Origin of the sequence: Aliiroseovarius conchicola (assembly GCF_041403445.1) — a bacterium.
In the GTDB taxonomy this organism is placed as follows: domain Bacteria; phylum Pseudomonadota; class Alphaproteobacteria; order Rhodobacterales; family Rhodobacteraceae; genus Aliiroseovarius; species Aliiroseovarius conchicola.
This window is the reverse complement of sequence record NZ_JBGEHL010000011.1, coordinates 1-57671: the sequence shown is the minus strand read 5'-3', so window position 1 is coordinate 57671 and position 57671 is coordinate 1. Positions and strand designations below refer to the sequence as shown.

The window sequence follows — 57671 nt, the reverse complement described above, 5'->3', positions numbered from 1 at the left end:
AGGTAGAGGCCTATGGCCAACGCACTCCCATCAATCAGGTCGGCACCGTGAATGTGCCAGAGCCACGCATGGTGACCATCAATGTTTGGGACAAAAGCATGGTTGGTGCGGTTGAGAAGGCGATCCGCGAAAGTGGTCTTGGTATCAATCCACAGCTTAACGGCACCATCATTATGCTGCCGATCCCCGAACTGAACGAAGAACGTCGTCGCGAATTGACCCGCGTTGCTGCGCAATATGCTGAAAACGCGCGTGTTTCTGTGCGAAATGTGCGTCGCGATGGCATGGAACAGCTTAAAAAGGCGAAAAATGACGGAATGAGTGAAGATGATCACAAGTTCTGGCATGATGAAGTTCAAAGCCTGACTGACAAATTCGTCGGAAATGTCGACAAGGCGCTTGAGACAAAACAAGAAGAGATCATGCAGGTTTGACCCGAAAACGGGCAATTTGTTACACTGTATTTGGAATTGGGCATAAGAATGGGCAGAAAAACGGCAAATGACAGCGCGATGGTGGGCAAGTCCCCCAATCACGTTGCCATCATCATGGATGGCAACGGTCGCTGGGCGCAAAGCCGTGGAAAACCTCGTCTTTTTGGGCACCATGCGGGCGCGAAACGCGTGCGCGAAATTGTCGAAGCCTGTCCAGATCTCGGCGTGAAATACGTCACGATTTTTGCGTTCTCAACGGAGAACTGGAAGCGCACCCAAACCGAAGTCACCGGTTTGATGAGCTTGTTTCGCCGCTATATTCAGAAAGAAGCACGTGCATTGCTGGCCGAAGGCGTGCGCGTGCGATTTATCGGTGACCGCATGCGGCTCGATAAAAAGCTGATTTCGTTGATGAACGAACTCGAGACAATGACCAGTGGCAATGACCGGGTACATTTGACCATCGCACTGAACTATGGTGGGCGCGATGAAGTGGCACGCGCCACGCGTCTTATGGCACTTGATGTTGCTGCCGGCAGTCTGGATCCCGATAGCGTAGATGAGCAAACGCTTACAAGCTATTTAGATACTTGCGTTTTACCGGATCCTGATTTGGTCATCCGCACCTCGGGAGAGGCGCGAATTTCGAACTTTCTTCTGTGGCAGTCAGCCTATGCAGAATACGAATTTATCGACACGCTCTGGCCGGATTTCACCGCCGAGGTGTTCGGAGAGGTCGTCGACCGTTTCGCTGGACGTGAACGCCGTTTTGGCGCGGTTGAGACAGCTGCCGAGTAATATGACACCCTCTAATCAGCGCGGCTTTTTCGCCACGGCGTCGATACGTGGGCGTCGAGTGCACGCAACGGCTTGAGGGCGGGTCGCGTGAATGCCATAACCGCCATATGATACAAAACAAGCTTTCCGCCAAATGGTCTGACCTGCTGCCACGCGTTCTGTCTGCGATCGTGATGGCTGCGATTGCGGTCGTGGATATTGCGATGGGCAATCCCTATTACCTGATCATGATCGCAGTGGTCATCGGCCTGTGTGTGGGCGAGTTCGCACGCTTGCTGCAACCAGACGACCAATCTACCTATGTGGCTTTGGGCGTGCTTGCTGCTGCATCGGTGGTGTTCGGAACATATGGATTCGATGGGGGCGATTTTCTGCGCGACTTTATCTCGTACCGGACATTAGAACTGTTTATTCCACCGATCATCGGCACGATATTAATCAAGCAACACAAAGCGTTGTTCTTTGGGTATTGCTTGCTGATCATGCTTGCGGGTTATGGCTTCATGGCACTTGGTCCAAGCGTCCTTTTAATCTGGTTCATCTTGATCATCATCGTTTCGGATGTTGCTGGCTACTTCGTCGGCCGCATCGTGGGTGGGCCTAAGTTCTGGCCGCGCGTCAGCCCCAAGAAAACATGGTCAGGGACTGTGGCCGGATGGGTCGGCGCCTTGCTGGTTGGTTTGGTGGCTGCGTATCAGGGCGTGTTTACCCCGACAGAGGCGCTGTTTGCCCCCCTGATCGCGTTTGCCGGACAAATGGGTGATATCATTGAAAGCGCGATCAAACGTAAGATTGGGGTCAAGGACAGCTCTCACCTGATCCCGGGCCACGGTGGTGTGTTGGATCGGTTCGATGCCATGATTGGCGCGGCTGGGGCATTGATGATCTTATCAGGTATCTCTGCCTTATTTTTCGTGGCCGGGTAGGGGCAGAGTCGATGACGGCGAACACTCCGCGACGTGTGTCCGTTTTTGGGGTAACCGGTTCGATTGGACAGTCCACGATAGACCTGATTGCGCGCGATCCCGATGCCTACGACGTTGTCGCCTTAACAGGCGGGCATAATGTTGAATTGCTGGCAAAAGATGCAATCCGTTTGGGGGCTGACATCGCCGTCACTGCCCATGACGCGAATCTGCCTGCCTTGCGGGCTGCGCTATCAGGTTCCGGGATAGCAGCCGCCGCCGGTGCGGCCGCGATTGAGGAGGCCGCCACACGTCCCGTCGATTGGGTCATGTCCGCTATTGTCGGTGCTGCTGGTTTGCTGCCCGGTCTGCGCGCGTTAGAGGCCCGAGCGACGCTCGCCTTGGCAAACAAGGAGAGCCTTGTAACCGCCGGGCCGTTGATCAAGGCTACGGCTGACGCGCACCACGCGCGAATTCTTCCTGTCGACAGTGAGCATTCGGCCGTATTTCAAGGGTTGGTGGGCGAGGATATCCAAGCCGTTGAGCGTGTGATTATTACGGCTTCTGGCGGCGCGTTTCGCGACTGGCCCATGGACAAACTGGCCAGTGCTACACTGGCCGAAGCCAGCGCACATCCAAATTGGGATATGGGGCAACGGATCACAATCGACAGCGCATCCATGTTCAACAAAGCCCTTGAAGTGATAGAAACAAAAGAGTTTTTTGACGTATCCCCTGACCAGATCGAGGTTTTGGTCCACCCCCAAAGCCTTGTTCACGCGCTGGTCGGTTTCAATGACGGCGCGCTGATGGCGCATTTAGGCCCTGCTGATATGCGCCACGCGATCGGCTATGCGCTGCATTGGCCGGAACGGCGCGAGCTTCCGGTCGAACGACTCGATTTGGCCAAGATCGCCACGCTTCAGTTTAAAACGCCTGACGACGCACGCTATCCAGCCTTGCGACTTGCGCGCGAGGTCATGGCGGCTGGTGGGTTAACGGGTGCTGTCTTCAATGCCGCGAAAGAGGCCGCGCTAGATGCGTTCATAGATGGTCGTTTGGGTTTCATGGACATGGCGGTCGTCGTGGAAAAAGTTCTGAATAAGCTTGACGCGGACGTGAGCTTGGTTCACGCCGCGATGACCCTTGATAATGTGCGCGCCGCAGACCAAATGGCACGTGAGGCCGCACAAAATATCATCAATGCCCGCCCATAAGCGGACCAACGAGAAAAGCAGGAGAGACATCCCATGGAATTGACCGGGTTGCTTCCCGATTTCGGCAATATCGTTTTCACGATATTGGCCTTCCTTGCGTCTCTGACGGTGATTGTCGCGGTCCACGAATACGGCCATTACATTGTTGGGCGCTGGTCTGGGATCAAGGCGGATGTCTTTTCGATCGGGATGGGACCGACATTGGTGTCGCGTATGGACAAGCACGGCACCAAGTGGCAGATCGCCGCCTTACCTATTGGCGGCTATGTGAAATTTCGCGGTGATGCCAATGCGGCATCGGGCGGGGCCGATGACGACGCGATGTCGGCAATGACCCAAGAAGAGCAACGCCACACCATGCACGGTGCACCGCTTTGGGCGCGGGCGGCAACGGTCGCCGCGGGGCCGATCTTTAACTTCATCCTGTCGGTGATCATTTTTGCAGGTCTTGCGCTGTCGACCGGCGTGGCGCGCGACCCATTGTCGGTGGCGACGCCGTTGAACGTACCCGGAATGGAGGAGGGGCTTCAATCCGGAGATGAGATCTTGTCCATTGCCGGGATCGAGACACCACCACTGGCCGCGTTCAGCACCCTGATTGAAGACCTGCCCGACACCGCTTTGGTCGAGTATCAAGTGCGCCGGGGCGACGAAGTTGTAGGCCTGACAGGCACCCATCCGTTCCCGCCTTTGGTCGGATCAGTTAGTCCAAAGTCCGCCGCAATCGATGCGGGTCTGCAAGAAGGCGACTTCATCGCCACGGTCGACGGTACATCCGTACCGACCTTTAATGCGCTGCGCGAAATCGTGGTGTCTGGCGACGGTGCGCCTATGACACTTGGCATTGTGCGCGATGGATCGCCGCTGGATGTCACGTTGACACCGCGCCGACAAGACATCCCCAGCGCCGATGGCGGGTTCGAAACTCGATGGCTGATTGGCATTACCTCAGGCATGGTGTTTGAGCCTGCCACCCGCACACCCGGCCTTTGGGAAAGTGTGAGCGCAGGGGCCGACCGTGTGGTCTATATTATCCAGTCCAGTCTGTCGGGGCTTTGGCACATGATCACTGGCGCCATTTCCAGCTGCAATCTGTCGGGACCGATTGGTATCGCGCAAGTCTCGGGGCAGGCGGCGTCTTTGGGCACGACCAGCTTCATCAGCTTCATTGCCATGCTGTCCACAGCCATTGGACTGATTAACCTCTTCCCAATCCCGGTTCTGGACGGCGGCCATCTGGTGTTCTTTGGTTGGGAGGCCGTAACGGGTAAAAAGCCTTCTGACCGTGTTCTGAACGTGCTGCTGGCCATTGGTCTTGCGCTGGTGTTGTCGTTGATGCTGTTTGGTGTGACCAACGATCTTTTCTGCCCTTGATCTCTCAATAAGAACCTTGGAGGCGCCGATTGCACGGCGCGCCACAATTTCGCCTTATTTCTGAAGTTCTGGTGCCGCAATTGATTAGTAGCAAAAAGTTAGGGCCGTTTCGGTCAACGATGGAGTGAACGCATGTCTACTGTGCAACGAGGATCAACCGGACTGGCGGTATTGATCGACCTTAATCTTGACCGGGTTCTTTTTGCTGGCGGCATCATGGCCGCACTTGGAGCAAGCGTCGCGCTAAGCACGCTTTTCTGATTGCACGTATTATGCGGCCCGGCCGTCCAGTCGTGCCGGCCCCAATCACCCCGAATTGACATGAAACGCATCGAGTGACCTACCCGCCGCAGACTTTCGCGTGCGGGTTTTTTTGTTGGGTTTCTGATGGGCATCCGCAGACGTGATCCCTACGGTGTTTGCATTAATGTCTGTACGCGCAAATGGCAGCGTTTTGCGTGGTGGGAAAACTCTGGCTTCGCGCTTTGACAAGACCGCGACAACCCCTTATCCAGATTGACACTGGGATGTCTTAAGAAAGTATACACAATGGCATTTGATACGGGGTTGAGCAGCAACCGTTTCCAAGGGGCGATTTTCAGCGCAAAACAATTGATGGCCAGCAGTGGACTGGCAATTTTCCTAGCGATTTCCGGGGTTACGGTCACAGTGCCGCAACTGGCGACGGCGCAGGCTTATTCGTTTCAGCGGATTGAAATCGAAGGCACGCAGCGGATCGAGGCCGCGACCATCATGTCCTATCTGGGAATCGGACAAGGTGAGGTCGTGTCGGCCGCCCAACTGAATGACGGCTATCAACGTCTTGTCGGCTCTGGTCTTTTCGAGAATGTCGAAATTCTGCCACGCGGCAATACCCTCGTGGTGAAAGTGCGCGAGTATCCCACGATCAATGTCGTCTCGGTCGAAGGCAATCGAAAGGTGAAAGACAACGTCTTTACGCCGCTTTTAAAATCCAAGCCTCGTCAGGTTTACAGCCCCACAAACGCCGAGCTTGATGTCCAGACAATCACCGAGCTTTATCAAGCGCAGGGCAGGCTGGCAGCGGAGGTCACGCCCAAAATCATCCGGCGTTCAAACAATCGCGTCGATCTGGTCTATGAGGTTGTCGAGGGCAAAAATGTTGAGGTGGAGCGTCTTTCGTTCGTCGGCAACCGTGCATTTTCGGATCGCAGGCTTCGTCGTGTTCTTCAAACCAAGCAGGCCGGGATCTTACGAGCGCTTATTCAAGCCGACAGCTATGTGCCCGAACGGATCGAGTTCGACAAACGTGTGCTGACAGATTTTTATCAGTCGCGGGGCTACGTTGATTTCAAAATTACAGGCGTTACCAGCGAGTTCTCGCGTGCACGTGATGCATTCTTCATTACGTTTAGTGTGCAGGAAGGCCAGCAATACAGATTTGGTAACATCACCACGACCACTGATTTGCCGGATGTGAATCCTGCGGACTATCAGGCCGCCAACAAATTGCGTTCGGGTGTTGTCTATAGCCCGGCACTATTGGAAAACGCGATTGCGCGGATGGAACGTCTCGCGATCCGTAACGGTCTTGATTTCGTCCGGGTTGAGCCGCGCGTGACACGCAACGAACGCAATCGCACGCTTGATTTCGAACTCGCTCTGGTGCGTGGCCCCCGGATCATTGTCGAACGGATTGACATCGAAGGTAACGCAACAACGCTGGATCGCGTCGTTCGCGATCAGTTTACCACCGTCGAGGGTGACCCGTTTAATCCGCGTGAAATTCGCGAAGCCTCCGAACGTGTTCGTGCACTTGGCTTCTTTTCAAACGCCAATGTCGAGGCACGCGAAGGGTCGTCTCCGGACAAAGTCGTGATTGATGTTGATGTCGAAGAAGCTCCCACCGGATCGCTGAGCTTCGGCGGTGTTTATAGCCTGGAGAACGGTTTTGGCCTGAACATCGCTTTTAAGGAACGCAACTTCCTGGGTCGTGGTCAATTCATCAGTTTCAGCTATCAAAGTGGCCAGGATACGTCGAATTTCTCGTTTAAATTCGCGGAACCAGCCTTCTTAGATCGTGATCTAGAGTTGGGATTTGAGGCTTTCTATAAGGAAACGGCCTATTCATCCGCCTTCTTCAACAGTCGATCCTTCGCTGTTCGCCCGTCGCTGTCGTTTCCGATCAGTGAATATTCCCGTCTCGGTTTGCGGGTGTTTGCGGATGGTGGGGAGATCACTGATGTCTCAACGGACAGTTCGCTTGTCTTGAAAGAGGAAGAAGCGCGCGGCCGCCAAATTGGGGCTGGGGTTGGCTTTACCGTCACTTATGACACTCGTAGTACGGGGCTTGACCCGAACCGGGGTGTACGCTTGCAGTTCGACGGTGACGTTGGCGGTTTTGGTTCTGACTATCAGTATGCCAAAGCCACGGCGCTCGCGCAGGCGCAGACCAAAGTCTGGAATGATCAGGTCACCCTCACCGCTACGGTTGAGGGCGGCGTATTGCACAGCCTGAATGGCGCATCCTCGCTGATCACTGACCGGTTCCGCCTTGGACCCTCCCAGTTGCGCGGGTTTGCGACCAACGGAGTTGGGCCTCGCGATCTGACGGTCGTGAACCGGGATGCTCTGGGAGGCAATAAGTATGCTGTCGCCCGGCTTGAGGCACAGTTTCCGCTTGGTTTACCGGAAGAGTACGGCATTTCAGGTGGTCTGTTCTTGGATGCAGGCACATTGTGGGGCCTCGACAACACGCTGGGCGGGAAAATTGACGACAAAGCCTATCTAAGGTCGTCGGTCGGTGCGTCGATCTTCTGGACAACGCCGATTGGCCCGTTGCGGTTCAACTTCTCGCGTGTGCTGGCCAAGGAAGATTACGATGTTGAGAACAACTTTGAGCTTACTATCTCGACGCAGTTCTAACGTGATTGAGCGTAAAATGTCGTTCCGTGCCCTAGGTGCGGTGCGACGCACTGTTTTTGCCAGTTCGTGTCTAATGGTGTCGATTGTGGGGTTTGGGACCGCGACCGCGCCGTCGCGAGCGGCGGCGCAAGATCTTGGCACGGCGATCTCTCAGATCGTGACGATTGATCGGCAGCGATTGTTTTCCGACACGATTTATGGTCGGCGAGTGGTGGAAGCCGTTGAAACGGCTCGGCAGCAAATTCGAGCCGAGAATCAAATCGTCGAAACCGAACTGCGTGACGAAGAACGTCGTTTGACGGAGCAGAAAACCGAGCTTTCACCGGAAGCGTTTCGCAAACTCGCTGATGAGTTCGACGCCAAGGTTGAGGCATTGCGCGTCAAAGCGACAGCGCGGGAGCAAGAGTTTGCGAGCAAGTTAGAACAGGATCAGGCCGAGTTTTTCGAACGGATCGGACCGGTTCTTGGTCAACTGGTGCGCGAACTTGGGGCCGTTGTCATCCTAGATCAACGGGCCATTTTGCTGACAACCCAGAATATCGACATTACGGAATTGGCCCTGCAGCGTATTGATAGCGTCTTAGGGGATGGCAGCGCCCCTATCAATCAAGCGCCTGCAACCGATGATGGAGCCGGCGTAAGTGGTACGAACACATTACCCGCACCCGCCGATGATGTTGCCCCAACACCCCCAAATGCGCCGCTGCCTGCTGACAACTGATAACAATTGTTTCGATTGGGCCAGACTGATAGGCAGGTGTGGCAATGCCCCAGAGAGGGCGTGAGGAAAAAGGACGATAGCCCATGTCAGATGTGCCCAGTACCGCAGATATTCAGCTAATTCAGGAGTGTATCCCGCACCGTTACCCGTTTTTGCTGGTCGACCGGGTCGAGGATATTCGCGCCAAGGAATTTGCCAAGGGCGTCAAGATGGTCACGATGAACGAGCCTCATTTTCAGGGGCACTTTCCGGGCCTGCCGATCATGCCAGGCGTGACCATCATCGAGGCTATGGCGCAGACCTCTGCTGTAATGGTGTCGCTGTCGCTTGGGCTCGTTGGTTCGGGCGCTGTAGTCTATTTCATGGGCATCGACAGCGCGAAATTCCGTCGCAAGGTTGTACCGGGTGATGTGTTGGAGCTTCACGTCACGACCATCCGGGGCGGGGCGAAGGTCTGGAAATTTGACGGCCGCGCGATGGTAGGTGATGAACTGGCCTGCGAGGCGACCTTCATGGCGATGATTGATGTGACTGGCGGGAAAGGCTGACCAATGGCTGCCAATCCGGGCGTCGACCCCACGGCTCAGGTTCACGCAAGTGCCATCGTTGAAGACGGAGCGGTGTTAGGGCCTAATTGCCGTGTCGGGCCGTTTTGTACTGTGGGCGCTCAGGTTCGCCTTGGGGCAGGGGTGGAACTGAAATCTCATGTTGTCGTCACCGGTGATACCGAGATTGGTGACGAGACGGTCGTGTTTTCCTTTTCTGTCATCGGAGAAATCCCGCAAGATCTGAAATTCGCGGGTGAAGATACCAAGCTTGTGATCGGCAAACGCAATCGTATTCGCGAACATGTGACGATGAACACCGGCACAGCGGGTGGCGGTCTGGTCACGCGGATCGGTGATGATGGTCTGTTCATGGCGGGGTGCCATGTGGCACATGACGCCCAAATCGGCAACAACGTGATCCTGGTCAACAATGTCGCCGTCGCCGGCCATGTGGTGATCGAGGATGACGTCATCGTCGGCGGTCTGTCCGGCCTGCACCAATGGATACGTATCGGTCGTGGTGCCATCATTGGCGCGCTGTCGATGGTCACAGCGGATGTGGTGCCACACGGTCTTGTGCAAGGTCCGCGCGGAGAGCTTGATGGGCTGAACCTTGTAGGTCTCAAGCGTCGTGGTGTGTCGCGGGCCGAAATCTCGGCCCTGCGCGCGGCGTTCAAGACGCTGAAAGACGGCGAAGGCTCCTTCAAGGAACGCGCCGCGGCCCTAGAAGACAGCTCCGACAGTGCTTATGTCCGCGAAATGGTGGCCTTTGTGACCGGCGACAGCGATCGCGGCTTTCTGACCCCGAAATAGGGTAACCTAATGACCGACCGCCTTGCCATCGTCGCCGGAACCGGAGAGCTGCCGCAGCGCATTGCGGCCAGCAATCCCGACGCGCTGTTCGTAACAATCAAAGGGGTGGACGTGTCACCACCTGCGGATCACGAACACGCGGATGCCAGCTATGAAAAACTGGGCGCACTTTTCAAAACCATGCGCGGGGCAGGGGTTGGCCGTGTTGTCTTTGCCGGTAAAGTTGACCGTCCCAAACTAAACCCCCTGCGTATGGACCGCGTGACGTTGGGGCTGTTTCCCCGTGTGAGAGCGGTGCTGGGCAAGGGCGATGACGCGCTTTTGCGACTTGTGGCAGAGGTGTTTGAAGAACAGGGGTTTCAGGTCGTATCCGCCACAGACATTGCGTCTGGCTTACAAGCCTCGGCGGCGTTGATCGGCCGGGCACCAAGTCCCCAGGATATGAAAGACGCGGACCGGGCGTGGTCCATTCTTGATACATTGGCCCACGAGGACATCGCGCAAGGGGCCGTGGTGGCCGCCGGGCAATGTCTGGGGATCGAGACCATACAAGGGACCAACGCGCTCTTGCGGTTTGTCGGTGAAACGCCCGAACACCTGAAACAAGGCGCGCGCGGGGTTTTCGTCAAGCGGCCAAAGCCCGGGCAAGATCAGCGTATGGACCTGCCAACCGTCGGCCCTGAGACAATCGAGGCAGTGGCCAAAGCCGGGATTGGTGGCATCGTAATCCCCGCTGACGGCGTCATCGTGTTGGATCAGGCGCGGGTCGAGGAACTGGTCCGTCAACACGATCTGTTTCTGGATATCCGCGGATCAAAACCATGAAGGTGTTTTTGATCGCAGGCGAACCCTCGGGCGACAAGCTGGGCGCGGCCTTGATGGCGGGTTTGAAAGAACTTGCAGGCGATGTCGAATTTCTGGGCATAGGTGGCGTGGCGATGACGGCAGAGGGGCTGTCATCGCAATTCCCGATGTCCGAGCTGTCGATCATGGGAATCGCAGAAGTCGCCCCAAAATACTTCCACCTCAAACGCCGCATCCGCGAGACCGCCGAGGCCGTGATTGCCGCCAATCCCGACGTTCTGATCACCATCGACAGTCCGGATTTCTGTCTGCGCGTGGCAAAGATCGTCAAATCGGAAGAACTCGAAGGCCGCACATTTGGGCATGACATCCCAACCGTGCATTATGTTGCACCTTCGGTCTGGGCGTGGCGGCCCAAACGGGCAACAAAGATGGCCCAATGGATCGACAATGTGCTGGCCCTTCTGCCGTTCGAGCCACCCTATATGGAAGCTGCAGGAATGGGCTGCGACTTTGTCGGCCATCCGGTTGTTGCCGAACCCGTGGCCTCAGAACAAGAGGCCACGGCATTTCGTATCCAGCATGCCATCGGACAGGGACCGTTGGTGCTGGCATTGCCCGGGTCACGACGCGGAGAGGTGACGCGACTTGCCGAAAGGTTTGAGGAAAGCTTGCATCGGCTGCAACAGCAGCATCCCAATATGACGGTTGTCTTGCCGGTCGCGCAGGGCGTCGACTCGTTGGTGCGTGAACTGACAACGCGCTGGCGCATACAACCAATCCTTATCCCCGCAGATGACGCAGAGCAAAAGCGGGCAGCCTTCCGCGCCGCTGATGTGGCGCTGGCGGCATCAGGGACAGTATCACTGGAACTAGCGGCATCATCGACGCCTATGGTCATCGCCTATGATATGAACTGGCTCAGCCGAATTCTGATCGGGCGGCTTTTGAAAATCGACACCGTGACACTTGTCAATCTGGTCTCTGATACCCGCGTGGTGCCAGAGTTTCTTGGAGCGGACTGCACGCCCGAGAAGATCACGCCAGCGCTGTTGGCGACGCTTGCCGATCCAACCGCCCAGAACGAGGCGATGGCCTTGACCATGGAGCGTTTGGGCCGCGGTGGAGAAGCACCGGGCCTGAGAGCGGCCCGTGCCGTTTTGTCGGCGCTTGAAAGCTAAGCAACCCGTTTAGTTGCCGCGCCAGATCCAACCACCGCCAAAGATACGTGGCCCATCCATATCGTAAAAGACACAGGCCTGCCCCGGGCTTACGCCTTCTTCGGGTGTCAGCAACTCGACCTCGGCTTCTGTTTCCGAGATCGGACGAACGATTGCCTCGCGTGCAGGGCGGGTCGAACGAATCTTTACCCCCAGATGCCATTCCTTGCGGGACGTGAACGGTTCATCACCCAGCCAATTGATTTCGCGCACCGGAACGGTTCGGGTTGCGAGCAGCTCTTTCGGGCCGACCACAACCTGCTTGGCGTCGACGTCGAGTTTCACCACATAAAGCGGTTCTGACAGGCCACCAATGCCCAGACCCCGGCGTTGTCCGATCGTGTAATGGATGACACCGTTGTGAGTGGCCAGAACGCGCCCGTCGGCGTGGACGATCTCGCCAGGCTCAGCGGCGCCGGGGCGCAGTTTTTCGATCACACCGGCATAGTTGCCGTCTGGCACGAAACAAATGTCCTGACTGTCGGGCTTGTCGGCGACCTCAAGCCCATATTTGCGGGCAAGCGCACGGGTTTCATCCTTGGTCTTTAAGTGCCCCAATGGGAACCTAAGGTAATCCAATTGCTCTGGCGTGGTTGAGAACAGGAAATAGCTCTGATCGCGGGCAGGGTCGGCTGCGGCGTGAAGCTCGGGCCCATGCGCGCCCGTCGCGCGCTGGATATAGTGCCCCGTGGCCATGCAATCTGCGCCCAGATCACGGGCGGTTTCCAATAGGTCCTTGAACTTCACCCGCTCGTTGCACCGGATGCAGGGAACAGGTGTAGCGCCGCCAAGATAGCTGTCGGCGAATTCCTCAATCACGGCGTCCTGAAAGATGTTTTCATAGTCCAGAACATAGTGGGGAAACCCCATAGATTCAGCAACATGCCGCGCGTCGTGAATGTCGATACCAGCGCAACATGCGCCTTTCTTGGCCAGTGCCGCCCCATGGTCATAAAGCTGCAATGTGACCCCGATGACGTCATAGCCTTCATCCGCCAGCATCGCCGCCACGACCGAGCTATCGACACCGCCCGACATGGCCACAACCACACGGGTCTCAGCCGGTGGTTTCGAAAACCCCAGCGAGTTCAGCGTGGACGACCGGGTTGCGGTGTCCTTGAGGGTTGTGGTGACGGACATGACAAATCCTTTTCAAAAGAGACACAGAATATATGAAAATTCTAATGAACAACAAGGGCTAGCTTCACTTCTCTTTAAGCGTAACGCGCCAAAGTATCGGCACGGACAATAGTGAGGGCTGAAAATGTATCTCAAGAAAGTAGAAGGGCCGCGGGCGGTGACCCTTCCGGATGGATCAATTATGACACGTGCAGACCTGCCGCCCAAGACCACAAGGCGCTGGGTTGCCAGCCGCAAAGCCTCGGTTGTGCGCGCGGTGCTGTCTGGTTTGATTACGGATAAGGATGCGCAGGACTTGTATGCGTTGTCAGAGGAAGAGTTGGAAGAGTGGATCCGAGCCGTTTCTGACCACGGAGAGGCCGCTTTGAAGGCAACAGCACTACAAAGGTATAGACAACCTTAGATTGTTTTCGCTAAAAGTTCTGTAGGGGTAACCGGTGATTAACCATTTGACGAGATGCTGCTTGCAATCGTTAAGAACTTATAGCGGAGAACCCGACAATGCGTATCCTTCTGGTGGAAGACGACCCGACCACATCCCGTAGCATCGAATTGATGCTGACCCATGCAAACCTGAACGTGTATGCCACGGATTTGGGGGAAGAAGGGATCGATCTGGCAAAGCTATATGATTATGATCTGATCCTTTTAGACCTTAATTTACCTGACATGAATGGGCATGAGGTTTTACGGCAACTGCGCATGTCGCGCGTTGAAACGCCCATCCTTATCCTGTCTGGCGCGGATGATACCGAGAACAAGATTAAGGGATTTGGCTTTGGTGCCGATGACTACATGACCAAGCCCTTCCATCGCGAGGAGCTGATTGCGCGCATTCATGCGATCATCAGACGGTCGAAAGGTCATTCGCAATCCATTATCAAAACCGGCCCCATTGCGGTCAACCTTGACGCGAAGACGGTGGATGTGGAAGGGCGAACTGTGCACCTGACCGGGAAGGAATACCAGATGCTGGAACTCCTTTCGCTCAGGAAGGGTACAACCCTTACGAAAGAGATGTTTCTGAACCATCTATACGGTGGCATGGACGAACCGGAATTGAAGATCATCGACGTGTTCATCTGCAAGCTGCGCAAAAAATTGTCGACAGCTACTGGTGGCGACAATCACATTGAAACGGTTTGGGGGCGCGGATACGTGTTGCGCGATCCGGAACCAGTTGAACTTGACGCACAGATCGCAATGGGAGCCTAAGACCGCGAAGGGTTTACTCCAGCCTTATGCGGACATCTCCCCCGCAATGCGCGCCGCGAGGCGCGCATTGTTTTTGACCAACGCGATGTTGGCCGTCAAAGACGCACCATCTGTTGCGTGAAAAATTCTGTCCAGCAGGTATGGCGTCACGGATTTTGCTGCGACGCTTTCTGCTGCAGCCGCAGCAAGAGCTTCCTCAATCACCGGGTTGATCACATCTGCGGAAATCTCTGCTTCCACCGGGATCGGGTTGGCAACCAATTGACCACCTTCTAGGCCCAACGTTGCGCGAACATCGGACGCCTTCGCAATCGCTTCCGGGTCGCCTAAGGATAGTGGCGCGGGAAGGCCGGAATCGCGCGACCAGAACGCGGGGAAGTTCTTCTGTCCATAGGCGATCACAGGTACACCCAATGTTTCGAGCACTTCTAGGGTTTTGGGGAGGTCCAAAATAGCTTTTGCGCCAGCAGCGACCACAGTGATTGGAGTTTTCGCCAATTCGCGAAGATCAGCCGAAATATCGAAGCTTTGTTCAGCTCCGCGATGTACACCGCCAATGCCGCCGGTTGCGAAGACACGAATACCAGCCAGATGCGCTGCGATCATTGTGGCTGCTACGGTCGTCGCACCGGTTCCCCCGGTCGCGATGCAAACCGCCATATCTGCGCGCGATAGCTTGGCAACGTTCTGGGCCTGTCCAAGAGCCTCCAGTTCATCGTTGGTAAGGCCGATATGAAGTCGGCCATCCAACACAGCAATGGTCGCAGGAACGGCGCCGTTTTCCCGAATGACATCCTCGACTTCACGGGCGGTTTCGACGTTTTGGGGCCAAGGCATGCCGTGGGTGATAATCGTGCTTTCCAACGCAACGATCGGCTGCCCCTTATCGCGCGCAGCAGCGACTTCTGGCGAAAAATGCAAGGGCAGGGTCATGTGTCTTCTCCTGAGACATAGCGCGCGGCTGTTTCTTGGGCGTGGGCAAGGGCGTCCATGGGCCGTTTTCCCGATATCTCGGCCGCGATATGAGCGGCCATGAATGTGTCTCCGGCGCCGGTGATCCGACGAACGCGAACCGCGGGGCAGGGCGTTTGGATCACGCCATGCGTCTTGCTGCCGTCTGCGGCAAAGCTTCCGCCATCGGTGACAAGAACCCGGTTCGCGCCAGCGTCGAGCAATCCTTCTGCAGCCTCCAACGCGTTGTCGAACGAGGCTTGCGCGAGGTAACCGGCCTCTTCCCGATTGACGTATAATGTGGCGCCGGGATGCGACATCAACGGCAGAAGACGCCGGGCTTTGCCCGGGCTGGCTGGGGCAACCCGCAAGTCAGCGGCAGAGAAACTGGTTCGCTCTGCCAGATCATTGAGCAAGGCCAATGTCAGGTTGCCGTCCAGTGCGACAACACCGGAATAGGGCGAGGCGGTGGACCCCAACGTGCCGTCTTCCAATGGTGATAGGATCGCTTCGCCCACTGCCTCAAGCGAATGAGCATCAGCCAAAGCCGCGACCAGACCCTGCGGACCCTCGATGGCCATATAGACGTCGGTGGGCAGGCCCGAGGCGCGGTGAACGAAATCTGTGACCATACCGCGTGCGCTGCATTCCGCCATCAGTTCTTCGCCCTCGGCGTCACGCCCGATCGCGGTGAGCAGTGCAGGACGCAGCCCGAACCGTTGTACGGTCATCGCGATGTTCATGGCCACGCCACCCGGCAGCCGCTTGATCCGCCCTGGTTCGTCAGATCCGATCCGCATGGAATGTTCGGTGCGCCCGATCACGTCCCATAGCACTGAGCCGATGCATAGAATGTCATGTGTCGTATTCATCTGTCCTATTTGCCGAGGATTGGCGGGTGACACAAGATAGGAAGTACGTTGATCCGTATTGTTGGTCAGACAATCACGTTGGCCCCGGAAAATACGGCTATTTCAGCAGTTTTTGGGGTTGTCACTGTGTGGTGAGGGGGCTATATGCGCCAAATCAATCCACAGGCGGGGTTGGGCTGACAAGGGAGACATCCTTGAAAGTCCGCCGGTTGAGCCGGGAATTGACCAAGGAAATACGCTGTGAATTCAGTTTGTTTTCAAGGACATGAACCGCTCGTATGGCTCCGCCAAGGTAGAAACCGGAAAGGAAAAGAACATGGCACTGCCTGATTTTTCGCTGCGTCAATTGCTAGAAGCTGGCGTACACTTTGGTCACCAGACCCAACGTTGGAACCCTCGTATGGGTCCGTTCATCTATGGTGAGCGCAACGGAATTCACATTTTCGACCTGACGCAAACCCTGCCGATGCTGGACGCGGGCCTGAACGCTGTGCGTGAAACCGTCGCCAAAGGCGGACGTGTGTTGTTCGTTGGCACCAAGCGTCAAGCTGCTGGTGCAATCGCTGAAGCGGCTGAGAAGTCGGCCCAGTACTACATGAACCACCGTTGGCTGGGTGGCACGCTGACCAACTGGCAGACCGTGTCTAAATCGATCAACCGTCTGAAAGAGTTCGACGAGAAACTCGCAAACGGCGCAGAAGGCCTGACCAAGAAAGAGCGTCTGGGCATGGAACGTGAGCAGGCAAAACTGCAAGCGTCGCTGGGCGGTATTCGCGAAATGGGCGGTGTTCCTGATCTTCTGTTCGTCATCGACGTTAAAAAAGAAGCTCTGGCCATTGCTGAAGCCAACAAGCTGGGCATCCCGGTTGTGGCTGTTGTCGACACGAACTGCCCGCCAGAAGGCGTTGACTACATCATCCCAGGCAATGACGACGCGGCACGTGCGATCGCACTTTACTGCGACTTGGCTGCCCGCTCGGCTCTGGACGGCATGTCGGCTCAACTTGGCGCTGCTGGCGTTGATCTGGGCGCGATGGACGACGCACCGGTTGAAGAAGCTGTTGCTGAAGTCGCTGAAGAAGCTGCACCGGCCGAGTAATCGCCGCGCTAATGCGGGGCAGGGCGACCTGCCTCGTCTTTCGTCACAGAATTGATACGGGATCAGCGCACATCTGCGCCCGTGATCCCGAAACCTAAGGAGCTGAGATATGGCAATCACTGCTGCACTCGTCAAAGAACTGCGCGAATCCACAGGCGTTGGCATGATGGACGCGAAAAAGGCACTGGTCGAAACTGAAGGTGACATGGAAGCCGCTGTCGACTGGCTGCGCACCAAAGGTCTGGCAAAGGCCGCCAAGAAAGCTGGCCGCACGGCTGCTGAAGGTCTTGTCGCTGTTGCTGTAGCTGGCGGCAAAGGTGTCGCCGTTGAAGTGAACTCGGAAACCGACTTCGTTGCGAAAAACGCGGAATTCCAGGAAATGGTTGCGGGCATCGCAAACGCAGCGCTGAGCGCGGGCGATTTGGATGCACTGAGCGCGGCTGATCTGGGCGGTAAGTCAGTTGCCGACACGCTCACCAACAAGATCGCCACAATCGGTGAGAACATGTCCCTGCGCCGCATGGCGTCGGTCGCAGGTGAAACCGTTGTGACTTACGTTCACAACGCTGCGGCTGACGGCATGGGCAAGATCGGTGTTCTGGTTGCAATGACGGGTGGCTCGGAAGAGTTCGGCCGTCAGGTTGCCATGCACATTGCTGCGGCCAATCCGCAAGCGCTGAACGAGGCGGAACTGGATGCTGCTATCGTTGAAAAAGAGCGTACGATCCTGACCGAGCAAGCCCGTGAAAGCGGCAAGCCTGAGAACATCATCGAGAACATGATCAAAGGCCGCATGAAGAAATTCCTGGCCGAAGTGACCCTGCTGGGTCAGGACTTCGTGATCAATCCTGATCTGACGGTCGAAGCCGCTGCGAAAGACGCAGGCGCTGAGATCACCGGTTATGTTCGCATGGAAGTCGGTGAAGGCATTGAGAAAGAAGAAGCAGATTTCGCAGCGGAAGTTGCAGCAGCCGTTCAAGGCTAATCTGTTTCATCATGATTTTGAAAGGGTCGCTTCGGCGGCCCTTTTTATGTTCTGGCTTTGTGACGACCATGCGCGCACACGCTCACTGGAAGAATGTTGTGAAGGCGGCGCCAGAACACAAAGCGGCGCCAACGGGGAGGTTGACGCCGCCAAGAAACACACGGGACAGTGCGTATCTCTGAATATGTCCAGGAAAGTAAGCGCTGGTGTCTCTGGGAAGAATACTCCATTGACACCAGCAACCCGGTTTCCCGGAAGAATGAGACGCTGTCTGAAATCGCAGTACGTCCACCCCTTCAAGTTCCAACGGCTATAAAGCCACCACTCACGGAACACCTCTATACTGTACCAAAATTGTGGCAAATGGAAGTCATGGTTTCCGTACCGTAATGTAAAAAAATGGTGATGATCTGTTCTCGGACGGTCGACAATAGCACTCAAATCTTTCCAATACGGAGCTAAATCGCGACTAAATCAACTATCCGGTGAATAAATCTGGTTAAGGTAAGAAATCTTCAGAATCGCCTGAGCCGTCGTATCTGCCCCTAGTTTTGCACGTGCGATTCGCAGGTGTTTTTCAACCGTAGCGGTGGAAACTCCAAGGATGGTCGCGATATCCTGATTTGTTTTTCCGTCTCCGATCCACTCCAACACCTCGCGTTGGCGTGTTGACAGTTTTGCGCGATCTGTCTGCTGGGGCAGGGACAATATCTTCAAATGCGCAACATGGTTCATCGCTTCGATCCGCTTACCATGCTCGGCCCAAATTCCGTCTACGTCGGGTTGAGACAACCCGCGCTCGGCCGTCAGGGCAATCAACCCTTTCGACCGTTTAGAGGTTTCCGCAAACGAGATAGTGTACCCCGCGACAATGTCCATCTCTCGATTGATTTGCAGCACCTTCTGACCCTGCTCATCAATACTGTCCATGTTGTCTTTGATCCAACTCCAACTGCACGATCCAACATTTCCAAAGGCCCATCGGATCATCGGTGAATGACGATAGATCTCTTCGTCTAAATAGAGCCTACGAATGTACTCGGACGCGTGCGAATAGAGGATGAGTGAATCTTCGCGGGGCCCAAGTGAATTTTCGGTCATAAAATGGGTGAAGCCATAGACCAGCCGATCGAAGCCAAACTCAGACATGGCCTGACAGTGAATGTCCCACAAAGTCGAGACCGACCGACATTGGCAAATCTGGTCGACGTAATCCAGTAAGCGATCCATTCAGGACGTCTCATTTTCTGCGAGATGGGCCAGCATGGCATCGATTGCCAGAACATATCCATGAGGGCCGAAACCGCAAATCTGACCAACGGCGACTTTTGCCAGATAGCTGGTGTGACGGAAGGTTTCGCGCGCATGAATGTTGGACAGATGAAGCTCGATCGTTGGAACCGCCGCCGAAGCGACCGCGTCCATGATGGCAATCGACGTGTGCGTATAGGCGCCCGCGTTTAAAATGATACCGTCATAAGTACCGCGCGCGGCGTGAATACGGTCAATCAACGCGCCCTCATGGTTGCTTTGGTAGCAATTACATTTCGCACCGTGCAACACCGCGTGTTCAACACAAAGCGCGTCAATCTCTGAAAGGGTGGTGCGACCGTAAACCTCCGGCTGACGCTGACCCAACATATTCAGGTTCGGCCCGTTCAGAACCAGCAACGATACCATTTCACAATCCCTTCTCTCAGCAACATTTTGCGCTGCTATTCAATCAATTGTCGAGAAAGAACATGAAATCGAAACAAAACTCAATATCTGATTGAATTGTCTTATTCGTTGTTGCGTTAGGTTTCTGCAAGAAAGCAGGCTCTCTCATGCGGACGCGCCCGTGGTTGCAAAGGATCCGTGCTTAGAAAACAACCGCGCGATCTCTGTTTACTGGAAGTTTGGGCTCAAAACGTGTGACCTAATGGACGGAACGTAATTGGGGCTATTACTGCCAAGATTGGCCGGACGATGGGTGAAGGTGACGTTGCCACGGTTTTCGTGGCGACCATCAGATACCAGTATGACCGGAGATGAGCCGGCAAAGGGCGTCCACGACGGAACAGGCTTGTATGTTTGGTTGTTTTACCGCGCCTAGGCGGTCGCGGAATTCGGGAATTCGCTCAGGCAAATCAAACTTCTATCATCAAAAAAACTCGTTTCAGAGCTTCCCTTGGTGGACGCTAACCCGTCCAGACAGTAAGGGTCGCGCTCAATCATCTTGTGATAGTTCGCTTCCCACGCAGAGATCCCAATGTCGTCCGGGGCAGGGCCATACCCATCCGAAAATAGCTCTAATGATGTCAGTTCAGATAGTTTCACTGTCCGGTCAATTGCAGCGCCCGATGGAACAGTTATGCCGTTTAAAATTGGATACCGCAGTATCGACGCAGATGACGCATTTGCGTATCTCGGTTGGCAAACAATCCCGTCCTGTAAAAACATCTCGACCTCAAGTCGCACCTGATCGAGGGTCAGGTTTGACGCCGGATATCCCGCAATCTCAACAGCATACTTGTACATTGCATCGACAGCGTCTGCTGTCATTTGTGATGCCAGAACACTTGAAATGATGCCATTAGATTGCGCAAGCGCCATACCCTTCCACAGGACATTTTCACATATCTGATTGCTGTCTTGATGGCTTCTTCCGCGGGCAAGTAATTGATTGAACAATGAAATCCGCGCGGCGGTCGACGGTATGTCAGGCGTCACGGGCGTCTCTAATACTTCGTCTCCGTTGATGCGAATTCCGCTATCACCAAGAACGATCAACCGAAACCCGTCACCAGTTGGCAAAGCCAGCGCCGCCGTCGTGCAGGGACGACGAGTGGTGTTGCAGGCGTTCGTCATCAGCGCATCTGATAGCGCCCGATTTAGTTGTGTGATGATATCATCCGTCGGCAACAGTTGCAGTTGCCCCGCCCTTGCCAAGGACAAAGCCGCTGAAGCCACCGTTTCAGCCGCAAACAATCCCGGAGATCTGCCGTCAATCAAAAGCCCGGTAGCATCCGACGCTCCGTCGAAAATGCCGAAGAGTAAACTGGGCTCAATCACCATGGCATCATCACCCGGTATCGATCCGTTTCGATCCTTAGGGTGCGTAAAGTGCTCAATCTTCATGAGACCGACATACGTCCAGAAGAGACTGCACGAAGGTCGAACTTATCTAGCTGATCCCAATATGGCTGTAGATCGACCACTGTTCCACGACGGCGCGCCTCTTCAATCGCCATCGCGGCAACCCCTGCTTCAAGCGCATCTACGATAGAGACAGGCAGCACTGAAAGTTGCCCACGGAAAAAACGTGCCAACTCGTCCGCCATCTTGCGATCAGCGCCATAATGGTCGACCAGAGCGTTTGGATCACCCGTATAATCCCGATCCACCAGTCGTTGCTTCGACCGCGCGTCTGTCACATGTAGATACCCACGCTGGAAGTCCCCTTCCGCCATACCTTCGGTGCCGATCAGGCAAAAGTGACGCGATTCATCTGGTGCATTCAGGTTCGTGTGAAAAGACATCGAGACACCGTTTTCATACGTAAGGATCGCAGTTTGATGGTCTATGATATCTGCATCTGTTTCGAATGGGTCGTCGGCCGATTGCCAGTGGCTTTGGGTTTGGTGGTACAGTGAGCGGTGGTCCGCTTCTATTGGCCGGTTCTCAGAAAGAAACGTGCCGCGCCCACCGAAACTGGCAACGCGGAGTGGGCGTGATTTGAGAAGCCAAGAGTATATGTCGAGGTCATGGCAGCATTTCTCCAGCATATATCCGCCCGACCATTCGGATTTCCGTCGCCAGTCACGCATGAAGAACCCGCCATGCTGTGGTTCGATATGTTCATTGGCCTCCAGCGATACAATACGGCCCAGATGTCCGGTCGCTATGGCGTGTCGGAGGTCGCCCATCTGCTCGGAATAGCGCAGGACTAAGCCTACCATGACCCGGTGCGCTCCGTGTTCGGCCAATAGCTTGGCCAGTTTCCAAGTATCATCCAATGTTGTCACGACAGGTTTTTCTGAGAAGACTTGCAGTCCAGCTTCTAAACCTGACCTAATTTGACTTATATGAAGGTGATTGGGCGAACCCACGAACAAAAGATCAGCCGATGAATTTGCAAGCATCTTGTCTGTATCGTCGTATATCGCCACCTCCGACGGGTCGCAAAAGTCGGCCAATCTAGACGGATCGGGATCTGCTAGTGCGACGATGCGCATTTCTGGCATGGCTTCACGCAGATAACTCAGAACTTTATGGCTGCGTTTTCCAAAACCAGAGACTGCGATGCGGAAATCTTTCATGCGCTCCAAAACTCTCCAGTTTGCGATACTGGCGCCGGATGATCTTGGTGTTGAGGGGGGGCGACACCGTTCAAAAACTCTCGTTTTGCCATTTGACTTGCCAGTTTGGCCAAATGAGCGAGGGGATAGGCGATGACCTTAGGTGGCGGGTTGGTTGGGCCGTCCTCGCCAGCAATGTTCTGGCCCAGAGGGGCGATGTATATGCGCCGCGCGAGGGCCTCGAGAATGTCTTCGGGAATACGAGCACACAGGTAAACGGCCTCGAAATCAAGCAAGGCCAATGCTATTCCGGCGGCCTGCCCAATGCTGTGCGCAGCCGTATCCAGCCACGCTTTGAGCACTTGCGATTGTGAATTAGACAAGGCTTCAAACCCATCCCATTCGCTCCAGTCGCTGCATCCGCTGGCCTCTAGAAAACGCGCTTCGATAGGTCGGGCGGCCGTGTCCGTGAATATCTGACCAATCTCGCCAGCATTGCCAAATCGACCTTCGATCAATCGCCCCTCGCTCACCAAACCGCCGCCAATGCCGGTTCCGATTCCGATACAGAAGAAATGTCGATAGGGCTGTTCCTGAGCGACATGAACTGCCAGAGCTTTACCATCATTTCGGATCGTAGCTGGAACGCCCAAGCGGGTTTCCATGTGGGCATGAAGGTCTATGGCCGCCCATCCCTCCATGTCCCAGCGCGCCGCAAACCGTTTGCCGCGCGAAATGAAGAAGCCCTGCACAACAATTCCGGCACCAACAAGAATGGCGTCCTTGTTGGCATCAAGCGCTTGAGCGACAAGCGCATCTACTGTCGCCAACTGTTTTGCTGCGTCTGTCCATTCCTGTACATCTTCAAGCATTGTCAAATCGGCGCCCGCAATGTCCGACAAAAGCACCCTGACCCGACTGGACGAGATCGATATCCCAAGCAACACCAACTTGTTTGGCATCACTTGAACCAAACCAGGGGGTTTGCCTCGGCCGTCGGGGTCACCGCGACGCTCTTGCAATATTCCAGCCTCGACGAGCGGACGAACGGCACGCATCGCTGACGGCGCAGAAATCCCGACAATATCAGCCAGGGCATTGCGAGGAGTCTCTGGCGCTTTCAGCGCTTCTTTCAACAAGATGCGTTGGTTTCTGGTCAGATGAAATGGAAGCCGCCGTAGGTCGAGAGCAATTGTCATCCTTTGACACCTCCTCCAGAGAAGCCCTGAAGGACGTATCTTTGAGTTAGCATGTAGATCAAGATGAGCGGCAGCGTGGAGATCACCGATCCGGCCATCAACAATGTCCAGCTTGCCTCATACTGGCTGAATAATGACATCAATCCCAGTGGCACCGTCTTAAGTTCGGGCGAGTTAAGAAACAGCAATGGGCGCAATAGTTCGTCCCAGTTGTTGATGAAGGCAATGACGAAGATTGATACGAGGGCGGGTTGCGCTAAAGGCAAATAGACCCGCCAGAACACCTGAAAGGGGCTTGCCCCGTCAACATATGCCGCGTCGGCGTATTCATCGGGTAGGGACGAGAAGTATTCTCGCAGCATGAACGTTCCAAATGCACCAACAAGGAATGAGGGTACGATTAGAGGCAGGAAAGTATCGATCCAACCTAAGCCTCGCATAATCAGGAACTCAGGGATGATTGTTACCTCGACCGGAACGAAAGCCGTCACCAACACAACCGCAAACAAGATGTTTTTGCCCGGCAATTCGAGCCGCGCGAATGCGTATCCTCCGAGTGAGCATGTGAATACCTGACCCAACGCCGCCGTGAAGGACACAAAGGCCGAATTGCGAAAGAAAACGACAAAATCGCGCTGCACCCAGACCTCGGTGTAGTTTTTCATTGGCTCGTCAGTAAACAGAAGCGACGGTTTGAAGCTTGGCGGCAGTTTGAAAACGTCGGTCGGCGTTTTGAAACTGGTAATCAACATCCAAAAAAATGGCATCAACGTCAGTATCGCATATCCCGCGAGGACAGCGTAAAGCGCGATCAACGTCGTTTTTGATGCAGAACGGGCGTTACTCATGGACCCACCTTTTTCGGAAATAAAAGTTCAAGAGCGTCAATAGGCCCAAGATGAAACATAAGATGTAGGACAGGGCCGCCGCATATCCGAGCTCGTATTCAACAAAGGCGTTTTGGTAAATCCAGAAGGCCAAAGTTGTCGAAGCTTGGTTGGGACCGCCACCTGTCAGGGCATAGGTGATCTCGAACGTTTGAGTGGACCGGACCATGGCAAGGATCAGCACAAAAAACAGGCTGCGCGACAGAAGCGGAATGGTGATCTTGAAGAACTGACGGACGGGTTTGGCACCATCAACGCGCGCCGCTTCATAAAGGGTTGGATCGATGGTTTGCAGCCCGGCCAGCAGCAAGATCATATAAAACCCCACGTCCTTCCAGATAGACACAAGCGCCACAGCCGGCAACGCCCAGAGCGGATCAGCTAACCAAGCGGGCGGGCTGTCGACGCCCAGCCACATCAGAAAGTTATTTAGCAGGCCAAATTTTGTCGAAAATATCCACCGCCAAGCCAATGTCACAGCAACCGTCGAAGTGATGTAGGGCAAGAAGAATGCCCCTCGGAAGAACGTCGAGGATTTGAGGCCGTTGTTCAGCAGAACGGCCAACACCAAAGCCAGAGATATGGACCCCGGCACGTATATCAGAGCGAAATAAGCCGTGTTGCCAAAGATCTTTGCGGCGGTCGGCGAGCTTAGGATATGGGCATAGTTATCCAGCCCCGCGAATGTCGCGGTGTCAAATATCTTCCAGTCATAGAAGGAGAGAGCGAACGACCAACCAATTGGGATCAGGCGAAATGCAATCAACCCGATGATGGTCGGCGCAAGAAACAAAAGTGCCGTTAAACGGATCTGACGGTTGTTGCGCATTGGTGCATATGTCCAAGAAAGAAAGTTGTGCCGCCCACGCAGGAAGAAACATGGGCGACACGTTGATCTTGCCGATTAACGAGACAAGACGTCGTTTCCATAAGCGGTGAAGGCGCCGATCGCTTCATCCAGCGACTTACGTCCGTTCAACACCTCGTCGATTTCGCCGTTCATGCCACTTTTGCCGGTGGAATCGTAACCGCGCCAGCTGCTTCAGCTCTTGGTGAAGCCGGTATAGGTTGGCTGTGCGCCAATCTCGAGCAAGATGCCTTTATTTGCGGGCATCTGGTCTTTTTCGAGCCAGGCTTCGCTGGTTGCGATTTCCTTATAGGCGGGCACTTTACCACCTAGGAAATCAGACGCACTGCGCCCTCCGCCAGACATGTGTTGTATGAATTCCCACGCCAGTTCCGCGTTTTCGGAACCCTCGCCAATGCTGAGCATGTCCGCCCATGCATAGGCTTTGGCGGTTTCCGGTGTCGCGTCCGGGCCCATCGGCACCTGGGCGATGTTCCATTTGAATGCATCGCCCACAATCTCGCGGTTGTTAGCGATGTTCCACGACCCATCAACCCACATCGCGGCCATTCCAAGACCGAACACGTCCTGTTGGCGAACACCTTCTAATTCCTGTGGTTGGGGCGCAACTTTATGCTCGGTCGTTAAACCGGTTACGAACTGTAAAGCACTTTTGGCTTCATCATTCAGCTCGATGGCTGTTTCATCATCGTTGACATAGCGACCGCCATTGCGAAACACCCAAGGCTCAAGATGTGCGTAACGTCCATAGACCCAATATCCGTACTGGTCGATGGAACCGTTGCCATCCTTGTCAACTGTCAGTGCCTTTGCCGCAGCAAGGAAATCATCCCAAGTCCAATCAGCGGACGGGGGTTCGATGCCTGCTTCTTCGAATGCCGTTTCGTTGTAGTACAAAACCGGGGCGACCCAGTTTTGCGGGAAGGCGACCCGCTTTCCGTCAATCTCTCCAACCGACGCAGCTCCGGCATAGAAGTTGCTTAGTTGCTCGTCTGACACCAAGTCAGAGATATCCAGAAGGTTTCCGGCGGCGGCCCATTCCTTCACAAAGCCAGATGACATCATGAACACGTCCGGCAGATCGCCGGATGCTGCCTGCGCAGACAGGCGTGGCCAATAGTCTTTTGGCGGCAAAGCCTGAGCTTCGACTTTAACGCCGGGATGGGAGGCTTCAAATTCTGCGATTGCGGCTTTCTCGACCTCAAGCTGGGTCGGATCCCAAGAGAAATAGGTGAGTGTTGTATCGGCTTCCGCTGACAGGGCAGAGGCCGTCAGGGCAGCAATGGCGATGGTCCCAAGTTTCAAGGTGAATCCTCCCAGACTAATTTATTTCACGATGAAATTAATTAGGTATGCACATTTGGGCAAGTGCTTTCTCGATCGTCCGCGACGCCACATTGCCTCTGATTGGATGCCTTGCCGTCTTTTCCGTGTTAATAATCGGTCTCACACCTGCCGATCAGGCCGGCAAAATTTGGTGGTCTAAGCGACGTCCGCATATCGTTTTCTGTTCAGCTGAGATCCGATAACACGCGGTTCATCATGGCATTACAGGCTTGAAGTTCCGCAAACGCGAGCCCTTCATCCGGTTTATGTCCATCTGCGGCCATATCACCTGGGCCAACAACAACAGTATCCAGACCCAGTTCAGCGAAAAAACCAGCCTCTGTTCCAAAAGCTACTTTGGTCACTTGGTCAGAGGCGGCGAGGGACAGAGCCTGGCCAACGGCAGGGCTGTCAGGTGCAGTACTCAGCCCGTAATAAGCATTGGTTTCGGTGACCTGAACCTCTGCAAGGCCACCAAACGCCTCACTCACCTTTTCGGCCGACCGTTGGATTTGAGCATGAATTCTATGCGCAGGTAGGTCGGTTAGATGACGGAATTCCATCTCGATCTGCGTGAGGTCCGGCACGATGTTCAGTGCTTTTCCACCGATGATCCGGCCTACGTGCACTGTAGAGTAAGGAATATCATAGGCAGCATCGATTGACCCATCTGCCAGCAAGGCTTGTAAGCTGCGCATCTCGTCTACAAACTCTGCAGCGACGTGAATCGCGTTCACAAAGTTTGGCGCTAGCGCGCTGTGGCCCGATTGACCATGACAATCGATACGCAGCGCGACCTTTCCCTTGTGGCCTATCGCGACCTGCATCGAAGTCGGTTCGCCAACAATCACCATACGCGGCTTTCCAAGTAGCGGCGCAAGTTTGGGCATCATATCGCGGATCCCAATGCAGCCGATCTCTTCATCATAGGAAATGGATAGCGACAATGGCGAGGTCAGAGATGCATGTTGCGCCCGTTCTGCCAGCGCAAGGGCGGACGCGAGAAAACCTTTCATATCCGTCGTCCCGCGTCCAAGCAGCCGATCCGCCCTTCGTGTCAACGCAAACGGTGGACAAGACCAGTTCTGCCCTTCGACCGGGACAACATCAGTGTGGGCTGACAGGCAAACGCCCCCGTCGCCTGGCCCAGTTCGAGCAAACAAACCAGCTTTCGTGCCACATGGTGAAGGAATACGCGTCACTGTGAAACCAGCCGTCTGCAATAAATTCTGAACGTACTCGATCAGGTCCAGGTTGCTGTCGGCGCTGACTGTTGGAAACGCAATCAACCGCTCAAGGATTTCGAGTGTACGGCTCATTGCGCCTCCTTCTTAGTCAGATGCATCCTGCCCGAATTTTGTGGAGAGGGACAGGCGCGATCAGTCCACGGCCAGCTCGGTGATTTCGCGCCGGAAGGGCAGCGCATCGCCAATGTCGTCGCCGTCCAACTCGCGCGCATATCGGTGCCCGGCATAGGTCGCCCAGGCAATCGGTCCGGGCGCATTGGCATCGCCGATCAGTTTGATCGATTTGATGCCAGCATCCGCCCACTCAGCTTCGCGTGTTTTTAAGTCGTTATAAACGCTGTTGTTTTCCACCTTTGACGACACGAGCAATACGCCGTCACACTCAATTGCTCGGCGTTTGTTGGTGAACATGCAATTGGTTTCGATATGATCCTTTCCAATCGATATGACGCCGCAGTTCAGCTCGATTGTGACGCCCAATTCGGCCAGACGGCGGTGAATCTCGTGTTGTTCCAGCGTGTTCAACGTCCATTCGCTCACATAGGCCGCAGGGGTAACCAGCGTGACTGTGCAGCCTTTCTGGACCAGAAGCTCGGCCATGACACCGCCCATGTAGTAGTGGTCATCGTCATAGATCACGACATGACCCATCGGGTTTGCACCGTCCATCATGTCGTCAGGCGAGTATATCGGCATCGTCGTGTCGATCGGGAAGGGGGTCACGTGTTGACGCGCAACACCGTCGCGCCGCCACTTTGCTCCGGTGGCAATACAGATGTTTTCGAAGCCGAATTCAAGGATGCTTTCTGCGTCCAGTTCGCTATCGAAATAGGTTTCAACATTGGGCTTCTGGCTGATCTGGTATTCGCGATAATCGACCACGCGGCCCCACGCCGATAGACCGGGCAACAATCGCTCGCGGGACACGCGACCACCGATTGCTGTGCCCGCCTCGGCCAGCGCCACATCATAACCTCGTTCGGCCAATGCGCGCGTTGCTTCCAGTCCGGCAGGGCCTGCGCCGACGACAAGCACGTTTGTACTATCGCCCTTGGCGTTCATCCGCTCTGGGTGCCAACCCTTGCGCCATTCCTCCATGAATGTGGGGTTTTGTGTACAACGGCTGATCGACATGGTCATGTCGCCAGTGATGCAGATGTTGCAACCGATACATTCGCGGATATCCTCTACACGTCCTTCTTCAATTTTCTTGGGAAGGAAGGGATCCGCGATCGAGGGGCGCGCACAGCCAATGAAGTCCAGCGTACCCGTGCGCACCATTTTGGCCATGACGTCAGGGCTGGTGAAACGCCCGACGCCAACAATCGGCTTGTCTGTAAGCTCGTGAATGCCCCTGACCAACTGTTCTTGCGCGGCCTCTTCTTTGAACCGCGATGGGCCCGAGCAATCCTCCCACGTTCCTTGAGCCAAATCCCATAGGTCGGGCAAGTTGCGGTTCATCTCGACAAACTCGCGCACTTCGGCGTTTGAAAAGCCAAGTTCGCCAATGGTTTCGTCCAGCGAGACGCGCAACGTGATACCCATCGTATCCCCAACCGCGTCTTTGATATCCGAAATCACCTCGTTCACGAAGCGAGAACGGTTTTCAAGGCTGCCACCATATTCGTCGGTACGGTGGTTGGTGGCGCGGCTCAAGAAATGTTGGAAAATTCCGAACCCATGTGCCCCGTAAAGGCAGATCAAGTCAAAGCCAGCATCTTTTGACCGTTTCGCGGCGTTTACAAACCAGCGTCGCAGATCGCGGATGTCACTTTTGTCCAGTGCGCGGGCCTGGACGGGATCGTTTGTGAAAGTGCGGATCGGCTGGGCCGATACTGCCAAGGGGACTTCTTTGGAATAAAGGTTCGGTCCGTTAACACCGGAATAGGCCAACTGAATTCCGGCAAGCGCGCCATGTTCTTTCATCCGTTCGGACATTTTGCGCAGCATCGGAACATCTTTGTCTTCCCAAAGGCGAAGTTCAATGAACGGCGTAATTTCCGACGTGTGGTGCATTTCCGTCTGTTCAGTGAAGATCACGCCCCAGCCACCTTCCGCCTTTGAACGGCGCATTTCAGCCGCCGCAGACGGATCGCGATACCCGCCGCCATTGCAATGGGGTACTTGGTAGAACCGGTTTTTGGCCGTCACTGGGCCGATTTGCATGGGTTCGAAAAGGACATCGTAGCGTTTGTCGCGCACGTCAATTCTCCTGTCGGGATCACGTTGTCCGGTCAACGTGACAGATCAATTGGTTAGGCAAAAGTCGAGGATGCGAAAGCGTGGATTAGGCTGGGGTTAAGTCTTGGATTAAAGTGCCAGCCCGGGGTAATCCCATCCACGGACGACCTCGGCCGCGTGTGAAATGAAAGCGTTGACCGTCAATACATTGCGCGCGCCTTCTGGGATGATCAGGCCCAGCCGCATAGGCCTTTGGTTTCCCTTCAGCGGTATGAAAACCAGCCGTCGCCCATCCGGGGACAGGTCTGAATAGGGGCGAATGTTGGCAATGGCATAGCCAAACCCATTGGCGACCATAGACCGCATCACGGCCATGTCGCGTGTGCGTTCGACAATGCGGGGCTTGCGGCCAGTTTGATCGAAGAAACTTAGAAAATAGTCGCTGCTGAGCGGTAGATCCAAAAGCACCATTGGATAGTCCAGAAGCTCTTCGATATCGACCTCGTTCTGTCGCGCAAGGGGATGACCTTCGGGTACCATCGCATAAGGGGGCAACGCGCGCAGCGGGACAAATTCAAGATCGGTCGGAATTTCGAGGTCGTAAGATAGAGCAACATCGATCTGGGCACGCCTGAGCTGTTCGATGATGCTGGGTTGGTCCGTTTCAATCTGGCTGACCCGTGCGTCGGGGTATTTCAATTCAAACTGCCGACGAATAGCTGGCAAAAGCACCTGCGCGAACGTCACGAGACACCCGATGTTCAATGGACCCTGAACATTGCCGGAAATGTCACCCGCCAGCCGGTTTAACGCCTCAGCCTCGACCAGCACCTTTTTGGCTTGTGTCATGAACTGCCGACCCGCTTGTGTCAGGCTTAGGCCATGAGCATGCTTGCGCACAAAGAGCGGAAGACCAAACTCGTCTTCCAACTGAGAAATGGCGGCCGAGATCGAAGGCGACGACACGTTTACATGTTCGCTGGCCTGCGAGATCGAGCCCGCCTCTCCGACGGCAACGAAGTATTCCAACTGACGAAGAGTGAAGCGCAAAGCCATCGCGTGATTATGCCCTAAGTCGCATTGGGTTCAAGCTTTATACTTGATCCAGGTGGTTTTAAGGGCAGTGTACTTGTCAAAGCTGTGCAGCGATAAATCACGACCAAAACCTGATTGCTTCATTCCACCGAAGGGCGTCTGCGCTGACAGGGCGTCAACTGTATTGACCGATACGGTTCCTGCAAACAACTTGTCCGACACACGCAACGCACGGCTTAGGTTGTCGGTCCAGACCGAGGCGGCCAACCCATAGACGCTATCATTGGCCATGGTGACGGCCTCTTCTTCGCTGTCGAATGGAATGACCGACAAGACCGGGCCAAAGATCTCATCACGTGCCAGAGGGTCATCATGGCGCACGTCGTCAAAGATTGTGGGCGGTATGAAACAACCCTTTCCATCGACATATGCGCGTTCGCCGCCTGTCACCAGATTTGCGGTGGATTTTCCCGCTTCGACAAATCGCATGATACCCTCGGTCTGTTTCTCATCCACGATGGCACCCATTTTTGCGGTCGGGTCCAGCGGGTCGCCAGGCTGCATCGCCTTGGCGCGCGTGATCAATTTCTCGACCAAGGCGTCCTTGATAGAACGCTCCACATAAAGTCGCGAATTGGCCGAACACACTTCGCCTTGATTGAAGAAAATGCCAAAGGCCGCCATGTCCGCTGCCGCGTCCAAGTTTTCGCAGTCTGCAAAGATCAGGTTGGGGCTTTTGCCCCCGGTTTCAGGCCAAACCTGTTTCAGGTTCGATTGGCCGGAATACTCCATGAATTTCTTGCCGATGGCGGTCGAACCGGTGAAGGCCAAACAGTCGACATCCATATGAAGACCAAGCGCTTGCCCCGCCGTATGACCAAAGCCGGGCACGACATTCAGTACTCCGTCGGGCAGCCCAGCTTCAGAGGCAAGTTCAGCAAGCCGAAGCGCAGAAAGCGGAGATTGTTCGGCAGGTTTCAGCACCACAGAGTTACCAGCAGCGAGTGCCGCAGCAGACTTCCAAGTGGCCATGTCCAGCGGGAAATTCCAAGGCGTGACCGCACCAACCACACCCAAGGGAACTCGCGACACCAATGCCAGATCGCCGGGGCCAGTCGGGGCGACCTCGTCATAAATCTTGTCAATTGCTTCGGCATACCACTGGAAAAAATGTGCAGATCCCGGTGCATCAATCGTCACCGCGTCGGTGACAAGTTTGCCCATGTCCAGGCTATCCAGAAGAGCCATCTCTTCAAGATTTGCCCGGATCAAATCCGCTAGTTTCAGCAGCACCGCTTTTCGATCAGCAGGGGGCATGCGGGACCACGTACCGGCTTCGAACGACTTTCGCGCAGCTGCGACCGCCAGATCGACGTCTGCTGCATCACATTCGGCCACCGAGGTTAAGATCGCACCCGTGGCCGGGTTGATGCTGTCAAATGTCTTGCCCGACACCGCATCGACGAACTTGCCGTCAATGAAGGCCTTGCTACGAAAGCTCAGCGCGGCAGCGCGGGATTTCCAATCCTCAAAGCTATAGTCCAACATCATGTCTCTCCCTGATTATTCGTCGCCCGGCACGCCGTAAGATGGTGCCTCACGCGGGTCGAGTGCACGTTGGACATAGGCGTCCAACTGCGGTTTATAGATGTCCCAAGCGACCGATATCGCGTCGATCGGGCAATCTTCGGTCCAGTCGCAACGCAAATCGGCTACTGGCCAGGTGACCTTGTCGACCAACATCATGCCGGCGGAATGCACCGGCCCTGCTTCGCCACCGGCAACGAGCCCAGCCCGCATGGCTGCAATCAAGCGATCACCCAGATGACCTGTAGCAGACTGAAACGCGTCAACGATGGCCTGCGGCACGCGGTCATTGGCAAGAAGGTTGCCCCCCGAGGCGACATCCATACCTTGCGCCTGCGTCCAGATGCCAAGGCTGTTCGGGCCTGAATGGATGGCTGTTGTGCCGTTTTTGTCTACCGCCAAGACCTGCCGGTACTCGATATACCTGCCAAGGTCTTTCACACCGGAAATTGCCTCTCCAGCGCTCATACCACCTTGCATCAAATCGAGCGTCAGGGGGCCGAGAGTTGGGTCGGTCACGTTCTGTGAAGCCACAGCGCCGACCCCAGCGCGTGCATAGGCACACCGTGCAGCGACGGCAGGAGAGGATGACGCGATTGCCACGCCAAACATGCCAGTTTCTGCACAACGTGCGACAAGAGAGAATGTCATGCGATCACTCCGGGATCACGGCGGTGCCGTCAATTTCCACAAGCCAGTCGGGCCGAGCTAAGGCCTGAACGACCAACCCGGTCGAGACAGGATGCACACCTTTGATGTATTCACCCATCGTGCGATAGACATCCTCGCGGTGGCGAACATCCGTAATGTAGACGACCACCTTCACCAGATGCTCCATCGATCCGCCGGCTTCTTCAATTAGTTGTTTGATATTTTGCATCACCTTGTGGGTCTGCTCCACGGGATCGTGGCTGTCGATATTCACCGCGTCGTCAAGGTTTTGTGGGCACTGACCGCGCAGCCAGACCGTCTTACCACCTTGGGTGACAACGGCCTGACAAAGATCATTGTCTAAGTTTTGCTCGGGGTAGGTGTCGGATGTGTTAAATTTTCGAATGCGGATATGGGCCATGGGCGCTCCAGTTGGGGTTGGTTTACGGCTGTCTCGGTGACCATCGTTAATCAGGTTGCCATGCGTCGGGATTAGGCATGGCGCGCCTTAAGTAGTTGGGGGTGGGGAGGGCCCTCACGGTACATCCTTTTTCCCATTCTCCGTTGCCAGAGCTATTTGATCTCTTGCCATCAATTGTCCTTACACCCGAAATTCATTGCGCGGCCGATGCAACGACTGCCGCTTGACCATCATAGTCCAGATAAGCCCGTTGGGTCGCGATTTGGTCGGCGATGTGTTTTGCGTCATGCCAAACCCCCCACAAGAAGGTCGACCCTCGACGTGACTGCCAAGGTAGACCAAGAAAATAGACATCCTGCTCCACCGAGACGCCGCGTTGATGGATCGGGGCACCTTTGTCGTCAAACGCATCAAGTTTCATCCAGCTGAAATCCTGACGGAAACCTGTGGCCCAGATGATGGTTGTGATCCCTTCTTTTGCCAAATCAACAGAGCCAATCGGGTTACTCAAGCAATCTGGGTCCGGCCATACCTCATGCGCATCGGGTTCTTCAGGAAGCTCAAGCCCTGTGCGTGCGACATAGGCGTCGGCTGCGTCTAGCATTTCTTTGTAGTTGGCATCTCCAGCCGCGATATTGGTTTGAAGATCATCGCGGAAGCTTAACACGCCGTTTGCAAACTTATCGGTCAAGCCCAGAAGGGTGACGCCCTCGCGGGCCAACCGACGGAAATCCATTGTCAGACCGCCATACGCGCCGCTGACCGAGATTGTCACATGCTCTGTGCCCGGCTTCTGTGCCGACATATCCCACAAACCGAGAACACCCAGCCACCAAACGAAATCGCGGCCACGATAGCGGCGGGGAGGGCGGTCATGTGGACCAACAGAAAGAAAAACCTTGCGACCTGCGCGGTTCAACTCGTCTGCAATCTGGGCACCCGATGATCCCGCACCTACGACCATTACTGCCCCGTCTGAGAGCTGCGACGGTTTTTTGTAATAGAACGAATGGATCTGTTCGATCGCGCCCTGTTTGGGGACAATCGGCGGGATCACCGGATGTTGGAATGCGCCGGTGGCGGCCACTATTCGCTTAGCTTCGATCACACCGTCTGAGGTTTCTACCCGGAACCCGGCTTGATTTGGCAACCGTTCCGCCTTCGAGACTTCGACACCAGTTCTGATCGGGGCATCGATCATCTTTGCGTATTCTTCAAGATAATCGGCAACCCGATCTTTTGTCACAAATTCATCTGGGTCATTACCTTTGAACTCTAGACTAGGAAACCGATCATGCCAGGCCGGCCCATTGGCGACCAATGCATCCCAGCGCCCCGACCTCCAAGCTTCAGCTATACGGTTTTTCTCGAGCACTAAATGAGGGACATCGCTGTTTCCAAGGTGTTCGCTTAGGGCGATACCCGCCTGACCGCCGCCAACCACAAGCGTGTCTATCTTCTCAACGGGCATGGTTTTTCCTCTCGTGTTGTTCAACGTATTGGGCGCGCTGTCATGGACCGCATCGCGCCATGTTCAGGATTGGCTCTACTTTGACATGAGGTGCCGAGCGGAAAAGAACGATCTCCGTCAGCTTTGATTAGGCAGTGACTAATCATGTGTGTGGCTGGAAAGGCTGTGCCTAAGCCAAACTTCGCAAGATACGAATTTTTGATCTGAACCTGTGCCCCTAGCCTAGTCGCACTGACTCGGAGGTCACCATGCGCGAACAATACCGTCACCCATTCGGGGGACACGACACGACACCATTGCGAACGCTAGAGTTTTCCCGAACCGCGGGGAGCTCACAATGAATGATGAAGCCCAAATTGCAGTCGATGTGCGCGACGCTGTTAAGCGCTATGGCGAATTCACAGCACTGCAAAAAATCTCGCTTGGGATCCGTGACAACGAGTTTTTTACTCTTCTTGGTCCGTCGGGCTGTGGTAAAACCACGCTTCTGCGGATGATCGCCGGGTTCGAGGATGTGACCGAAGGCGCAATTTTCCTGTATGGGGACGAGATCGTATCCCTGCCACCACACCAGCGACCTGTAAACACTGTCTTTCAAAACTATGCGCTGTTTCCGCATATGACGGTGCTCGACAATGTCGGGTTCGGGCTAGAGATGCGGGGCGCGTCGAAAACCGAAGCCCGCAAGCGGGCAAGCGAGATGCTTGACCTTGTGCAGTTGTCACAATTTGCATCGCGCAAACCTTCGCAGCTATCTGGCGGCCAACAGCAACGCGTAGCGCTGGCCCGCGCCCTTGCGCCGTCGCCCAAAGTGCTGCTTTTGGACGAGCCACTATCCGCACTAGATCTGAAACTGCGCAAATCCATGCAGATTGAGCTGAAGCACATTCAACGCGAAACCGGCATCACCTTCATTTTCGTCACCCATGACCAAGAGGAAGCGCTGACAATGTCGGATCGCATTGCGGTGATGTCGGCCGGTCGAATGCAGCAATTGGGTGAACCCAAGGACATTTATGAAAGTCCGCGCAACATGTTCGTAGCCGACTTTATTGGCGAAACAAACCTGCTTGAGGTGTCGGTGGACGCGATCAAGGACGGACGTGCTGTTTGTCATTTGGGCGGGGGGCACGAACTTACCTGCAACGCTGTGGACGAAGTAAGTGTGGGTTCAAAGGTGCATATGTCAGTACGCCCTGAACGCCTGTTCCTGTCTGATGCCCCGACCGAAGCGGAAAGTTTGAAAGGCACGGTTGTCGAAAACATCTTCATCGGTACGGACATAACGACAATCATCGACCTGCATGAGGGACCAAATTTCACTGTTCGCACATCCAATTCGGATCGTGGGACAAAGCGTATTTTTGAATCGGGCACCGAGGCCTATGTCAACATGGAGGCAGGCTCGGCACGCCTGTTGGTCGACTAATGGCCGCCGGTGCCGCCTCGGGCGGATCTTCCGCATCGGATACTTACGCCGAAGCACGGAATTGGCTTTTGCTGCCCAGCTGGATCGTCGTTGGCATTTTCGTGTTGGCCCCAGTCCTTATGATGCTGGTTTACTCGTTCCTGACAAAGGAATTCAGGGGCGGCGTGATCTGGGAATTTTCACTGTCAGCTTATGATCAGTTTTTCTTTGACCGCGGTCTCTTTGGGGATGACACTCCGAAGCTTGAATGGACATATATCGCGATCTTCTGGCGCTCGATCTGGCAGGCGGGGGCGGCAACAATCCTGTCGCTGATCATTGGCTTTCCAACCGCATATTTCATCGCAACCCGACCCGAAAAGTCGCGGGCGATGTGGGTGTTTCTGATCACCATTCCCTATTGGGTGAACCTTCTGATCCGCACCGTGTCGATGAAGTTCCTATTGCGTGATCAAGGGCCGCTGAATGATTTTCTGATCAGTACTGGTCTCATCGACAGCCCACTGCATATCATCAACACAAATCTCGCGGTTCAGCTTGGGCTTTTCTATAGCTATCTACCGTTCATGGTGTTGCCGATCTATGCCTCGGTTGAGCGCTATGATTTCGCATTAAGTGAGGCCGCCGCCGACCTGTACGCCTCCAAATGGGTCACCTTGCGACGCGTTCTTCTACCCGCAGTAAAACCTGGTGTGATCGCGGGCTGCATTTTGGTCTTCGTGCCCTCTTTGGGCGCTTTCCTTGCCCCGGACCTGTTGGGTGGGGCCAAGAACTTCATGATCGGTTCGTTGATTGAGGAGCAGTTCAAAGGGAATGCAGGCAATTGGCCCTTTGGGGCTGCCGCGTCGATGATTTTGTTGACGATGGTGTTGATCATACTTCTGATCTTTGCCCGCCAGCAACGCAAGGCAGAGACCGTATCATGAGCGCCAAGACAGATGTAAAAACCTACCGCGGCTTCAAGTTTATGACCTTGCTTTGCTTGGTGATCCTCTATGCGCCGTTGGTTGTTGTGACGGTCTATTCCTTCAACGCGTCGAAATCGATCACGGTTTGGGAAGGTCTGTCGCTGCGCTGGTATGCGGATGTTTTTGTCGGACCGGAAAGCGGCAAGTTCAAACAGGCTGCCATCAATTCGTTCAGCATCGCAATCGTTGCGGCAACCATCTCGACCGCAATAGCAACATCTGCTGCCACAGCCATAGTGCGGGGCGGAAAATTCCGATTGCGCACAGCCTCGTTGGGTTTGATCAGCTTGCCACTTATGGTGCCCGAGATCGTGACCGCGGTCGCCTTGTTGATCTTCTATAACTCGGTCGGATTCACTCGTGGCTATCTGACCATTCTCGTGGCGCATATCGCGTTCTGTATTCCCTTTGCCTACCTGCCCATTCAGGCACGGATGCAGGGGATACCTGACACGTATGAACAGGCGGCTATGGATCTTTACGCCTCAAAAAAACAGGCGTTTCGCCGGGTCCTGCTGCCTTTGATGATGCCCGGTATTATTTCGGGCTTTCTTCTGGCGTTTATCGTCAGCCTGGACGACTTCATCATCACCAATTTCGTCAAAGGCGCAGGCATCGAAACCCTGCCCACCGCGATCTTCGGATCGGTGAAGCAAGGGCTCAAACCCAATATCATGGCGATTTCCACCATGCTTTTGAGCGTCTCAATAATAATGGTGACTATTTCCTATTTCGTCTCGAAATCGGACAACACAAAATAAACTAGCAGGGAGCTAACACTATGAAACTTCTAACACAATCGGCCATGGCGCTCGCGCTGATGGCCAATACCGCCGCAGCAGAAGGCGATTTGGTTATTTATCACTGGTTTGAGTATATGCCCCAGGAACTATTGGATAAGTTCACTGCGGAAACTGGCATCAACGTCACCATGGATACCTATGACAGCAACGAGGCGATGTTGGCCTCGCTCAAGGCGGGAGGCATGGGCACCTACGACGTTGCGGTCCCCGGCGACTATATGGTTGCGATTATGGCGGGCGAGGGTCTTCTGGACACGATCGCAGACGGAGAGCTGGCCAACAAAGCCAACATCGCCCCGGAATGGGCGGATCCCAGCTTCGACCCCGGCCGTACACATTCGATCCCCTATCAGTGGGGCTCTACCGCGTTTTCGGTCGACACAGAGGCCTATGGCGGCGACATCAACACAACCGACATTTTGTTCAATCCACCGGCCGAGCTGGCAGGCAAAATCAACATGTTGGACAGCCAGGGTGAAGTCATGGCGCTCGCCTCACTTCACATGGGCATTCCGCAATGTTCAAACGATCGCGAGCAACTAAAAGCGCTGAACGACATGCTGATGGGTGCGAAAGAGAACTGGGCTTCGTTCAACTCGGACACTGCGAAAGAAGTGATGGTGTCAGGCGATGTGGCTGTGGGCATGATTTACGACGGGTTTGGCGCCAAGGCACGTTCAGAGAAAGAATCTCTTAAATACGCGTTTCCGAGCCAAGGCTACGTTGTCTGGATGGATAACGTCGTCCTACTTAACGACGCGCCCAACCGTGACAATGCGTTGAAATTCATGGACTTCTTGCTGCAGCCTGAAAATATCGCGGCGGTATCAAACTATGCCCGATATGGTGCAGGTGTCAGCGGTGTTGGTGACTTCCTTGATCCGGAACTGGCCACATTGCCAGAGGCCAATCCGCCCGCAGAAGCAGGCGCGGGTGTCTTTATCGAGGTCTGCGACGAAGCCACGCAAGCCATTTATGATCAGATCTGGACCAACGTGAAAAAATAGGCCTTAACAGCAAGAAGCGGGCGGTCTGCGGACCGCCCCTTTTTTGTCTGCAGGAGAAGATATGGAAACGATTTTCACCGAAAAACACCGCCTCAGGAACTCAAAGACCGAGCTGTTTGGCGGACAGCTTGTGGAACCGTTCGAACGACCGTCACGGGCCGAATATATAATCGAGCGTGTGCGAGAGGTTGAACTTGGCCCGATTTCGAAGCCTGACGATTTCGGCATGGACCCAATCCTGGCGGTTCATGATGCTGGTTTTGTTGATTTCCTGCGGTCGGCATGGCCTGAATGGCAAGCCGAAGGCTTCAAGGGTGAAGCCATGACAACTGTCTGGCCGGCCCGCCGCATGTCCACACGTATCCCGACGCATATTGAAGGCAAGATGGGTTACTATGCCTTGGCCTGCGAGACCTCAATCTCGGAAGGGACGTGGGAAGCCGCCTATGCTTCGGCACAGGTTGCGCTAACCGGCGCCGAACGCATCCGCCAAGGCGCGACATCAGCTTTCGCGCTGTGCCGACCGCCGGGTCACCATGCTGCAATTGATATGTTCGGTGGGTATTGTTTTCTGAACAACGCCGCCATTGCCGCGCAACATCTGCTGGACAAAGGCGCCAAACGCATCGCGATCCTTGATGTGGATTTCCATCACGGCAACGGAACGCAGGACATCTTTGACGCGCGCGACGACGTTTTATTCCTGTCAATTCATGGCGATCCGATGGATGCTTTCCCACACTTTCTCGGTCACGCGGACGAGGTTGGCAGCGGTCAGGGCAAAGGCTTCACGGTGAACTATCCACTTCCTCCTGGTACTGATTTTACAACTTGGCGCGCAAATCTCGCCGAAGCGCTCGACCGGGTGAACGACTACGCACCCGATGTGTTGATCATCTCACTCGGGGTCGACACTTTTGAAACTGATCCGATCAGTTTTTTTAAGCTAACGTCGGACGATTTCACGACCTACGGTGCTGACATTGCCGCACTCGGACTTCCAACACTGTTCGTGATGGAAGGGGGATATGACATAGCCGAGATCGGACTGAACGCAGTCAATGTACTTCAGGGCTTTGAAACCCAAGATTAATCCGGCAAGCTGTCGCCTGTGACACAGGACGTAAAACTGACCCCGGACGACATCAGCCGACTGACAGCTGCGATCGAGCATGTCGGCACGGTAGAGTTTCCCGAAAGTTTTTGTACTTTCTGTGCGAGCATTGCAGGTGCAGATGCCGTGTATCTCAATGCGTTTTTTGATGCGGACCGTCCGGCTGAGATCTATTCAACACGGACCGGCGCTGAGACACTTGATGCACTGGCTCTCTATCTTGATGTGGCCTTCGTGCTTGACCCATTTTACAAGCTCTTTCAGGCCAAAACAGGGGACCGTGTCGATGGTCTGCGCGACATTGCACCCGATGATTTCCGCCGTTCAGAATACTACGCCATGTTCTTTCGTGCGCTTAAGATAAACGACGAATGCGGGGTGATGTTGCATTTAACGGACGAAGCAGCGCTGTTCCTGTCGCTTGGTATTCGTGACACGTCACGCCTGCATGTGGCGCGGCTTCGTGCATTTTTGCCGGCAATTGGCGCATTGGCGCGACGGCACTGGACCGTTTTGACCCCCGATCACTTCGACGGAAGCGGACGTCTTGCCGCGCATCTGGATCGCGCCTTTGAGGCATTCGGCAGCAAGGTTCTGTCTCCGCGAGAAGGCGAAATTGCTCGGATGATATTGCAGGGCCATTCCTCCAAATCTATCGCGATCAATTTCGACAACAGCCCTGAAACCATCAAGGTTCACCGCAGACGCATCTATACCAAGCTGGGTGTCGCAAGCCAGGGCGAGCTTTTGTCGCTGTTTCTGACGGCACTGCGCCGAATGCCTACGACAGCGACGGGTGATCCCTTGGAATATCTTGATATCTCATCTCACTGACAGCCGGGGCGGTACCCCCTACGGGTGACTGATGCGCAACCGCTGATTGGCTTAGATTGAAAGGAACCGTTTCGGGCAAAGGGATCCTTTCTATGATCAAACGTGATGCCAATTCAGCTTGGGCCAAAGACAAGGCTCATGTGCTTCATCCGTACACGGATTTCTCGAGCTTCAAAGACGAGGGCAGTCAGGTCATCACCGGCGCCAAAGGCATGTATGTCACTGACAGTGACGGCAAGCGACTTCTGGATGCCATTGCTGGGCTTTGGTGCGTGAATATCGGACATGGTCGGCGCGAGATGGCAGATGCGATCTCTGATCAAGTTATGAAGATGCAGTATTATAACCCGTTTGGTCATTCGACTAACGAACCGGCGGCGGAACTGGGGGCGTGGTTGGCAGCACATGCCCCAGGTGATCTGAATCATGTCTACTACACGACAGGGGGGTCCACAGCGAACGACGCAGCCATACGGTTGGTGCACTACTATTTCACGATGAAGGGCCAACCCCGGAAAAAGAAAATCATCTCGCGCAATGACGCCTATCATGGGGCGACTTATGTGGCCGCAGAGCTAACCGGCATCCACGCAACCAAGATGAGCTTCGACAAAGTGGGCGAGCATTTCATCCATCACGTCTCGGCAGCAAACATGTATGTCAAACCCGATGATATGAGCGAGGAGGCCTATTGCGAGTTCCTAGTGAAGGAGTTCGAAGATCGGATCGAGCAACTCGGCCCCGATAATGTCGCCGCCTTCATCGCTGAACCGGTCATGGGGGCAGGGGGCGTCCTGATCGCGCCCGCAGGTTATCACCGGCGTATGTGGGAGGTCTGCAAGCGCAATGATATGCTCTACATCGCGGACGAGGTCGTGACGGCATTTGGCCGCCTAGGGCACTGGTTCGCATCCGACGAGGTGTTCGACTACCAGCCTGACATTTTGGTTTGTGCTAAAGGCATTACGTCAGGCTATGTGCCGTTAGGTGCGACGATGATCTCGGACGAAATCTACGAGGTAATCAGCCGCCCGCAATGCGAAGGTGGCGTTTTCTCGATGGGGCTGACCTATTTCGGTCATCCATTGGCGTGCCGTGCAGCTTTGACGAACGTCGACATAATCGAACGCGAGGGGCTTCTTAATCATGCGCGCAAGATGGGCCAGAAATTTCAGTCCGCTGCCCAGCGACTTAAGGCACTGGATCATGTCGGAGATGTACGTGGGCTTGGGCTGATGTTGGCAATCGACCTTGTGGAAGACAAGGCGAGTAAAAGAGCGTTTTCCACCTCAAAACAAGCGGGCGCGCGCGTTTTCAAATCATGTGTGGACGAAAACCTAATTGTGCGGCCGGTCGGAGATAAGATCGTTCTGTCTCCGCCACTTGTGATCAATGATGATGAGATTAAGACGATATTCTCTGTTCTGGAGATCGCTATCCGAGCAATATAGCGCAGGCTCAACTGTCGTCGCTGGCTGGCCAGGGCAGGACACGTGCAAACCGTCGCGAGAGCCACTGTACGATTAGGAATGATATTGCCAAGCTCGGGTTATAGATGATCTCGTCATACGTCCGCTGACATCGTGATGGTAATAAAGCAATGCGGTGACGGTTCTAGCGCGCCGACGGGCAGTTTAGGTTTTTTTCCAACATGTTACCGGGGGTTGCCAACGTAACGTCAACCATGCTCGTATGAATGGCAATACGTTTGGGAATCGACGCGCGAAAATTTAAGCGAAGTGATCAACCCGCCGGGCCGGGGCTATTGATGCCAGTTCGGAATAGGATGAGTGGCGTAGTTATTTGTGATCACCCTTAGCCATCCTACTGTTGTTGGATGAAATCGCAGCGATAGAAATCAGGAGGTTACAAGCCATGGGATTGCTCGGGCGGCCATTGGATTATTATGACTATCTGACCTTTGGCGCACTTCTGTTGATACTACTGGCCGTTATGGGTGTGATCCTATTTCTGATGGGGTTACCGGGTAAAATCGCTATCAAGCGCAACCATCCACATGCTGAGTCCGTTCGGATGATGGGCTGGATGGGGTTTCTTGCGGTGGTCCCTTGGTTACATGCCTTCATGTGGGCGTTCCACGATTCAATGACCGTGGATCTACGGCGGTTCCCAAAAGAGGAACGCGATGCTGTCCGCAAGGAAATCGAGCGTTTGGGTGGGAAAGTTCTTCCTGAATATCAGGCGGAAGAGACCGCGGACGCCGACCCCATGCCAACAAAGTCCAGCTGATTTAGAAGGGGCTTTTAAGGATGTTCATCGCACTCGCCATCACGCTTATCTACATCGTCGTCATCTGGTTCGTGTTCTTCAAAGCGAAACTGATGAAGTTCAATATATATTGGGGTGTCGCGTCGGTCTGGGTGGGCGGGCATTTGCTTTTGATCTTTCTGGTCGCACTTCGGTTCTTCCAACCAATGTCAATTGATAGCCACGTCATCCGTTCAACCATTCAGATCGTACCCAAGCTTACACAACCTACGATCCTGACGGATGTTTTTGTGACCCCAAACCAACCCGTCAAAGAAGGCGATCCACTTTATCAGTTTGACGATACAGTTTTCCAACTGGAACGGGATGCAGCGGCGGCGCAACTTGTGGTGGCCAAGCAGAACGTCAAGATCATGGAACAGGATCTGATTGCCGCCACTGAAACCGTTGAACGCGCCAACGCAAAGCTGGCTTATGCCAAGTCGCAACAGGCGCGATACGAGAAGCTGGTGCCGCAAGGTGGCGCGCGGCAGGATGATTTGGAGCGCTGGATCGAACAGGTTGCCGAGGATGAAGCCGGTAAGAAACAAGCCGAAGCCAACCAGAAAAAGGCACAGCTGGCGTTGGAGGCAAATATCGACGACGTCAATCCGGGCGTGGCGCAGGCAACCGCACAATTGGCAGAGGCCGAGTACTTTTTGAAAAACACCACAATCTACGCACCCGAAGACGGCATGATCGTATCCCAGCAGGCGCGACCGGGTTTGGTGGTTGGTGATCTGCGATTGGGGGCCATTGCTAGTTTCGTCACCGACGATGATCCCTACATTCTTGCCAGTTTTCGTCAACAGAACCTGAAGTTCGTCGAGCCGGGTCAGCCAGTTGAAATCGCTTTGGACCTGTATCCCGGTGAAATCCTTACCGGTGAGGTCGAGACCGTTTGGTGGGCGACAGGGCAGGGCCAATACCTGCCGTCTGGCCGGTTGCCGAGTTTTGTGCTGCCAAAGCCACCGGGCCATTTTGCAGTACAGATCAAGGTCGATGTCCCGAAAGACCGTCATTTGCCTGCGGGTGGCCACGCGGCCGTCGCGATCTACACGGGGCAGGGCAAGAGCTTCGAATTTCTGCGTCGTATCAGCATCCGGCTATATGCATTCGCCAACTTTATCCGGCCGCTCGACATCTGACGCCAAAGAGGTTCTGGGGGGAACTAAAGATGACCAAATCATCAGTGATACGACAGGCGTCCAGAGGCAGCCCCAAGCCCATACGCGGTTTCATGGCGACCGTGGCCCTGATCGCCTTCGTCGCGGGCTGCGCGCCGGTTGGCCCGAATTTTACCACACCTCGCACACCTGTCGTTAAGAAATGGGTGGCAGCCAATAGCTTTGCCCCCTCCAGCCAGAGCGGGCTGACCGCACGTAGTGCGCCGGTGGTGAACTGGTGGCAGACCTTCAACGATCCGATCCTGAATGATCTGGTTGCCCGAGCCTATGCGCAGAATCTGTCCCTGCAGATCGCTGGTGCTCGGGTTTTGCAGGCACGTGCGCAACTGGGCATCGCCTTCGGAGAGCTTTATCCACAATCGCAGACCTTGGGTGGGGCTGCCTCAACTCAACAGATCAGCAGCAATTTGGGGCCAATCAGCGATATCGAGCGTGTATTGCCGATCGACACCACCTTCAGCTCTAACAAGATCGGGTTCGATGCGCAGTGGGAACTGGACGTCTGGGGCTCGCAGCGGCGCCTAACCCAGTCGGCGAATGCCAATCTTGCCGCTCAGATTGCGAACTATGACGATGCTTTGGTGACGTTGACGGGTGATGTTGCCGCCGTTTACATCAATATCCGCACGCTGCAAGAGGCTTTGGACATCGCCCGTGCCAATATCAAGCTGCAACAGCAATCGGCAAACCTAACTCAGTTGCGGTTTGACAATGGTATTACAACCGAGCTTGATGTTCAGGAGGCCACGACGCTTCTGAACAACACCAAAGCACTTGTGCCGGGATTGGAAACCGATCTCCAACAGGCCAAGAACGCGCTGTCGGTATTGCTGGGTCAACCACCCGGGGCGATTGACAGTTTGATAGGCAAGTACCGCCGTATTCCGACAGCCAGCGGGAAAGTCGCGGTGGGCATACCGGCTGCGTTGCTGCGCAGACGTCCAGATGTTCGCGCCGCCGAGATGGAGGCAGCCGCTCAGTCGGCACAGGTTGGTATCGCGCTGGCGGATCTTTATCCGCAGTTCATCTTGTCTGGGGCCATCGGGTTGCAAGCCTCTGGTGGACGGCCATTGCTAAGCGGCAACAGCGCCACCAATCTTGCCAGCGCTGCAGTTGCTTGGCCGATATTCAACTATGGCCGGATACGCAACAATGTCCGCGCGCAAGATGCGCAGTATCAGGCGCTGGTTGCCAATTACCAGAACACGGTGATTGCGGCATATGCCGAGGTCGAAAATGCAATGGTTGCATATACAAACGCGCGGCGGCAGGTGGCGAACTACCGGAAGTCTGTTGACGCGTCGCGACGCGCGGCGAAGATTGCGTTGTCGCAGTACGAAGATGGCACAGCGGATTACTCGCGTGTTCTGAACGCCCAATCCGCGTTGCTGCGATCCGAGGCAAACTTGGTCGAAGCACGGTCGCAGGTCTCAGCGAACCTGGTCGCCATCTACAAAGGCTTAGGCGGCGGGTGGAAGATCCGACAAAATCAAGAATTCCTGCCGGAAACCGTATTGGCCGAAATGGCACATCGCACCGATTGGGGCGATCTTATCAACTGATGGCTAGCCTGATACTTGGAGAAAGTCCCCAAGTATCCGATTGAACAGGCCCGGTTTCTCAAGATGGGTCGCGTGGGCGCTGTCTGGTATTACCGCAAGGCTCGCACCGGGGATGGAGCGCCACAATTGCTCGGTCTGGCTCCAGGGATAGGTGCGATCGTGATCGCCCCATATCACCAGTGTTTTGACATCCATTTCACTCAAGCGCTCGGTGCCGCCCCAGTTCTGCATCGCGTCTAACCCCGATAGGATCGCTTGCAGGCTGCCTTGTTCGGCAATTGCAGCGCAATCTTCATAGGCCGCAGCATTTTCACGATCTAGAAACCAAGTCGCCGCTATTCGCCTTGCTGTCGCTTGTGATCCATCTGCTCGTGCGCGACGTCTTGAAGTTCCAATCGTCTCAAACCGACCGGGCAGGACCCCGGTAGCACCGGTCCCGTAGAGAACAAGTTGCTCGATGCGGTCAGGTGCCTGGGCAACCATGTCTTGTGCGACCATCCCGCCCATCGAGTGACCGATCAGGTGAAAACGCCCAATACCTCGGGCTGTCAGGTCGTCCAGAACCCAAGTTGCGAAGTCTGCAATACTGTCTAAGGCTTCAAGCTGGGCATTCTCGCCAAATCCGGGCAGATCAACGGTTATGACGTCGAACTGTTGGGCAAGCGCTTCGACTTGCCCTTGCCACTGGCGACTGCCACCCAGAAAACCATGGACGAATACAACCGGGGTCATTTGCGTCCGCCCTGCACGATGCGGTCAAGGATCATGGCACAGAACAGGATCGAGAAACCGGCAAGAATACCTTGTCCCACATTGGCGTATTGAAGCGCCTCGAGCACGTCTTCGCCCAGTCCTTTGGCTCCGATCAGGGACGCGACAACAACCATCGCCAGCGACAGCATGATGGTCTGATTGATCCCGGCACGGATCGACGGGCTTGCCAACGGAAGGTCAACTTTGGTCAGCAGATACCACTTGTTGGCACCGAAACTGATCGCAGCCTCACGCACACTTTCAGGGACGCCGCGTAGCCCAAGAACGGTCAGGCGGACAACAGGCGTTCCTCCGAAGATCATTGTTGTAACAACAGCCGCAGGTTTGCCAGTTCCAAAAAATGCGATCACTGGGATCATGAAAACAAACGCTGGCATGGTCTGCATAAAATCCATGATCGGCTGAATGAAGGAGTAAAACCGCGGTCTGCGGGCAGCAAACATCCCCAGTGGAATGCCGATCAAGATTGACAAACAAGCGGCTGTGCCCAGCAAAGCTAGTGTTGTCATTGCTTTTTCCCAGAACCCCAACAGGCCCATATACGCAAGGAAGGCGCCCGAGTAGATCGCCATGCGCACGCCGGCCGTAAGCCAGGTCAGCAGGATGATCAACGCCGCGACAACGATCCATGGCGTGCTAACGAATACAAGCTCAAGCGCATCCAACACCAGACGGATAAGGTAAGTGATGCCGTCGAACAGGGCCTCGCCTTTGATCACGGCCCAGTTGAAGAACGCCTCGACCCCGTCGATGCTGACCAAGCGAATATCTGGGTCCGTCGGAAATGCGTTTAGTAGGGCGAACCGGTTGGGGAAGCTATAGTGCATCATTGCGGCGGTCACGATTAAGATCATGAAGACGGCGCTGAAGACAATTTGGTTTACAGGCATGCCAGAGCGAATTGACCGATCCGACAGCCAGTCAGAAAATCTGTCTTCCAGCGCCCAATTGCCCACCACGGATTGCGCGATCTTGACCAACAACAAAATTATGACACCGGTCAGGACAATCATCGGACCTTCCGCCGCAAGGGCATCTGCCTCGGCCCGGATGCTACCGATGTTGGCTTCAAGAGAATCTACCGTTCGCCGGTAAACGTCGATCTTGTCGGATCCAGATTCAATAGCGGCTGCCAATTGCTGGCGTCGCAGCTCTAACGTGCCTTCGATCGATGCAATCCGTGCCATTGCGTCGGCACCCAGATCACCGAAAAGACCGCGGGCAATTTGAACGAAGCCCAAAGTTTCCAAAATCAAGAAGGGCAGGGCCCACGACCAAAGACCCCGCGCACCGAACCAAATTGGACCGAACAAACCTGCCATTGCGTTGAAGGTTGCGGTAAAGCGGGCCGAAGCGCCGATTTTGTCGAAGTTACGGATGTAATAGTCTGGGTTGGTGCGAACGAATGTGTGGATATTGTCCCGACGTTCTTTTGCGTAGGCAAGCGCCGCATCGCTTTCGGTGTCTTCCAGTGGGTTCACGCCAAGATCGCTCATGATACTTCCGTCCCTTCAATCACAGTGCGCAGCAAATCCGCGCGCGTGATTATTCCTGTGTCCTGACCACCTTGTTGAACGACAATGGGTTTCTCATCGTCGATGGCCATGTTGATAAGATTGCTCAGTGTTTCACTTTCCTCGACCCGGGGGGCATCAGCCGCAAGGGGTCCGTGCGTGGCGACATGCTCGTTGAGTGGCTGCATAACCGCATGTGCATGCACCACTTTCAGGCGCGAGATGCCGGCGACAAAATCTGCCACATAGTCATCTGCTGGGTGCATCACGATGTCCTCTGCCGTGCCCATCTGGACGAGTTTTCCGTCGCGCATGATCGCGATGCGATCCCCAATACGAACAGCCTCGTCTAGGTCGTGAGTGATGAATATCGTGGTCTTTTTCAGAATTTTCGACAGACGGATAAACTCGTCTTGAAGTTGCCTGCGGATCAGAGGATCAAGCGCCGAAAAGGGCTCGTCCATCAACAGGACATCGGGATTGGCTGCAAGCGCTCTGGCAAGGCCGACACGTTGTTGCATCCCGCCCGACAGCTCATGTGCAAACTTAGACCCCCAAGCACCCAGCTCGACGATATCCAGGATGGCTGCGGCTTGGCGCATGCGCTCGTTCTTGGCGACCTGGCGAATTTCTAGCGGCATCGCGACATTATCCAGTACCGAACGATGCGGCATCAGCGCGAAATTCTGAAACACCATGCCAATCTTCTGATTACGGAACTTCTGCAGCTCCTTCGGGCCAAGCGCCATCACGTCTGTGCCTTCAATTTCGATCTTTCCTGCTGTCGGTTCCAACAGCCGATTGAAGTGACGGACGAGTGTGGACTTGCCGCTTCCCGACAGCCCCATGATGCAGAAGATTTCCCCACGGTTCACCGAAAGACTGACATCGGCGACGCCAACCACAGCGCCCATTTCTGCAAGGACTTCGGCTTTGTTTAAGCCGCGTTCACGGATGGCTTGCAACGCGGCCTGCGGATTTCCACCGAATATCTTCCAGACATTCGAGATTTCAACGACAGTATCAGTGCTCATAAGGGATGCCCCTAGGCTCGATGATAGGAGAGGGTTCTTTGTGCCAACACCGAGATGTTTCGGTGTTGGCAGAGTTATTGCACAATACCTGTGCTTAGAGGCCCAGCCAACCGTCAACACGGTCGGGATTGGCTTCAACCCATTCACGGGCAACTTCGGCAGGCTCGCGCCCTTTGCCGCTGATCTCGTAGGCAAAGCCTGAAACGTCATCTGCTGTCAGCGCAAAGTTTGCGAAGAACTCCGCAATCGCTGGCGAACGACCGTCCAGTGAGTTTGACCAAGCGATCTGTACATTCTTCAGCGCGTCCTTGGACGCAACCATGGAATTATCATACCAATCGGGGTCGTCTGATGGTTGGACCATCTTGTATTTTGCCGGATCATAGGTCGGCTCAGATAGCATCTGAACATCGAACATGTACCAAACGGCATGCGGCTTATAGCAGTAGAACGCATAACCTTCACCCTTTGCGATACTGTCTTTGATGCGCGCCGTTTTAACGCTTTCCTCGGCGCGGATCGGATCGATGAAATCAAGCAGACCGTAGTCGCGCGTCTTAACTTCGTTGACGTTTGCCGAAGCCCAACCAGGCGCGCCGATCCACATCTCGCCTTTGCCATTGCCATCGCTGTCCATCAGCGCGGCGACGTCTGGACGACCCAGATCAGCGATGTCCGTGATGTTGTTTGCCTCACCGAAATCTTGCGACACGCAGAAACCCTGATTGCCCTCGTAGGGGTGGGTGGACAGCGTGACTGTTCCGGCCTCGTCGACATATTTCTTCGTGAAGCTTTCCTGATTTGGCAGCCAGACGTCCGGGTGCACATCGATGTCGCCCTTGCCCTGATCCATGCCCTGGAAAATAGTGGCGTTGTTGCCTGGCACGTATTCGACCTCACCACCGATACGCATTTCGACAACGGCGCCCAACAGATGTGCGATAGCTTGCGCGCCTGTCCATGACGGCACGCCAATCGCGACCTTTTCGCTGGCCAGTGCAGGCATTGCACACAGGCTGACGGCTGCAGCCACTGTGAATGACTTGAATGTAGTTTTCATGGGTTCCTCCTCCATTGGAACGATGCCGGACTTCCGGCAGATCATTTTCTTCCGCCCGACTTTCCATCGCGCTGCGAGAGAGGATCTGGTCCTCTTGATCCTGATTGAAAGCCTAGTTGAAACTGGATTGTGCACGCCAATTCAAACATTTCATCAAACTATTCCTGTTGTGCATAGTTTGGTATATGCTTGAAAAACGCTCTGAATCTAGCACTGGAACACCCATGGATCTAAACTGGCTTCGTGACTTTGTATGTCTTGCCCGGACGCTAAATTTTACTCGCGCTTCAGATGAAAGAAACATCACTCAGTCCGCTTTCAGTCGAAGAATCAAAGCGTTAGAGAGCTGGGTTGGATTGCCCTTAGTCAACCGCGCAACTTATCCGGTTCAGCTCACGGAGGCAGGACACCAGTTTCTTCCAGTCGCAGTGGCGGCGATTTCCCAGCTTTCGGAAAGTCGTCAATCCATCCGGGACGCGGACCGTGGCGACAGCCGGTTCATTCGTTTCTCGGTGCTTCATACGATCTCGGTGAATTTTCTGGCGGCACGGATAGATGATCTTCAGCTCCAGCTGCCGGACTTACGAACACGCGTCGTATCTGATTCTCTGAGCACATGTTGCGAGCTGCTGGTCGAAGGGGCAGTGGACTTCATGCTGTGCTACTATCACTACACGGTCTCGCCGATGATCGACGAGGCTGCATTTGCGCGAAAGGATCTTCTGACAGATCGTCTTATCCCAGTCGCTGCAAGCGAACCGGCCCGCGCGCAGGGGTGGGATTTAGGTAAACGTGACGGGCCACCGATACCTTACTTGGCATATGACCGATCGTCGTTTTTGGGAATGGTGGTCGAAAACACCGTGGATCGAAAACCGTTTCACGCGGAAACTGTTCATGTCGATGGGCTGGTCGAGACAATCAAACGACGTCTCATGCAAGGAAGTGGCTTTGCGTGGATGCCTGAAACTGCAATCGCCACAGAGCTGGGCGAGGGGTCGTTAATCCCGATTGGCGACGAAACTTGGCGCACAACGCTGACAATATCAGCCTTAGCGAATCCTGCCGCGTTCGATCAAATCGCCGGCGAGCTATGGGAACTTCTCTAACAGCCCCACGATGGTCATCATCGAGCACGAGATTTCAGTGTCTTTGAGAACTCGATCATGGCGCTTACCAACAAATCGACCGTATCGATGGCCCGTACATTGGACGCAATGCTGTCTGCTATGATTGAAAATTCTGAGCAGGCAACAATTTGTAGATCGGCGCCACGGGTTAGCAAATCGGCCGAGGCATCCCGCAACGTTGTACGTGCGTTTTCACAGGACCCACCGACCTTGATGGCCTTGATCGCGGCCAACATTTGATCGTTTTGCTCAGGCCAAATGACGGTAAAACCACGCTTTTCCAAAGCCGTTTCAAAAAGCCGTATGTGGCGCACTGCGGGCGAGGCGAGTATCCCAACACAGCCGCGTTCACCAAGCTCCTTAGTGGCGCGTTCGGCCGCAAGCTCGATCATATTTAGAAGCGGGATATCGACAGCGTCTGTGATTGCCCCGGCATAATGGTGCGCCGTGTTGCAAGGCATGGCCAAAGCCGTGGCGCCCGCGTTTTGCAACCGGCGTGCCATTGCGGCCAATACTGGGCCTGGATCCTTGCCCTTACGCTCGATCAGATGGGCAATCCGGGACGGGACTTGTGGGTTCATGTCGATCAATAGCGGGATGTGGTCGCCATCATCTTCCGCTGGCACCGCCTCCACCAACTTACGTTGGAGGAGGATAGTCGCTTCGGGGCCCATGCCACCAAGTACACCGATGGTGTTCATGATCGGCAAGGCTTATTCCGCAATCCAGCGGCCGCTGTGATCGAATGCAAAATCATATCCACCAAGAGCAGCAGCGCCACCAGTATGCAGGAACACAATCCGTTCGTCTTTGAACGCACCTTTACGCGCCAGATCGATCAGACCAGCAGCACCTTTGGCAGAATAGCAGGGGTCCAGCAGAATGCCTTCCAGCTCTGCAAACATCTGGATCGCTTCGATCCCACTTTGCGTCGGCAGGCCGTAACCTTCGCCCACGTAGTCCGTATTGGCCATGACGTCTTCGCGCTTCACCACACCGGCACATCCCAACTTCTCCGCAGTTCGTGTCGCCAAATCGAACACCATCTGCTCCTGCTTGGGTTGGGGGGCTCGTGTGCCGATACCGAGCACGGGCACCTGCGCGTTCATCGCGCACATACCCGTCACCAGACCAGCCTGAGTGCCCGATGATCCGGTCGCGTGTACCAGTCGGTCGATCTTCAAGCCGCTATTGTTGGCTTGGGACAGAAGCTCAAATGCGGCGTTAACATATCCCAGCGCGCCTGTCGGGTTCGAGCCGCCACCGGGGATCACATAGACATTGCGCCCCTCGGCGCGTTTCTTTTCCGCTTCCTTTTCCATCTCAGCGACCATGTCATGCCCACCCGGGAATTTCTCGGTTGTGGCGCCATGCAAATGGTCCAGCAGAACGTTGCCATTGTTGTTGTAGTTGGCGTTGTTATAGCCGGTGCGATCTTCTAACAGGATATGACAATCAAGCCCTAACTTGGCAGCGAAAGCTGCAGTCTGGCGGCCATGGTTGGTTTGGGTCGCCCCTTGTGTCATCACCATGTCCGCGCCTTGCGCTTCGGCTTCGGCCATCAGAAACTCAAGCTTTCTAGTCTTGTTGCCACCGGTTGACATGCCGGTACAATCATCACGCTTGATCCAAATCTCAACACCGAGTTCTTTGGACAGCCGGTTCATTGGCTCCAGCGGAGTGGGGAGGTGGGCAAGGTGAAGGCGGGGAAAACGTGCAAGATGCATGGCGTGACTCCTAAGTGCATTTCCCGCAAGTTACTGTGCTTTCATTGGCGTTTCTAATGCGTAATTGATCTTTTATATTGCAAAAATTGCAAGTTATACCGTGATGCGATATCAGGTGGTATGAAGCTCGAATGGATTGATGACATACTGGCGGTGTTGGATAACGGTTCGCTGGCGCGCGCTGCCGAAAAGCGACTTCTCACGCAATCAGCGTTCACGCGGCGCGTAAGGTTGATCGAGGATAATATCGGAACGACGTTATTCGATCGCCGTCGTAAACCTGTGACACTGATGCCGGGTGTTCAAGCTCTTGAGCCAGAGTTGCGCGATCTCAGCAATCGGTTGCATAAAATTCGACAGACATTGAAAACGTCAAGCGATCAGGTTGGGAAATCTTTGGCATTCATCTGCCAGCACGCATTAACCGCAACAATATCCCCCCAGATCGTCCGCGTCCTGACGGCTGACAGTGAAACTTCGGTGCGTGTAAGATCCGGCAATCAAGATGAGTGCCTGATGCAGTTGCTTTCCAAAGAAGTCGACTTTGCCATCATGTACGCAATACCAGACACCGCGCCTCCAGAGCCCGGCAACGGGTTCGAAGCCGTCACCGTAGGGGAGGACGTGTTGATACCCGTATGTGCCCCGGTCGTTCGTCCATGCCTTGCACGGGGCGCTCTTCCCATGATCAGTTATCCATCCGATGTTTTTCTGGGGCAGGTTGTCGATCGTACGATCATCCCACGCCTGTCGGACGCGATTTCAGTTCAGCCAGTCGCGGAAACCGCCCTGACACTCGCCATGCTGCAACTTGTGTTGAGCGAGATAGGAGTAGCCTGGTTGCCCCAATCGCTTGTCGTCGAGCACTTGGCACAGGGCAGACTTGTCCGGGCGGACGCGGAACTTCCATCACAAGCCCTTAATGTTCGAATGATCCGGCTGTCCGAGAAACACGCTGAGCACGGTGATCGGATGTGGCGTTGCCTTGCGGAGCAATTGAGCGACGTCTCAGCAAGCGAATAGGAGAGAAGGCTGTATCAGTCGTCGCGGATTATCGCACTGATGTCAGTGAAGTTTCAAGATCAGTTGCGACGGTTCATCGAAGACAACGGTGAACAAGGCTTAGCACCCCGTAGACCTCCCAAATCGGAGGGGTGTTAAGCCTTGTGGGATGGGGGATACCTACTCTCTGATCGTGTATACTGCGATTTGCCGCGCGTTTATTCGGTGAGTAAGTAACGATTTCTGTTCTTCAGAAGCCACAACAGGGGTTTGTGTACTGCTTTCTAGGGTTTGGAGAACCGTGCCATTCTCCGTATCACTGACTCTAAAAAGACCTTTTTGGCTCGCGGGATCATCTTCTCCTGTGAATTGCCATGCCTTATAGGGCATCGAAAACTCCTTGATTTGCCCTTTGCCGTGATTAACCCGCGTTTCTATACCATCGTTGAACCTCACAAAGGAGCCGTCGCTCACTTCAAATAGAACTGTGCGGCAAAATGATGGACCCCAGGCTGTTTGGGTGCTGACCAACGGCGGGTTATCTACCTTACCAGTTTCGCCGCAGAATCTCATTCCAATACCGCCAGCGGACTCATCGTTGTCTACAAAGCCCTGAAATGTAAGGTCTCCCCCACGATCTTTCGAATACGGGTCTTCAAGCGTCACTGATAGATCTGGATTGGTTAGATTTGCCAATCTAACTTCCTTCGCACCTCGCCGCTTCATCAGTGGTACATAAACCGATCCGCCACGAGCGATTAAGCCTCTTGGGCCGCTGCCGGCAAAGTGGGGTTCGTACGAAAGGGCGGCCTTTTCATCAAGAAGCGGCAGTGAAAGGAGAAATGCAAGCCTGCGCTCATCTCCCTCCGTAATCGGGTTGAGACAAAGAACCACCAAGTTTCCTTGCTCGTCTTCAGCCAAACTGTTCATGCTCACCTCGGGGTTTTGACAGTTGGAATCGGTCGATTCCCACTTAGAAACCTGCTGGTAGTTCGGAAGAGAAAACAGTGTGAGCTTTGTCTGGTGACGTCTGTATCGCCCAGTTTCGATCGGTTCGCCACGACTTCTTACAATCAGGTACTGTCGATCTTTTGTCCAACTAAAGGAGATGCGTTCATGTTTTTTCAATGGAGGGCTCAAATTGGCAATTCTGCCGCCCGTTGCTAAGTCGAACGCAGACAGTTGACTGCCGTTCTTTCCATGTGCCTCAAGTAGTACGGCTGATCTGTGGTCAGGCGAGATCTCCAAACTTACGTAGAAGGGATTGGGAAACTTGTAGGTTTGGGCGTCTAACACATGAGAGAAGGATAAAATGCTATCACCCGTCGAAACCTCCTCTGCTGGAGGGGCGCTGAGTGACTTTCTCAGTGCTGCAAAGCTGGAAGAAAACCCGTTAGGGCCAAGTGCGTATTGTATGCTGAAACTTGTTACCCAAAGACCGACCGCCGTGCCAACAGCCAACTGCAGACCAGTGGCGACCGAATAGGTGTTGGGGCTTTGCCATTCAACGTCTTTGGCATTCGATTGCTTCAACAAGCTACCAATTCCAATCGCGCTAATGCTAGCTCCGATGACGCTTGAAACAGACCAAGACGCTATGTGCGCAATGCGTACACTCCATGCTCGCCCGTTTAAAATATTCGGACGGGAATAACTTGAACTGGTTAAATCGAAGAAGGCATTGGATACTGCGACGGTCGCGGCTGCAAGCGCCACGGTCAGCAATATACCAAGAAAACTTCCTGCCCGCTTTGCAACGACACAGATCGTAAGAACCGGCCCTGCAAACACGACGCAGGCCGCCGCCATTTTTTGAATCACCAGTGTTCCCCAAGGCAGACCAACGATGTCCTCTAACAGAACAGGGGAATCTATTTTTGCATTGAGCATTGCGCGAGAAAAGTCGCGCTCATCCCAGAGGAACTCTGCTACAGGACCGTTCATGGCTGTGACACCAAACCATCCGGCGAAGACACTGAGGACAACGACGAAGTGTGCTCCGGCACCAAACTCTGGGATATGGCGCTTCAAAACGAAGAATGGCGCCGCGAGGAACAGAGCGGCTGACGTCAAAAGGACAAGGTTGATGCCCAAAGAATGATGGGCCTGAACTTCCACCGAATCTGAAAGAACTCGGTGCAGCGCCATACTGAAAAACGCTGAGAATACCGGCATCATCGCCCATAAAACAAGCCAACTTCGCCAAAATGGCATATTCATTACTGAATCCTTTACTCTAACGAATTCAACCTATATTTGTTCTCCTGCCTCATTCAATTAGCAAACATTCTGGAGCGAAGGAGCTTCATAACACACAACAAATTGTTGAAATTCTATAAGATGCACTCTAACCGGCCAACTTTAGTAGGTTCTCCCTGAACACCTCAGCTGGTGTGCGATATCCTAGGCATTTTCGAGGCGTGGCATTCAACGTGTCATTGATCTCGCGAAGATCAGGTTCCGTCATTGAAAGAATGGCTGCGTTCCTTGGGAGCCGTCTTCGTATGCGTTTGTTCATGTTCTCGACACTGCCTTTCTGCCAAGGCGCTTGGGGATCGCAGAACCAGGACTTCATACCCATTCCCTTGTCGAGTTCGCGCCAGGACACAAACTCAAAGCCGCGGTCAAATGTGATACTCCGACGCGCGGTCGAGGGCAGGGGGCTTAGCTGACCAATCAGTTTGTCCATGATCGGTCGGGATCGTCTATCATTGTTTTTGAACAGGACAGTGTAACGACTCTTGCGCTCGATGATGGTCGCGATATTGGCGTTGCCCTGGGCGCGTTCGAAGATCATTAGATCTCCTTCCCAATGTCCGAACTCCTCTCGTTCATTGATGTGACCCGGCCGATGCTTGATTGAAATAGCATCAGGAAAGGTGTTGCCGCGCGCTTTGCGCGCACATCTCGGTAACCGCTTCTTGCGTCTGGAAGGTAGCAATCGGCCCAGTTCCAGTGCTGCGCCATCCTTCGAGTAAATGAATGTCCGTCGTCATATAAAGTTGGACATCATAGCGGCTTGAGCATTGGAGGCTCTGGCTCGTTTGTGTGATTGATTATGCGGCTTGTTTTTCGTGATGCAAGCGTCGTTGCCGGATTGTCTGT

53 protein-coding genes and 1 pseudogene (1 of these 54 running past the window's edge) are annotated in these 57671 nt (G+C 54.7%); 28 read left to right on the top strand and 26 right to left on the bottom strand.

Features of this window, described 5'->3' with window-relative positions:
* The 12 genes from frr to lpxB all read left to right on the top strand — a co-directional run.
* Nucleotides 1-434, top strand: partial view of a ribosome recycling factor gene (gene frr, locus V6N04_RS15490; RefSeq protein WP_371171101.1) — the 3' portion only. It extends 133 nt beyond the left edge of the window; only the last 434 of its 567 coding nucleotides appear in the window; the start codon falls outside the window, past its left edge; it ends in the stop codon at nt 432-434.
* A gap of 48 nt (nt 435-482) precedes the next feature.
* Entirely contained in the window at nt 483-1232 is a 750-nt protein-coding gene (gene uppS, locus V6N04_RS15485) for a polyprenyl diphosphate synthase (RefSeq protein ID WP_371171100.1), read from the top strand.
* A gap of 47 nt (nt 1233-1279) precedes the next feature.
* Complete coding sequence (locus V6N04_RS15480) at nt 1280-2158, top strand: phosphatidate cytidylyltransferase (protein ID WP_371171099.1); 879 nt, start codon at nt 1280-1282, stop codon at nt 2156-2158.
* Nucleotides 2159-2169: 11 nt separating this feature from the next.
* Nucleotides 2170-3354 carry a 1-deoxy-D-xylulose-5-phosphate reductoisomerase gene (gene dxr, locus V6N04_RS15475; RefSeq protein WP_371171098.1) on the top strand — a complete coding sequence of 395 codons (1185 nt, stop codon included), beginning with the start codon at nt 2170-2172 and terminating at the stop codon, nt 3352-3354.
* A gap of 33 nt (nt 3355-3387) precedes the next feature.
* On the top strand, nt 3388-4728 hold the full coding sequence (gene rseP / locus V6N04_RS15470) for an RIP metalloprotease RseP (RefSeq protein WP_371171097.1): 1341 nt from the start codon (nt 3388-3390) through the stop codon (nt 4726-4728).
* A gap of 132 nt (nt 4729-4860) precedes the next feature.
* Nucleotides 4861-4989, top strand: coding sequence for a hypothetical protein (locus tag V6N04_RS15465; protein WP_371171096.1), 129 nt, complete (start codon nt 4861-4863; stop codon nt 4987-4989).
* Between the two features lie 288 nt (nt 4990-5277).
* Nucleotides 5278-7632 (top strand): outer membrane protein assembly factor BamA, encoded by a 2355-nt coding sequence (gene bamA / locus V6N04_RS15460; RefSeq protein ID WP_371171095.1) that lies wholly within the window; start codon nt 5278-5280, stop codon nt 7630-7632.
* Nucleotides 7633-7648: 16 nt separating this feature from the next.
* Nucleotides 7649-8353, top strand: a complete 705-nt coding sequence (locus tag V6N04_RS15455; protein ID WP_371171094.1) for an OmpH/Skp family outer membrane protein — start codon at nt 7649-7651, stop codon at nt 8351-8353.
* Nucleotides 8354-8436: 83 nt separating this feature from the next.
* Nucleotides 8437-8901 carry a 3-hydroxyacyl-ACP dehydratase FabZ gene (gene fabZ / locus V6N04_RS15450; RefSeq protein ID WP_371171093.1) on the top strand — a complete coding sequence of 155 codons (465 nt, stop codon included), beginning with the start codon at nt 8437-8439 and terminating at the stop codon, nt 8899-8901.
* Between the two features lie 3 nt (nt 8902-8904).
* Nucleotides 8905-9714, top strand: coding sequence for an acyl-ACP--UDP-N-acetylglucosamine O-acyltransferase (gene lpxA, locus V6N04_RS15445; protein WP_371171092.1), 810 nt, complete (start codon nt 8905-8907; stop codon nt 9712-9714).
* A 9-nt stretch (nt 9715-9723) separates the two neighbouring features.
* A complete protein-coding gene (locus V6N04_RS15440; protein WP_371171091.1) occupies nt 9724-10539 on the top strand; it encodes an LpxI family protein in 816 nt (271 codons plus the stop codon).
* Nucleotides 10536-11699, top strand: coding sequence for a lipid-A-disaccharide synthase (gene lpxB / locus V6N04_RS15435; protein ID WP_371171090.1), 1164 nt, complete (start codon nt 10536-10538; stop codon nt 11697-11699). Before V6N04_RS15440 ends, lpxB begins: the two co-directional genes overlap by 4 nt.
* A gap of 9 nt (nt 11700-11708) precedes the next feature.
* Here lpxB and mnmA read toward each other — a convergent pair whose 3' ends face one another.
* Complete coding sequence (gene mnmA / locus V6N04_RS15430; protein WP_371171089.1) at nt 11709-12878, bottom strand: tRNA 2-thiouridine(34) synthase MnmA; 1170 nt, start codon at nt 12876-12878, stop codon at nt 11709-11711.
* 124 nt (nt 12879-13002) lie between these two features.
* Here mnmA and sciP point away from each other — a divergent pair, with 124 nt between their 5' ends.
* Nucleotides 13003-13281: a CtrA inhibitor SciP gene (gene sciP / locus V6N04_RS15425; protein ID WP_371171088.1), complete on the top strand. Its 279-nt coding sequence runs from the start codon at nt 13003-13005 to the stop codon at nt 13279-13281.
* Nucleotides 13282-13379: 98 nt separating this feature from the next.
* Complete coding sequence (gene ctrA, locus V6N04_RS15420; RefSeq protein WP_371171087.1) at nt 13380-14093, top strand: response regulator transcription factor CtrA; 714 nt, start codon at nt 13380-13382, stop codon at nt 14091-14093.
* Nucleotides 14094-14117: 24 nt separating this feature from the next.
* On the opposite strand, the gene V6N04_RS15415 is transcribed toward ctrA, so the two are convergent.
* Both V6N04_RS15415 and V6N04_RS15410 read right to left on the bottom strand, forming a co-directional pair.
* On the bottom strand, nt 14118-15026 hold the full coding sequence (locus tag V6N04_RS15415) for a pseudouridine-5'-phosphate glycosidase (protein WP_371171086.1): 909 nt from the start codon (nt 15024-15026) through the stop codon (nt 14118-14120).
* Entirely contained in the window at nt 15023-15916 is an 894-nt protein-coding gene (locus V6N04_RS15410) for a PfkB family carbohydrate kinase (protein ID WP_371171085.1), read from the bottom strand. Before V6N04_RS15410 ends, V6N04_RS15415 begins: the two co-directional genes overlap by 4 nt.
* 316 nt (nt 15917-16232) lie before the next feature.
* Between V6N04_RS15410 and rpsB the strand changes: the two genes are divergently transcribed.
* Nucleotides 16233-17015 (top strand): 30S ribosomal protein S2, encoded by a 783-nt coding sequence (rpsB, locus tag V6N04_RS15405; protein WP_371171084.1) that lies wholly within the window; start codon nt 16233-16235, stop codon nt 17013-17015.
* A gap of 109 nt (nt 17016-17124) precedes the next feature.
* Nucleotides 17125-18000 carry a translation elongation factor Ts gene (gene tsf / locus V6N04_RS15400; protein WP_371171083.1) on the top strand — a complete coding sequence of 292 codons (876 nt, stop codon included), beginning with the start codon at nt 17125-17127 and terminating at the stop codon, nt 17998-18000.
* A gap of 474 nt (nt 18001-18474) precedes the next feature.
* On the opposite strand, the gene V6N04_RS15395 is transcribed toward tsf, so the two are convergent.
* The 15 genes from V6N04_RS15395 to V6N04_RS15325 form a co-directional block, all read right to left on the bottom strand.
* Entirely contained in the window at nt 18475-19230 is a 756-nt protein-coding gene (locus V6N04_RS15395) for a helix-turn-helix transcriptional regulator (RefSeq protein WP_371171082.1), read from the bottom strand.
* The gene (gene aroQ, locus V6N04_RS15390) at nt 19231-19680 is read right to left on the bottom strand and encodes a type II 3-dehydroquinate dehydratase (RefSeq protein WP_371171081.1); all 450 of its coding nucleotides are present in this window, start codon (nt 19678-19680) and stop codon (nt 19231-19233) included.
* 411 nt (nt 19681-20091) lie between these two features.
* Complete coding sequence (locus V6N04_RS15385; RefSeq protein ID WP_371171080.1) at nt 20092-21120, bottom strand: hypothetical protein; 1029 nt, start codon at nt 21118-21120, stop codon at nt 20092-20094.
* Nucleotides 21117-22301 (bottom strand): Gfo/Idh/MocA family protein, encoded by a 1185-nt coding sequence (locus V6N04_RS15380; RefSeq protein ID WP_371171079.1) that lies wholly within the window; start codon nt 22299-22301, stop codon nt 21117-21119. Before V6N04_RS15380 ends, V6N04_RS15385 begins: the two co-directional genes overlap by 4 nt.
* Nucleotides 22298-23479, bottom strand: coding sequence for an ROK family transcriptional regulator (locus V6N04_RS15375; protein ID WP_371171078.1), 1182 nt, complete (start codon nt 23477-23479; stop codon nt 22298-22300). The genes V6N04_RS15380 and V6N04_RS15375 overlap by 4 nt, the downstream gene beginning before the upstream one ends.
* Nucleotides 23476-24327, bottom strand: a complete 852-nt coding sequence (locus V6N04_RS15370; protein WP_371171077.1) for a carbohydrate ABC transporter permease — start codon at nt 24325-24327, stop codon at nt 23476-23478. The genes V6N04_RS15375 and V6N04_RS15370 overlap by 4 nt, the downstream gene beginning before the upstream one ends.
* Complete coding sequence (locus tag V6N04_RS15365; RefSeq protein ID WP_371171076.1) at nt 24320-25195, bottom strand: carbohydrate ABC transporter permease; 876 nt, start codon at nt 25193-25195, stop codon at nt 24320-24322. The genes V6N04_RS15370 and V6N04_RS15365 overlap by 8 nt, the downstream gene beginning before the upstream one ends.
* A gap of 213 nt (nt 25196-25408) precedes the next feature.
* Nucleotides 25409-26539, bottom strand: coding sequence for an ABC transporter substrate-binding protein (locus tag V6N04_RS15360; RefSeq protein ID WP_371171075.1), 1131 nt, complete (start codon nt 26537-26539; stop codon nt 25409-25411).
* 206 nt (nt 26540-26745) lie between these two features.
* The gene (gene argE, locus V6N04_RS15355) at nt 26746-27879 is read right to left on the bottom strand and encodes an acetylornithine deacetylase (protein WP_371171074.1); all 1134 of its coding nucleotides are present in this window, start codon (nt 27877-27879) and stop codon (nt 26746-26748) included.
* Nucleotides 27880-27939: 60 nt separating this feature from the next.
* A complete protein-coding gene (locus V6N04_RS15350; protein ID WP_371171073.1) occupies nt 27940-30009 on the bottom strand; it encodes an oxidoreductase in 2070 nt (689 codons plus the stop codon).
* Between the two features lie 108 nt (nt 30010-30117).
* Nucleotides 30118-31044 carry a LysR family transcriptional regulator gene (locus V6N04_RS15345; RefSeq protein WP_371171072.1) on the bottom strand — a complete coding sequence of 309 codons (927 nt, stop codon included), beginning with the start codon at nt 31042-31044 and terminating at the stop codon, nt 30118-30120.
* A 30-nt stretch (nt 31045-31074) separates the two neighbouring features.
* A complete protein-coding gene (locus V6N04_RS15340) occupies nt 31075-32571 on the bottom strand; it encodes an aldehyde dehydrogenase (RefSeq protein ID WP_371171071.1) in 1497 nt (498 codons plus the stop codon).
* 15 nt (nt 32572-32586) lie between these two features.
* Entirely contained in the window at nt 32587-33261 is a 675-nt protein-coding gene (locus tag V6N04_RS15335; protein ID WP_371171070.1) for a DUF1028 domain-containing protein, read from the bottom strand.
* Nucleotides 33262-33265: 4 nt separating this feature from the next.
* The gene (locus tag V6N04_RS15330) at nt 33266-33682 is read right to left on the bottom strand and encodes a RidA family protein (RefSeq protein WP_371171069.1); all 417 of its coding nucleotides are present in this window, start codon (nt 33680-33682) and stop codon (nt 33266-33268) included.
* A gap of 193 nt (nt 33683-33875) precedes the next feature.
* Entirely contained in the window at nt 33876-35153 is a 1278-nt protein-coding gene (locus V6N04_RS15325; RefSeq protein ID WP_371171068.1) for a flavin-containing monooxygenase, read from the bottom strand.
* Between the two features lie 337 nt (nt 35154-35490).
* Between V6N04_RS15325 and V6N04_RS15320 the strand changes: the two genes are divergently transcribed.
* From V6N04_RS15320 to V6N04_RS15275, 10 genes are all read left to right on the top strand, one after another.
* Nucleotides 35491-36582, top strand: coding sequence for an ABC transporter ATP-binding protein (locus V6N04_RS15320; RefSeq protein ID WP_371171067.1), 1092 nt, complete (start codon nt 35491-35493; stop codon nt 36580-36582).
* Nucleotides 36582-37508: an ABC transporter permease gene (locus V6N04_RS15315; protein WP_371171066.1), complete on the top strand. Its 927-nt coding sequence runs from the start codon at nt 36582-36584 to the stop codon at nt 37506-37508. Before V6N04_RS15320 ends, V6N04_RS15315 begins: the two co-directional genes overlap by 1 nt.
* Nucleotides 37505-38311, top strand: coding sequence for an ABC transporter permease (locus tag V6N04_RS15310; protein WP_371171065.1), 807 nt, complete (start codon nt 37505-37507; stop codon nt 38309-38311). The genes V6N04_RS15315 and V6N04_RS15310 overlap by 4 nt, the downstream gene beginning before the upstream one ends.
* Before the next feature lie 20 nt (nt 38312-38331).
* Nucleotides 38332-39360 (top strand): extracellular solute-binding protein, encoded by a 1029-nt coding sequence (locus V6N04_RS15305; protein WP_371171064.1) that lies wholly within the window; start codon nt 38332-38334, stop codon nt 39358-39360.
* Nucleotides 39361-39421: 61 nt separating this feature from the next.
* Nucleotides 39422-40453 carry a histone deacetylase family protein gene (locus V6N04_RS15300; RefSeq protein WP_371171063.1) on the top strand — a complete coding sequence of 344 codons (1032 nt, stop codon included), beginning with the start codon at nt 39422-39424 and terminating at the stop codon, nt 40451-40453.
* 18 nt (nt 40454-40471) lie between these two features.
* Nucleotides 40472-41308 (top strand): helix-turn-helix transcriptional regulator, encoded by an 837-nt coding sequence (locus V6N04_RS15295; protein ID WP_371171062.1) that lies wholly within the window; start codon nt 40472-40474, stop codon nt 41306-41308.
* 92 nt (nt 41309-41400) lie between these two features.
* Nucleotides 41401-42759, top strand: coding sequence for an aminotransferase (locus V6N04_RS15290; protein WP_371171061.1), 1359 nt, complete (start codon nt 41401-41403; stop codon nt 42757-42759).
* Between the two features lie 424 nt (nt 42760-43183).
* Entirely contained in the window at nt 43184-43558 is a 375-nt protein-coding gene (locus tag V6N04_RS15285; protein WP_371171060.1) for a DUF3302 domain-containing protein, read from the top strand.
* A gap of 20 nt (nt 43559-43578) precedes the next feature.
* On the top strand, nt 43579-44724 hold the full coding sequence (locus tag V6N04_RS15280) for an HlyD family secretion protein (RefSeq protein WP_371171059.1): 1146 nt from the start codon (nt 43579-43581) through the stop codon (nt 44722-44724).
* A gap of 29 nt (nt 44725-44753) precedes the next feature.
* Complete coding sequence (locus V6N04_RS15275) at nt 44754-46325, top strand: efflux transporter outer membrane subunit (RefSeq protein ID WP_371171058.1); 1572 nt, start codon at nt 44754-44756, stop codon at nt 46323-46325.
* Between the two features lie 3 nt (nt 46326-46328).
* Here the strand turns inward: V6N04_RS15275 and V6N04_RS15270 are convergent, their stop codons facing one another.
* From V6N04_RS15270 to V6N04_RS15255, 4 genes are all read right to left on the bottom strand, one after another.
* Nucleotides 46329-47057 (bottom strand): alpha/beta fold hydrolase, encoded by a 729-nt coding sequence (locus tag V6N04_RS15270; RefSeq protein WP_371171057.1) that lies wholly within the window; start codon nt 47055-47057, stop codon nt 46329-46331.
* On the bottom strand, nt 47054-48595 hold the full coding sequence (locus V6N04_RS15265; RefSeq protein WP_371171056.1) for an ABC transporter permease subunit: 1542 nt from the start codon (nt 48593-48595) through the stop codon (nt 47054-47056). Before V6N04_RS15265 ends, V6N04_RS15270 begins: the two co-directional genes overlap by 4 nt.
* Complete coding sequence (locus tag V6N04_RS15260) at nt 48592-49647, bottom strand: quaternary amine ABC transporter ATP-binding protein (protein ID WP_371171055.1); 1056 nt, start codon at nt 49645-49647, stop codon at nt 48592-48594. Before V6N04_RS15260 ends, V6N04_RS15265 begins: the two co-directional genes overlap by 4 nt.
* Before the next feature lie 94 nt (nt 49648-49741).
* On the bottom strand, nt 49742-50707 hold the full coding sequence (locus V6N04_RS15255; protein ID WP_371171054.1) for an ABC transporter substrate-binding protein: 966 nt from the start codon (nt 50705-50707) through the stop codon (nt 49742-49744).
* A 185-nt stretch (nt 50708-50892) separates the two neighbouring features.
* Between V6N04_RS15255 and V6N04_RS15250 the strand changes: the two genes are divergently transcribed.
* Nucleotides 50893-51816: a LysR family transcriptional regulator gene (locus V6N04_RS15250; RefSeq protein WP_371171053.1), complete on the top strand. Its 924-nt coding sequence runs from the start codon at nt 50893-50895 to the stop codon at nt 51814-51816.
* A gap of 17 nt (nt 51817-51833) precedes the next feature.
* On the opposite strand, the gene cuyB is transcribed toward V6N04_RS15250, so the two are convergent.
* Nucleotides 51834-52538 (bottom strand): cysteate racemase, encoded by a 705-nt coding sequence (cuyB, locus tag V6N04_RS15245; RefSeq protein ID WP_371171136.1) that lies wholly within the window; start codon nt 52536-52538, stop codon nt 51834-51836.
* Nucleotides 52539-52550: 12 nt separating this feature from the next.
* Nucleotides 52551-53564, bottom strand: a complete 1014-nt coding sequence (gene cuyA, locus V6N04_RS15240; protein ID WP_371171052.1) for a D-cysteate sulfo-lyase — start codon at nt 53562-53564, stop codon at nt 52551-52553.
* 120 nt (nt 53565-53684) lie between these two features.
* Here cuyA and V6N04_RS15235 point away from each other — a divergent pair, with 120 nt between their 5' ends.
* On the top strand, nt 53685-54587 hold the full coding sequence (locus tag V6N04_RS15235) for a LysR family transcriptional regulator (RefSeq protein ID WP_371171051.1): 903 nt from the start codon (nt 53685-53687) through the stop codon (nt 54585-54587).
* 159 nt (nt 54588-54746) lie between these two features.
* On the opposite strand, the gene V6N04_RS15230 is transcribed toward V6N04_RS15235, so the two are convergent.
* Nucleotides 54747-56786 (bottom strand): hypothetical protein, encoded by a 2040-nt coding sequence (locus V6N04_RS15230; RefSeq protein ID WP_371171050.1) that lies wholly within the window; start codon nt 56784-56786, stop codon nt 54747-54749.
* Between the two features lie 127 nt (nt 56787-56913).
* Nucleotides 56914-57549: pseudogene (locus tag V6N04_RS15225) on the bottom strand (IS30 family transposase); the annotation flags it as partial.
* Nucleotides 57550-57671: the final 122 nt, after the last annotated feature.

What these genes read in the sequence shown, in the direction of transcription:
- uppS (WP_371171100.1), top strand. Translation starts at nt 483, where the DNA reads ATGGGCAGAAAAACGGCAAATGACAGCGCGATGGTGGGCAAGTCCCCC.
- dxr (WP_371171098.1), top strand. Translation starts at nt 2,170, where the DNA reads ATGACGGCGAACACTCCGCGACGTGTGTCCGTTTTTGGGGTAACCGGT.
- rseP (WP_371171097.1), top strand. Translation starts at nt 3,388, where the DNA reads ATGGAATTGACCGGGTTGCTTCCCGATTTCGGCAATATCGTTTTCACG.
- V6N04_RS15465 (WP_371171096.1), top strand. Translation starts at nt 4,861, where the DNA reads ATGTCTACTGTGCAACGAGGATCAACCGGACTGGCGGTATTGATCGAC.
- bamA (WP_371171095.1), top strand. Translation starts at nt 5,278, where the DNA reads ATGGCATTTGATACGGGGTTGAGCAGCAACCGTTTCCAAGGGGCGATT.
- V6N04_RS15455 (WP_371171094.1), top strand. Translation starts at nt 7,649, where the DNA reads ATGTCGTTCCGTGCCCTAGGTGCGGTGCGACGCACTGTTTTTGCCAGT.
- fabZ (WP_371171093.1), top strand. Translation starts at nt 8,437, where the DNA reads ATGTCAGATGTGCCCAGTACCGCAGATATTCAGCTAATTCAGGAGTGT.
- lpxA (WP_371171092.1), top strand. Translation starts at nt 8,905, where the DNA reads ATGGCTGCCAATCCGGGCGTCGACCCCACGGCTCAGGTTCACGCAAGT.
- V6N04_RS15440 (WP_371171091.1), top strand. Translation starts at nt 9,724, where the DNA reads ATGACCGACCGCCTTGCCATCGTCGCCGGAACCGGAGAGCTGCCGCAG.
- lpxB (WP_371171090.1), top strand. Translation starts at nt 10,536, where the DNA reads ATGAAGGTGTTTTTGATCGCAGGCGAACCCTCGGGCGACAAGCTGGGC.
- mnmA (WP_371171089.1), bottom strand. Translation starts at nt 12,878, where the DNA reads ATGTCCGTCACCACAACCCTCAAGGACACCGCAACCCGGTCGTCCACG.
- sciP (WP_371171088.1), top strand. Translation starts at nt 13,003, where the DNA reads ATGTATCTCAAGAAAGTAGAAGGGCCGCGGGCGGTGACCCTTCCGGAT.
- ctrA (WP_371171087.1), top strand. Translation starts at nt 13,380, where the DNA reads ATGCGTATCCTTCTGGTGGAAGACGACCCGACCACATCCCGTAGCATC.
- V6N04_RS15415 (WP_371171086.1), bottom strand. Translation starts at nt 15,026, where the DNA reads ATGACCCTGCCCTTGCATTTTTCGCCAGAAGTCGCTGCTGCGCGCGAT.
- V6N04_RS15410 (WP_371171085.1), bottom strand. Translation starts at nt 15,916, where the DNA reads ATGAATACGACACATGACATTCTATGCATCGGCTCAGTGCTATGGGAC.
- rpsB (WP_371171084.1), top strand. Translation starts at nt 16,233, where the DNA reads ATGGCACTGCCTGATTTTTCGCTGCGTCAATTGCTAGAAGCTGGCGTA.
- tsf (WP_371171083.1), top strand. Translation starts at nt 17,125, where the DNA reads ATGGCAATCACTGCTGCACTCGTCAAAGAACTGCGCGAATCCACAGGC.
- V6N04_RS15395 (WP_371171082.1), bottom strand. Translation starts at nt 19,230, where the DNA reads ATGGATCGCTTACTGGATTACGTCGACCAGATTTGCCAATGTCGGTCG.
- aroQ (WP_371171081.1), bottom strand. Translation starts at nt 19,680, where the DNA reads ATGGTATCGTTGCTGGTTCTGAACGGGCCGAACCTGAATATGTTGGGT.
- V6N04_RS15385 (WP_371171080.1), bottom strand. Translation starts at nt 21,120, where the DNA reads ATGAAGATTGAGCACTTTACGCACCCTAAGGATCGAAACGGATCGATA.
- V6N04_RS15380 (WP_371171079.1), bottom strand. Translation starts at nt 22,301, where the DNA reads ATGAAAGATTTCCGCATCGCAGTCTCTGGTTTTGGAAAACGCAGCCAT.
- V6N04_RS15375 (WP_371171078.1), bottom strand. Translation starts at nt 23,479, where the DNA reads ATGACAATTGCTCTCGACCTACGGCGGCTTCCATTTCATCTGACCAGA.
- V6N04_RS15370 (WP_371171077.1), bottom strand. Translation starts at nt 24,327, where the DNA reads ATGAGTAACGCCCGTTCTGCATCAAAAACGACGTTGATCGCGCTTTAC.
- V6N04_RS15365 (WP_371171076.1), bottom strand. Translation starts at nt 25,195, where the DNA reads ATGCGCAACAACCGTCAGATCCGTTTAACGGCACTTTTGTTTCTTGCG.
- argE (WP_371171074.1), bottom strand. Translation starts at nt 27,879, where the DNA reads ATGAGCCGTACACTCGAAATCCTTGAGCGGTTGATTGCGTTTCCAACA.
- V6N04_RS15345 (WP_371171072.1), bottom strand. Translation starts at nt 31,044, where the DNA reads ATGGCTTTGCGCTTCACTCTTCGTCAGTTGGAATACTTCGTTGCCGTC.
- V6N04_RS15340 (WP_371171071.1), bottom strand. Translation starts at nt 32,571, where the DNA reads ATGTTGGACTATAGCTTTGAGGATTGGAAATCCCGCGCTGCCGCGCTG.
- V6N04_RS15335 (WP_371171070.1), bottom strand. Translation starts at nt 33,261, where the DNA reads ATGACATTCTCTCTTGTCGCACGTTGTGCAGAAACTGGCATGTTTGGC.
- V6N04_RS15330 (WP_371171069.1), bottom strand. Translation starts at nt 33,682, where the DNA reads ATGGCCCATATCCGCATTCGAAAATTTAACACATCCGACACCTACCCC.
- V6N04_RS15325 (WP_371171068.1), bottom strand. Translation starts at nt 35,153, where the DNA reads ATGCCCGTTGAGAAGATAGACACGCTTGTGGTTGGCGGCGGTCAGGCG.
- V6N04_RS15320 (WP_371171067.1), top strand. Translation starts at nt 35,491, where the DNA reads ATGAATGATGAAGCCCAAATTGCAGTCGATGTGCGCGACGCTGTTAAG.
- V6N04_RS15315 (WP_371171066.1), top strand. Translation starts at nt 36,582, where the DNA reads ATGGCCGCCGGTGCCGCCTCGGGCGGATCTTCCGCATCGGATACTTAC.
- V6N04_RS15310 (WP_371171065.1), top strand. Translation starts at nt 37,505, where the DNA reads ATGAGCGCCAAGACAGATGTAAAAACCTACCGCGGCTTCAAGTTTATG.
- V6N04_RS15305 (WP_371171064.1), top strand. Translation starts at nt 38,332, where the DNA reads ATGAAACTTCTAACACAATCGGCCATGGCGCTCGCGCTGATGGCCAAT.
- V6N04_RS15300 (WP_371171063.1), top strand. Translation starts at nt 39,422, where the DNA reads ATGGAAACGATTTTCACCGAAAAACACCGCCTCAGGAACTCAAAGACC.
- V6N04_RS15290 (WP_371171061.1), top strand. Translation starts at nt 41,401, where the DNA reads ATGATCAAACGTGATGCCAATTCAGCTTGGGCCAAAGACAAGGCTCAT.
- V6N04_RS15285 (WP_371171060.1), top strand. Translation starts at nt 43,184, where the DNA reads ATGGGATTGCTCGGGCGGCCATTGGATTATTATGACTATCTGACCTTT.
- V6N04_RS15280 (WP_371171059.1), top strand. Translation starts at nt 43,579, where the DNA reads ATGTTCATCGCACTCGCCATCACGCTTATCTACATCGTCGTCATCTGG.
- V6N04_RS15275 (WP_371171058.1), top strand. Translation starts at nt 44,754, where the DNA reads ATGACCAAATCATCAGTGATACGACAGGCGTCCAGAGGCAGCCCCAAG.
- V6N04_RS15270 (WP_371171057.1), bottom strand. Translation starts at nt 47,057, where the DNA reads ATGACCCCGGTTGTATTCGTCCATGGTTTTCTGGGTGGCAGTCGCCAG.
- V6N04_RS15265 (WP_371171056.1), bottom strand. Translation starts at nt 48,595, where the DNA reads ATGAGCGATCTTGGCGTGAACCCACTGGAAGACACCGAAAGCGATGCG.
- V6N04_RS15260 (WP_371171055.1), bottom strand. Translation starts at nt 49,647, where the DNA reads ATGAGCACTGATACTGTCGTTGAAATCTCGAATGTCTGGAAGATATTC.
- V6N04_RS15255 (WP_371171054.1), bottom strand. Translation starts at nt 50,707, where the DNA reads ATGAAAACTACATTCAAGTCATTCACAGTGGCTGCAGCCGTCAGCCTG.
- V6N04_RS15250 (WP_371171053.1), top strand. Translation starts at nt 50,893, where the DNA reads ATGCTTGAAAAACGCTCTGAATCTAGCACTGGAACACCCATGGATCTA.
- cuyB (WP_371171136.1), bottom strand. Translation starts at nt 52,538, where the DNA reads ATGAACACCATCGGTGTACTTGGTGGCATGGGCCCCGAAGCGACTATC.
- cuyA (WP_371171052.1), bottom strand. Translation starts at nt 53,564, where the DNA reads ATGCATCTTGCACGTTTTCCCCGCCTTCACCTTGCCCACCTCCCCACT.
- V6N04_RS15235 (WP_371171051.1), top strand. Translation starts at nt 53,685, where the DNA reads ATGAAGCTCGAATGGATTGATGACATACTGGCGGTGTTGGATAACGGT.
- V6N04_RS15230 (WP_371171050.1), bottom strand. Translation starts at nt 56,786, where the DNA reads ATGAATATGCCATTTTGGCGAAGTTGGCTTGTTTTATGGGCGATGATG.